This window comes from Pseudomonas sp. FH4, assembly GCF_000510915.2.
Taxonomy (GTDB): domain Bacteria; phylum Pseudomonadota; class Gammaproteobacteria; order Pseudomonadales; family Pseudomonadaceae; genus Aquipseudomonas; species Aquipseudomonas brenneri.
This window is the reverse complement of record NZ_AOHN01000028.1, coordinates 57,672-114,649: the sequence shown is the minus strand read 5'-3', so window position 1 is coordinate 114,649 and position 56,978 is coordinate 57,672. Positions and strand designations below refer to the sequence as shown.

Below are 56,978 nucleotides of genomic sequence, written 5' to 3'. Positions count from 1 at the left end.
GGTCTTCAGGTCAACCACTCGACTGACGCGAGGGTCGACCGCTGAAATGTCCAGGGCACCACTGGTTTCCAGTGACACCTCGTAACCGGCATCACACAGCTGCTTGAGCAAAGGAATGGCATTGGGCTGGGCCAGGGGCTCGCCACCCGTCACACAGACGTAGCGCGGCCGAAAGCCTGCAACCTGCTCCAGGATGTCGTCGAGGGTGCGGATGGTGCCGCCACTGAAGGCGTAGGCGCTGTCACAGTACTGGCAGCGCAACGGGCAGCCGGTGAGGCGCACAAATACTGTGGGCAGGCCGGCAGTGCGCGTTTCACCCTGTAACGAGTAAAAAACTTCGGTGATGCGTAATGTGTCTTGCATAGTCGCCACGGGCGTAACAGCTAAACAGGCTGTCCGCCTCCGTCAGGCACTTCATGGGATCCCGGCAAAGCGTGAACCCCAAGAAGCGTATTTCATAAAAGGGCGTGGATTCTAACGAAAAAACCCGCGACAGGCGCGGGTTTCTTCCAAGCGGGACAGCAGTGCTTACAAACGTTGCAAATCGCGCTGGGCCAACTGGGCGGCAGATGTACCCGGATATTGGGCCACTACCTGCTGCAGAATGCCTTTGACCTTGTCGGTATGACCCAGGCGGCGCTCTACATCAGCCAGCTTGTACAGCGAATCAGGCACTTTGGCATGCTTGGGGTAAAGTTGGCTGACCTTGGCAAATGCCTGGCCTGCACCTTGCACATCACCCTTGGCCAGGTTGACCTCACCCAGCCAGTACTGGGCATTCCCAGCGTACTGGCTGTTTGGATAACGACCCAGGAAAGCGGTGAACGCCTTGCTGGCCTTGTCGAAATCCTTGGCCTTGATCAGGTCGAAGGCTGCATCGTAATACAGCTTTTCCTTCGCCGGATCACCCGGTTCGCTGCTCGCTGCCGGAGCCGCGGCTGCACCACCGGCGGCGCTTGCAGCGCCACCGGCAGAAGAATTATCAGGAGTAGCGGCAGGTGTAACACCGGCTCCTATACGTCGGTCAAGATCCTGGTAACGCTCCAGGCCTTCTTGCTTGAGCTGACGCACCTCATTCTGCAGAACTTCAATGGTGCCTTGTTGCTGCGCCAATTGATCCTGCATGCGTTGCAGTTGGTTGAACAGTTCGCCCTGTGCCGAAGGAGCGGCCGTGGCCGCTCCTCCCGCATAGGCGCCGTTCGTGCCATAACCTGCAGGTGGATAGCTGCTCCCACTATTGTTATAGCCAGAGTTGCTATCTTCCACGGGAACCGCAGCCCACACCACAAGCGGTGCGAGGCTGAGAGCCAATACGGTTACAACACGACGGCACGTTCGCATGACGAATTACTTACGCAGTTCGACGCGACGGTTTTGAGCCCAGGATTGCTCGTCGTTGCCGGTAGCAACTGGACGCTCTTCACCGTAGGAAACCAGTTCCAGCTGAGCTGGGGAAACGCCTTGCAGTACCAGGTAGCGCTGAACGGCTTTCGCACGACGCTCGCCCAGTGCCATGTTGTACTCACGAGTACCACGTTCGTCGGTGTTGCCTTCCAGTACAACGCGAGCGCCGTTACCTTTCAGGTCTTTCGCGTGAACGTCCAGAGCGCGCATGGCTTCTGGCTTCAGGTCCGAACTGTCGTATTCGAAGTAGAAAGTGGTGATCGCGCGCAGAGCAGCTTCTTCGCTCAGGGAGCCGTCAACTGCACCAGTGTTGGCGCCGTAACCAGCGTTTGGATCAACAGCTGCGCCTTCACCGGCATTGTCGCCGCCTTTAGACGAGCAACCAACGGCTACGGACAGAGCCAGAGCCAGAGCAGCAAACTTACCAAACTTCAGCATTTCCATCGTGAAACTCCTAATGAACCCCAGTGTGTTAAGTACTTCTTTTTGTAGCGCCGCGTCAGTTCAGGTAAGGGGACCAGGACGGTTCTCTGACTTCGCCTTGTGCGGTAGGAAGCGGGAGCCTTACGCGTCCATTAATGGACACGAGCATCAAGACTCCCCGGCCCTGCTGGCGGGTGGCGTAGATTACCATGGTGCCGTTGGGCGCAACAGTAGGCGACTCATCAAGAGTGCTATCTGTGAGGATTTTTACGCTTCCGCGCTGCAAATCCTGGGCCGCCACCTTGAAATTAGTGAAACCATCCTGGCGATGGATCATTACCAGGGTCTTTTCATCGGCCGAAAGCTTCGGATTGGCGTTGTAGTTGCCGATAAAGGTCACACGTTCTGCACCACCACCGCCAACACTGCTCTTATAGATCTGCGGTTTGCCGCCACGGTCTGACGTGAAGTAGATGGTCGAACCATCCTTGCCCCAGAACGGTTCGGTGTTGATGCCAGGGCCGGAAGTGACACGGGTGATCTGGCGCGAACCGAGGTTCATCACGTAGATATCCGGGTTACCGTCCTTGGACAGTACAAATGCCAGGCGATTGCCATCCGGCGACCAGGCAGGCGCACCGTTCAGGCCTTCGAAGTTGGTGATCTGCTCACGGCGACCGGTATCGATGTGCTGAACGAAGATGCGCGGGCGCTTCTGCTCAAACGACACGTAGGCGATACGCTTGCCATCGGGCGCAAAACGCGGCGACAGGATCGGCTCGCGCGACTGCAACAGGGTCACTGCACGAGCACCGTCGTAGTCCGAACGTTGCAGGGTGTAGCGCGTGTTGTTCACCGAGAAACGCTCAGCCGTCACGTACAGCATGCGGGTAGAGAACGCACCTTTGATACCCACCAGTTTTTCGAACGATTGGTCGGCGATGTAGTGCGCCATGTCTCGCAGTTGGTCGACGCTGCCCGACACGCTGCCGGTCAGCACTTGCTGCTCGGTGGCCACGTTGAACAAGGCGTATTGCACCTGCAGGCGACCGCCCGCTGGCACGATGCTGCCTACCATCAGGTACTGGGCGCCGAGGGCTTTCCAGTCACGGTAGATCACTTCGCTGCCGGTGGTCGGCTGGCTGATCATGTTCTGTTTCGGGATTGGCGCGTAGTAACCCGAGTTGCGCAGGTCATTACCGATGATTTCCGCCATATCGTCCGGCAGCACGCTGCCGCCCTGCCAGCCAAACGGTACTACTGCAATCGGGGTGGCCCGATCGCTACCGCTGGTTACCAGGATGTTCTTTTCATCCGCCGCCGCTATCCCTGCCATGCAGCAAATAACGACAAGCATTCCTCGAAGAAGGTTTCTCACAAGGCTAGATCCTCAGGTGTGAATGTCATCTTGAATGAACGATAGGGAGCGAAGTCGCTTGGTTTCATTCCCTGCATCTCGGTCAACCGGCCAATGTTCTTGACCGCTGCAACCGCTGAACTGTCGAACGAACCGTCGCCACTGGACTTGGCCACACTGACCGAAGTCACCGTACCGTCCGGCAACATGCCGATCTGCAGTACCACTGTCATGCCTTTGCGTGCCGAAGGTGGACGAGTCCAGCCTTCTGCTGCGCGCGCGCGAATCAGATCGTCGAAACTGCCCGCGACTTCGTCACCACGTTCATCGGCCAGGGCCTGCTGACGTTGCGGCGTGTCGGAAAGCAAATCTGCCAGGGCCTGGGCCTTTTTCTCTTCGGCGGATTTGCGCGCTGCTTCCTGGGCCTTTTTCTTCGAGGCATCGGCGGCAGCTTTCTTCTTCGCGTCGTCGGCGACTTTTTTCTTCGCCTCGTCTGCTTCGGATTTTTTCTTGGCGTCTTCGGCGGCTTTCTTCTTCGCGTCTTCGACTATCTTTTTCTTGGCTTCTTCAGCGGCCTTTTTCTTGGCCTCTTCTTCAGCTGCTTTCTTGGCTTCTTCTTCAGACTTCTTCTTGGCTATATCAGCCAATTGTTTCTCTTCGGCTTTTTTCGCTTCGGCAGCTTTCTCGGCTTTCTTGGCTTCATCAGCCTTTTTCGCCTCGTCAGCCTTCTTGGTTTCGTCAGCCTTTTTCGATTCCTCGGCCTTTTGAGCCGCCTCTTCTTTCTTTTGTTCCGCAGCAGCCTTCACCGCTTCCTGCTCGACCTTCTTCTGTTCCATCTGTTCGACTTCAGTCTGGCGCGCAGCCGACTTCTGGGCCTCACCCGCAATCTTCTGATTGGTCTGGGTGGTGGCCTGACTTTTCGATTTCAGCTGATACAGGGTCGCCTGCACGATCGGCTTGGCTGGCGGCAGCTCAGGGGTCATGGCAAAGCTGACAAACAGCATGCCAAACACCAGAACGTGCAGGGCAATTGCCCAGACGCTAGGCCAGAAGTAGCTTTCCGAGGCGGACGGCTCTCGCTGTTGCTGCATCAGGGCGCCTCGGTAATCAAGCCAACATTACCGACCCCGGCCTTCTGCAGCCCGCCCATGGCACCCATGACGGATCCGTAATCGACAACCTTGTCGCCACGAATGAACACCTGGGTGTGCTTGCCGCCTTCGTTGCCGGCGCGGATGATCTTGGTCACGGCGTCAGTCATCTGCGGCAAGGTCATGGCCTTGTCCTGTTGCTTCTGGGTGTCGACTTCGCTGCCAAGGTTCCAGTAGTAGGTCTTGTCAGCCTTGATCGAAATGGTCAGGACCTGGGTGTTGTTGTCCTGCGGCAAGGCTTCGCTGGAAACCTTGGGCAGATCAACCTTCACACCCTGATTGAGCATCGGCGCGGTCACCATGAAGATCACCAGCAGCACCAACATCACGTCGATGTAAGGCACTACGTTCATCTCGGCGACCGGCTTGCGCTTTTTGCGCGCTCGAGCGATTAAAGCCATTGGGAATTACCTGCTTATTCTTCGCTGGTGTGCACTTTACGGTGCAGGATCGCCTGGAACTCATCGGCGAAGGTGTAGTAACGGCTGATCAAGGTCTCACTGGTTGCAGCGAAACGGTTGTAGGCAATTACTGCGGGGATTGCAGCGAACAGGCCGATGGCAGTGGCGATCAGCGCTTCGGCGATACCCGGGGCCACGGTGGCCAGGGTCGCTTGCTGGGCCGTTGCCAGGCCACGGAAGGAGTTCATGATGCCCCAGACGGTACCGAACAGGCCGATATACGGGCTGACCGAACCGACGGTGGCGAGGAACGGCAGGCTCTGTTCGAGCTTTTCTTCCTCACGGGAGATCGCTACGCGCATCGCACGGGCCACACCTTCCATGACCGCTTCCGGGTCAACGCCGGACTGCTGGCGCAGGCGGGAGAACTCCTTGAAGCCGGCGCGGAAGATCTGCTCGACGCCCGAATCCGGGTCCGGGTTGCTGCCTGCCTGGCGATACAGCTTGGACAGGTCGATACCCGACCAGAAGCGCTCTTCGAAGCTCTCCAGGGCACGTCGACCGGCGCGCAGCAGGTTGCTGCGCTGAAAAATCATGACCCATGAGGTAACCGATGCGGCTACCAGGGTCAGCATCACCAGTTGAACCACGACACTGGCATTGCTGACCAGGCTCCACATGGAGGAATGGTCGACGACGGTAGGTTCCACGCTAAATCTCCTGCTCTGATTGTTTACCGGCGCCGCTCACGCCGGCAAAGGCCGCACGTAAAGCTTCGGGAATGGCCCGGGGTTTCAAACTATTGGTGCGCACACACGCCACCAGGAACTGCCCCTCACAGAGCAGCGTTGCATCCGTTGCCCGCCTGATCTGCTGTTTAAAGCGCAGGCTGACACGGTTCAATTCGATTACTTCTGCGCTGACCAGCAATTCATCGTCCAGTCGCGCCGGCGCGTGGTAACGGGCCTCGCTGGAATGCACGACAAATAACAGGTCCTCCCCTGCAAGCTGGGATTGGGCAAAGCCCAGCTCCCGCAGCCGCTCGGTTCGAGCCCGCTCCATGAATTTCAGGTAGTTGACGTAATACACGATGCCGCCCGCATCGGTGTCCTCGTAATAAACGCGACAGCGATGTGCGAACGACTGATCCCCGTTTTGCGCGCGCATACTCTAGTGCTTACTCCTCAGGTTGCCAATCCGGCCAGGCAACTGTTTTTCATTCTCTGCAACATTTCTAACGAAAGAATGACGACGCCAGCCACTAGGACAGCACAAACGTCGAATAAATCGACTCGCCATGCCTTTTTAATCGTCCACTGCATCGAGGAATTCGTCTACCACAGGCATCTCCCCCAATCGTGACGGAATGTTTAACCCGAAGTGCAAATACGCATGGCGCGTGACCACACGGCCCCTCGGTGTACGCATGATGTAACCCTGTTGAATCAGGTACGGCTCCAGCACATCCTCGATGGTATGACGTTCTTCACTGATGGCAGCAGCCAGGCTGTCCACGCCCACCGGCCCACCATCGAACTTCTCGATCATGGTCAGCAGCAGGCGCCGGTCTTGATGGTCGAAACCATGTTCATCGACATCCAGCAGGTTCAGTGCCAGGTCGGCCACGGCCTTGGTGATATGGCCCTTGGCGCGCACTTGCGCAAAGTCACGCACCCGCCGCAGCAAGCGGTTGGCAATACGTGGCGTGCCACGAGCCCGGCGGGCAATCTCATAGGCACCTTCCGGGTCCAGCGGCAAACCGAGAATCCCGGCCGAACGACTGACAATCGTCGCCAGATCCACAGTGCTGTAGAACTCTAGACGTTGAACAATGCCGAAACGGTCTCGCAACGGGTTAGTCAGCATCCCAGCGCGCGTAGTAGCGCCCACCAGGGTAAACGGCGGCAGGTCGAGCTTGATCGAGCGCGCAGCCGGCCCTTCGCCAATCATGATATCCAGCTGGAAGTCTTCCATGGCCGGGTACAGCACTTCTTCGACGATGGGCGATAACCGGTGGATTTCGTCGATGAACAGCACATCATGAGGCTCAAGATTGGTCAGCAGTGCCGCCAAATCCCCCGGGCGCTCCAATACAGGACCAGACGTAGACTTGATCGACACCCCCATTTCCTGGGCGATGATCATGGCCAGGGTGGTCTTGCCCAGGCCCGGTGGACCAAAGATCAGCGTGTGATCCAGGGACTCGCTGCGCCCGCGTGCGGCCTGGATGAACAACTCCATCTGCTCGCGCACGGTCGGCTGGCCAATATAGTCGGCAAGGCTGACGGGGCGGATGGCCCGGTCCTGGACTTCTTCACGGTCACGAGGGCCGGTGGCGGCAATCAGACGATCAGCTTCAATCACTTAAATCATTCCCTTCAGGGCTCGGCGGATCATGTCTTCGGCACTCAGGTTCTTGTCCTTGATGGCTGACACTGCCTTGCTGGCTTCCTGGGGCTTGTAGCCCAGGGAGATCAGCGCATTGACGGCGTCGCTTTCAGCACTGGCAACCTGGGCCGCCGGCATATCCGGCTGGTTTGGCACCAAGGCAAACATGCTCGGCACCACTTCCCAGGCTTTAAAGCGGTCCTTGAGTTCCACCAGCAGGCGCTCGGCGGTTTTCTTGCCCACACCCGGCACCTTGGTCAATGCGGAGGTGTCCTGGGCGGAAACGGCACGTACCAACTCATCCACTTCCAGGCTCGACATCAATGCCAGGGCCAATTTCGGGCCGACACCATTAAGGCGGATCAGCTCGCGAAAGAAGTCGCGATCGCGCTTGCCGATGAAACCATAGAGTAGTTGCGCGTCTTCGCGCACCACCAGATGGGTGTGCAGGGTTATCGGCTCACCGACCGACGGTAGGCGGTACAGGGTGGTCATGGGCACTTCCAGCTCATACCCCAGCCCATTTACATCCAGAATCAGGTGCGGCGGCTGTTTCTCAGCCAGGGTGCCGCGCAAGCGTCCAATCACGGTTCAGATCCTTAAAGCTTGAGGTCAGATCGAGGCCTGACCGGAAATAACGATTGCGCTGATGCTATCAGAGACGCAGGCGCCCGCCACGACTGCGTGCCGTACCAAGGCCATGGGGCAACAGGCTGGAACGGGTGTGCGCATGGCAAATGGCGATAGCCAGGGCGTCAGAGGCGTCGATCTGTGGCTTTGAGGTGAGCTTGAGCATATGCATGACCATCATCTGCACCTGCTCCTTATTGGCCGCACCGGTGCCGACCACGGCCTGCTTGACCTGGGTTGCGGTGTATTCGGCTATTTCCATGCCCTCCTCCGCGCCGGCAACAATTGCAGCGCCTCGGGCCTGGCCCAGCTTCAGGGCCGAGTCGGCGTTTTTGGCCATGAAGACCTTTTCAATGCCCATGGTCACCGGCCCGTAGGTCTGGATCACTTCACGCACACCGCGATAGACGATCTGCAAGCGCTCGGCCAACTCGCCAGCACCGGTACGGATACACCCCGAGGCAACGTAGATGCAGCCACGCGGAGTGTGCTGCACCACGCCAAAGCCGGTGATGCGCGAACCGGGGTCGATACCTAGGATTAAAGTCATAACGCCTGCAGGTTTATGGGTACATATAGATCCAATGTGGGAGCGGGCTTGCCCGCGATAGCGGTGTTTCAGTCAGAAATTCTGTATCTGATAAACCGCTATCGCAGGCAAGCCAGCTCCCACATTAGATTTTCATCGCGCTTAAGTTAGCTGTTCGGCGACGGATTCCGGGATGTCGGCGTTGGAGTAGACGTTCTGCACATCATCCAGGTCTTCAAGCATATCCAGCATCTTCAGCACTTTCTGCGCACCATCCAGGTCCAGCTCGGCGCTGGTGGTCGGCAGCATGACGATTTCCGCATCGGTGCCTTTGAAGTCTGCGGCTTCCAAGGCGTTACGCACCGCATAGAAGCCGGCGAACGAGGTGAATACGTCGATGGAGCCGTCTTCGTTGGTCACCACGTCGTCGGCATCCGCCTCCATCGCGGCTTCCATCAGCGCGTCTTCATCCGTACCCGGCGCAAAGGTAATCTGCCCCTTGCGCTCGAACAGATAGGCCACCGAACCATCCGTGCCCAGGTTGCCGCCACACTTGCTGAACGCATGGCGTACAGCCGCCGCGGTGCGGTTGCGGTTGTCGGTCATGCATTCGACCATCACCGCGACGCCGCCCGGGCCGTAGCCTTCGTAGGTCAGCTCGACCATGTCGTCGGTATCGGCCGCACCGGCACCACGGGCCACGGCGCGGTCGATGATGTCGCGGCTCATGTTGGCGCCCAGGGCCTTGTCCAGCGCCAGGCGCAGGCGTGGGTTGGAGCCTGGATCACCGCCGCCCTGGCGGGCAGCGACGGTCAGTTCGCGAATCCACTTGGTGAAGATCTTGCCTTTCTTGGCATCCTGACGCTCTTTGCGGTGCTTGATGTTCGCCCACTTGGAATGGCCAGCCATAACACAACTCCGAAATTCTCTAGAAACCTTTCAATCCCGCCCCAGGCGAGATTTCCCTCTTTTAAACGCAAAGGCGCATCCGAAGATGCGCCTTTTTGACTGCGTACAACCTTATCGCGCTTTCACGCCGCAGCCTTACTCAGCCTTCGGCGCCTCGCGCAGACGGATGTGCAGCTCGCGCAGTGCCTTGGCATCCACCACACCTGGAGCCTGGGTCATGACGTCCGCAGCACTCTGGGTTTTCGGGAAGGCAATCACTTCACGGATCGACTGCGCGCCGGTCATCAGCATCACCAGGCGGTCAAGGCCGAAGGCCAGGCCACCGTGGGGTGGAGCGCCATATTTCAGGGCGTCGAGCAGGAAGCCGAACTTCTCTTCCTGTTCCGCTTCGTTGATACCCAGCAGGCGGAAGACCGACTGTTGCATTTCTTTGCGGTGGATACGGATCGAACCGCCCCCCAGCTCAGTGCCGTTGAGCACCATGTCGTAGGCGCGGGACAGAGCGCCAGCCGGATTGGCTTCCAGCTCTTGCGGTGTGCACTTGGGCGCGGTGAACGGGTGGTGCAAGGCGCTGAAGCTACCGTCGTCGTTCTCTTCGAACATCGGGAAGTCGACGACCCACATCGGTGCCCACTCACACGTCAGCAGTTTCAAGTCGTGACCGAGCTTGATGCGCAATGCACCCAAGGCTTCACTGACGATCTTGGCCTTGTCGGCACCGAAGAACACGATATCGCCGTCAACTGCACCCACGCGATCGAGGATCACATTGAGCTTGTCCTCAGGGATGTTCTTGACGATCGGCGATTGCAGACCATCAACGCCATTCGCGCGCTCGTTGACCTTGATGTAAGCCAGGCCCTTGGCGCCGTAGATGCCGACGAACTTGGTGTAGTCGTCGATCTGCTTGCGCGGCATGCTCGCCCCGCCTGGCACACGCAGTGCGGCGATGCGGCATTTCGGGTCGTTGGCCGGGCCGCTGAACACCTTGAAGTCGACTTCCGTGAGCTGGTCGGCAACGTCGACCAGTTCCAGCGGGTTACGCAGGTCTGGCTTGTCGGAACCGTAGCGGCGCATGGCCTCTTCGAAGGTCATGTGCGGGAACTCGCCGAATTCCAGGCCCAGCACTTCCTTGAACAGGTTGCGGATCATTTCTTCGGTCAGGCCCATGATCTCTTTTTCATCGAGGAAGCTGGTCTCGATGTCGATCTGGGTGAATTCCGGCTGGCGATCGGCGCGCAGGTCTTCGTCACGGAAGCACTTGGCGATCTGATAGTAACGGTCAAAACCGGCGACCATCAGCAGTTGCTTGAACAGCTGCGGCGATTGCGGCAGGGCAAAGAAGCTACCGGCGTGGGTACGGCTTGGCACCAGGTAGTCACGCGCACCTTCCGGGGTAGCCCGGGTCAGGATCGGCGTTTCTACGTCGAGGAAGCCGTTCTCGTCGAGGAAACGACGGATGCTGGTGGTCATGCGCGAACGCAGACGCAGCTTCTCGGCCATTTCCGGGCGACGCAGGTCGAGGAAGCGATAACGCAGGCGGGTTTCTTCGCCAACGTCGGAGAACTCGTTGAGTGGGAACGGCGGGGTTTCCGACTCGTTCAGCACTTCCAGCTCGTAGCCCAGGACTTCGATCATGCCCGACGCCATGTTGGCGTTGGTGGCACCGGCCGGACGCAGGCGAACCTTGCCGGTGATTTTCACCACGTACTCGCTGCGCACGCGATCGGCGGCGGCGAAGCTCTCGGCACGATCCGGGTCGAATACCACTTGGGCCAGACCGTCACGATCACGGATATCGAGGAAAATCACCCCGCCATGGTCGCGACGACGGTGAACCCATCCGCAAAGGGTAATTTCCTGACCTTCCAGGGTCTCGTTCAGTTGGCCGCAATAGTGGCTGCGCATCATGGTAGTGGTTTCACTTCTCGTAATTCGAAATTCGGTGGAGTGCCTGCTCGATCACCGCACCTTGTAAGTCAGGCCACGGATAATGCAGGAGCTCGCGCGTAGAGTTCAACTCAGTCTGCTTTGTCGCCGCCGGCCAGGTTCTTCTTCGAGCCGGTCTTGAAGTCGGTCTCGTACCAGCCGCTACCGCTCAGGCGAAAGCCCGGCATGGACAACATCTTTTTCAGCTCGGGTGCCCGGCAAGCAGGGCAATCGACCAACGGCGCGTCGCTGATCTTTTGAATGGCTTCCAACTGATGACCACAGGAAGCGCATTGATAATCGTACATGGGCATGGGATGTCTCGGCGATCACGTCACTGCTGCGCTGCGCCCCGTACCAGCCGGTATGCGCAGCAAAGGGCGAGATTATATCCGTTAAATCGAGGCTGTGCAGCCGTGGCAACGTACAGCGCACTCTATAGAGACACCCGCGCCCCTCCAATCAAGGGCACCCCGGCTACACAAGGCCGGCCTGATGTGCCGTTGCCGCCTGCCCTTTCAACGCATGAACCACACACACCACCCTGACCAGGCCGCTGAAATTCTTCACCCCGCCATAACGCAAATGCACTTCGCGATCCACGTAAGACAGCAGTGCACTGACCGAACACGTATTGATCCTGGCTATTTCACCCAGAATGTTCCAATAGACTTCTTCAAGCCGCAGGCATGTCGAAAAACCATTCAACCGGACCGAACGCGACAATGGCCGCGCCAACGCCATATCGAATCCTTTGACGAAGGGATCGATCTTTATCTTGTAGAAGCCGGAAGTTTCCAGCGCACCTTTACCCATACTACGCGACATACACTTGACACTCCCTTGCCAAACGGCTCTTGAACAAACGGCTGTTATTGGCCGTTGGGCCTATAAAACAGCAAGCAGGCAAGTGCAGCCAGAAGACAGAGAGTCACTGTTCGTAGGACAAGCCAACGTATGTAACCGGAAGGAATCAGGTGAAGCCAGTGACGCCTGCCTGGCGTCACTGGCTCACGACATTTACTTGCCTTCGAGCAGTGAGCGCAGCATCCAGGCAGTTTTTTCGTGAATTTGCATGCGCTGGGTCAGCAAGTCCGCCGTCGGCTCATCACTGACTTTATCGAGCAACGGGAAGATTCCGCGTGCCGTGCGGGTAACAGCTTCCTGCCCATCGACAAGTTGCTTGATCATGTTTTCAGCACTGGGTACGCCTTCCTCTTCCTTGATAGAAGACAGACGGGCATAGATAGAGTAAGCACCCGGGGCAGGAAAACCCAGGGCTCGAATACGTTCGGCAATGGAGTCAACTGCCAGCGCCAGTTCGTTATATTGCTCTTCAAACATCAAGTGCAATGTACGAAACTGCGGCCCCGTGACGTTCCAATGAAAGTTATGGGTTTTCAGATAAAGTACATAGGTATCTGAAAGCAGCCGTGAAAGTCCGTCAACAATGGATTTACGATCTTCTTCGCTGATACCGATATCGATTGCCATGTTTATTCCCTTCAATTGATGAAAATTCATTGATCAGGTGCTTACCCACTCTAGCAAGAGTGCTCGCCTTGCGCAGCCCTGGCGCCACAGGCGGCCTGCGGCAAATCGCCCCTTGGCAGCGCGCGCGACAAGGCCTGGGGCGGCGAAAAACACCCGCACCTGTCTAGGACAAGGGTTTAGCGCAGAAATGCCATGATCTTCGCAACGCCTTGAAACGCTTGATTTGAGAAGGCACAGGCTTTGCTGTTAAATAGGCAGCGTGTCGCCACCGCTATTTCCTGCGGCAAGCGGCATAGGCTGAATACCCGCGCACGTGCCCAACGCCTCCCATTGTTCAGAAGCGAACCGTGCCAATCAGCTCTTCCTTGTGATCCGTCTTAACGTGAGTTAATCAAAATGTTGAAAATCGTCCACCTGCTAACGGGCGCTGCAGCTTTGCTGCTGTCCTTTATCCCGAGCCTGCAACCAGAAAGCCTGCCGTACCTGCAACAACACGACGCGCTGTACCTGGCTCTGTTCGGCCTTCTCAACCTGACGCTGGCGCCAGTCATTCCTTACTGGAACAAAGGCACACGCCATCAACTGCAAAACCTGGTCAGCGCATTGCTGGTGCTGACTGTCGTCGTACAAACCCTCACCCTCCTGGCCCCCATGCCTGAAGTCGGCGGCCATCCGGCCATCCTGCTCAGCCTGGTGATTGCCCTGGTCGCTATTGTTCTTCACCTGGCTATCAGCTTCTACCGCTCGTCTGCTCCGGCCACCTCGCAAAACTACGACATGACCAACCGGGATACCGGGACCGTCAAGTGGTTCAATACCTCCAAAGGCTTCGGCTTTATTTCCCGGGACTCGGGCGACGATATCTTCGTCCACTTCCGGGCCATTCGCGGCGAAGGCCATCGCGTCCTGGTAGAAGGCCAGCGCGTGGAATTCTCCGTCATGAACCGTGACAAAGGCCTGCAAGCTGAAGACGTGATCGCGGCCCTGCCGCGTCGCTGACCCCAGATCAGGTGCAAAAAAAACCGCGATGCAGTTGATACTGCATCGCGGTTTTTTATTGCCAGGCGCTTTACAGCACACTCAATAATGAGGCGGTGGTGCTTCTTCCTCGGAGGATTCGAACTGCCCACCCATCTCTTCCTGACGCTTGAGCAAGGCTGTCATCTGCAATTGCAGGCGCTCTACCGCCCGCTGCTGGGCGACCAGAATGTCATTTAATGTCTCGATGGTGTCGTCCTGGAAAGCCAGGCGGCTCTCAAGGTCCGTCACACGATCTTGCAAGTCCATGGTTCAGTCCTGGGTAAAAATGAAGTCGGGCGGCAACAGTTCGCGCAGGCGGGTACGAATCACCGCGACCTGATCGTCGGTATAAGGCAACGCCGGGTGCTTGCCCCAGACCGGAGCAGGCCAGGCCACATCGTCGCGCTTGCGCACAATCACGTGCACGTGCAACTGGCTGACCACGTTGCCCAGGGCGCCAATGTTCATTTTATCGGCGCCGAACCCGTCATTGAGCAACTGCGCCAACGTGGTGGTTTCGCGCCACAACCGGGACTGGTCATCCGCATCAAGCTGGAACACTTCGCTGATGCCGGCAATGCGCGGCACCAGGATAAGCCAGAGGTAGTTAGAGTCGTTGGACAGCAGCAGCCGGCACAGGGGGAAATCCCCGATAGGCAAAGTGTCGTTTTGCAGACGTGGATCCAAGGCGAACACCGCAGTCACTCCGTTCGGCTAGTCAGTTTCAGGCGCCCAGCATACCTGCGAATGGCGGCTGCTTCACGGGGCAATCGGCGCGACACCAACAGGCAATCACACCGCCGGGCGCGAACGCACCAAAATGGGTCTTTTATGCCCCACACCGGGCAAGGGCTATCCGCCAATTACTCACTCCGAAGGGTGAACCGGTAACATTTCTGACAGGAACACACTTTTACTCGTTCGAAATCCCGCACAACCCGAGCCATGAATTCCAAAAAAAACTACGCAAAAGCCCCGTGGTTATGCGGTTTTCACAGACTCACCACATTTTTCACGAAAAAATGACATTCGCCTGGCAGTTTGTGCACGCTTGTTGCATTCACTCCCATAACGTCGACAACGACACCTGCCAGGAAGGCAGTGTTTCACGATAAAAAGAACAGTGAGTCAATACAAAAAAAGGAAGTTTTAAAACTTTGAACAGGGGTACTTTCCACCCTTGTCCAGGGTATTAAAAACAGTATTGAAGTTGTCAGTCTGGTGACAAACAGACTGTAGATTTGCGACACGGATCTAGCAATTTACGACAGCCTCGTAAAGAAGCTGAAAGGATAGATGTGTACGTATCGCCAATTATTGCCAGCGTGCTATAAGTTTGCGCTGTCACAAAAAAGAAAGAGCCTCCCAGACAAAAATACAGGTGGGACGGCAGTACTCTTCCTAAAACCAAAGGAGCAAATCACGATGCGCGTGATGAAGTGGAGCATGATCGCCCTCGCTGTTTCAGCAGGCACCTCGCAGTTCGCAATGGCGTCCTCTCAGGACGAGTCCAAGGGACTTATCGAAGACAGCACTTTCGGCGTCAACACTCGCGCCCTGTACTTCAGCCGGGACTTCCGCAACGAACCACTGGAAGGCTACGAGACCGTCAACGGCAAACGTAAAAGTCGCGCCGAAGAAACCGGCCTGGGCTTCAACGCCCTGTTTGAGTCGGGCTACACCCAGGGCACCGTTGGTGTTGGTTTTGACGTGATCGGCCTGCTGGGCGTCAAGCTCGACAGTGGCAAAGGCCGTGCGGGGACCGGCCTGTTTCCTCAGGGTTCGGATGGTCGCTCCCAGGACCAGTACTCCAAGGGCGGCGGTGCCATCAAGTTCCGTATCTCCGATACCGTCTTGAAAGTCGGCGACCAGTACACCACTGCGCCTGTATTCGCTTCCGATGACAGCCGCCTGCTGCCTGAACTACCACAAGGCATCTCGCTGACCAGCAACGAGATCAAGGGCCTGAAACTAGAAGGCGGTCACTTCACGTCGAGCGTTTCACAAAGCCAGACTTACCATGACAGCCTGGGCCTGACGAAAACCGACTTTGCAGGTGGCGTCTACTCCTTCACCCCAGAGCTGACCGCTAGCCTCTACTACGCAAAAACAGAAGATTTCTTCCGTAAGATCTACAACAACATCAACTGGACCCACGCGTTGAGCGAGGATCAATCCTTTGCTCTCGACTTCAACATCTACGACACCAAGAGCGATGGCGAAGGCAAGCAACGTGCCTACAAGGACGGCAGCACCAAGCTCGACAACCGCGCCTTCAGCTTGCAGGGTGCCTACACTATCGGTGCGCACACCTTCACCCTGGCCGCACAAAAGGTTACCGGTGACGGTGATTATGGCTACGGCGTAGACGGCGGCGGCACAGTATTCCTGGCCAACTCCATCGCCCGTTCCGACTTCAACGCCGAAGGCGAGAAGTCGTACCAGGCGCGTTACGACATCAACATGGCCACCTTCGGCATTCCAGGCCTGAGCTTCATGGCTCGTTATGTCACAGGTAGCGGCGCCAATACCGCCACCACCAACAACGGTAAAGAATGGGAACGCGACCTGGAAGCCAAGTACGTCATCCAGGAAGGTCCGGCCAAAGACTTGAGCCTGCGCTTGCGTCAAGCCACCTACCGTTCCGGTGATGGTGTGTACTACGGCTCGCCGTCGATCGACGAACTGCGTCTGATCGCGCAATACCCGCTGAACATCCTGTAATCCGCCGTTAGATTGCAACGATGATCTAGGGCTTCGGCCCTTATATGAAAAAGCCGCTCACTGTTAACCAGTGCGCGGCTTTTTTATTACGCTTTTATTACTGCAAATCCGATAACTAGCAAGCTAGCTATCGAGTTCAATGGCTTGATAAAACTTGACCATTAAGCCAAGTTCGATCCTTACCTCGTTATTACTTGGCAGGCGCTTCCTGCATCACGCGAATAACGCGCTGCGGGAATGGAATATCAATCCCGGCCGCCTTCAACCGATCCCGCGCCAGTTCATTGAACATGAACAGCACGTCCCAATAATCCGCCGTCTTGGTCCATACACGCAGGGAAACCGTGATCGAACTGTCACCCAAGGTCGAAATCACTGCGACAGGCTCTGGGTCCGCCAAAACCCGTGGGTCCTTGGCCAGCTCCAACAACACTTCACGGGCTTTTTGCAGGTCGGCTTCATAATCCACACCCACGTCAAACACCACCTTGCGGGTCGGCTGGCGGTTGGTGTTGGTAATAATGCCGTTGGACAAGATGCCGTTAGGCACGATGACCGTCTTGTTGTCACCGGTACGGATCACCGTGTGGAAGATCTGGATGCTGTCGACAGTCCCCGAGGTCCCCTGGGCTTCGATCCAGTCACCGATACGGAACGGACGGAACAGCAGGATCAGCACGCCACCGGCAAAGTTGGCCAGGCTGCCTTGCAACGCCAGGCCAATGGCCAGGGTTGCAGCACCAATCGCCGCGACAAACGAGGTGGTTTCGACACCGATCATCGAGGCCACGCTGACGATCAGCATCACCTTGAGCACGATGTTCGCAAGGCTGGTCACAAAGCCCTGCAACGCCAGGTCGGCATTGCGCAGGGCCAGCAGGCGCCCTACCTTGTGGGTCAGTTTGTTGATCAGCCACCAGCCTATGGCCAGGGTCAGCACCGCCAGCAATACCCGGCTGCCGTATTCCATGATCATCGGGACCCAGGCTTGGGAAGCCTTGATCAATTGATCCATTTCAGCATTCAAGTCCATCTAGATTCTCCTGTTTACCACTGCCTATAAAGGTCGCCACAGCAATTGAGCCCCGGAGGGCTCAATCGTTTCTGCAAGTTCTGGGGCGTGGGACGTCGAAAAGCCCCACGGGTTCCCCAAAACCGGATCAGTCGCGGAAGTTATTGAACTGCAGCGGCATATCGAAGGTTTTGGCGCGCAGGGCGGCAATCGCGTCCTGCAAGTCGTCGCGCTTCTTGCCGGTGATACGCACCTGCTCGCCCTGGATCGCCGCCTGGACCTTGAGCTTGGCGTCCTTGACGTGAGCGACGATTTTCTTTGCCAACTCCTTGTCGATACCTTCTTTGAGCACGGCTTCCTGCTTCATCAACTTGCCCGACGCATAGGCATCCTTGACTTCAAGGCACTGCACATCGATCTTGCGCTTGACCAGGGCCAGCTTGAGGATCTCGATCATCGCTTCCAGCTGGAAATCGGCTTCAGCGGTCAGGTTGACCGTCAGGTCCTTTTCCTTGAACTCGAAGCTGCCCTTGCCTTTCAAGTCATAACGACGGTCCAGCTCCTTGACGGCGTTCTCGACGGCGTTGGTGACTTCGTGCTTGTCCAGTTCAGATACCACGTCGAACGACGGCATGTAGTTTCTCCAGTAAAAAGGGGCACGGCTCAGTAAAGATGGAGCGCACCCGGCTTGCGGGTAAAATTCCCGGGCATTATAACGGCTCACCCAACGGCTTATGGAGCAAAATTGATGTCCACCACTTGGCATGTCCTCGGTGCTGGCAGTCTTGGCACCTTGTGGGCCACACGCCTGGCGCGTGCAGGCCTGCCGGTGCAACTGATCCTGCGTGACAAGGAGCGCTTGGCCCGCTATCAGGCATCGCCGGGGCTGACCCTGGTCGAGCAGGGCCTGGCCCGCACGTATCCGGTCATGGCACAAACCTCCGACAGCCCCGAGCCCATTGATCGCCTGCTGGTCGCGTGTAAAGCCTACGACGCACCTGACGCCGTCGCACAGCTGGCCCGACGCCTGACACCCAACGCCGAGGTGATCCTGCTGCAGAACGGCCTGGGCAGCCAGGATGCGGTCGCCACGCAATTACCCCAGGCACGCTGCATCTTTGCCTCCAGCACCGAGGGCGCATTTCGCGAAAGCGATTGGCGCGTGGTATTCGCCGGTCACGGTTTTACCTGGCTGGGTGACGCCAGCCACCCCACTGCGCCGCTGTGGCTAGACGATTTAGACGCCGCGGGTATTCCCCACCAGTGGAGCACCGACATCCTCACCCGCCTCTGGCGAAAACTGGCACTCAACTGTGCGATCAACCCACTGACCGTGCTCTATCAATGCCGTAATGGCGGGCTGCAGGAGCATCAATGCGAGGTAGCGACCTTGTGTGCCGAACTCGCCGAGCTGCTGGAGTGCTGCGGCCAGCCCGCAGCGGCGCAGGATCTGCAGGCTGAAGTGGAGCGGGTGATCCAGGCGACGGCGGCCAACTTCTCGTCGATGTACCAGGATGTGGCCAACGGCCGACGGACCGAGATCAGCTATCTGCTCGGCCATGCCTGCCAGGCGGCCTTGCGCCATCGCCTGAGCCTGCCGCACCTGCAACAACTGCATGTGCGCCTGGCCGGCTACCTGGATGCACGCGGATTGCCCAGCGACTGAGGCACGCGCTACCCTGCCAACTTGATCCTTGCCTGCGAACAACCTGATGCCACTGCGCCAGCGTCTCGAAAATCTCCCCGTAGGGCAGAAACTGCTGGCGGCCCTGCTGGTACTGCTGACTACCGTGCTACTGGTGGCCAACCTGACCTTTATCAGCGCCGCCTACTGGATCTCCCAGGAAAGCATGGCCCCGCAAGCCTTGCAGGCGATTGGCCGACTGGTCTCCAACCCGGCACTCGCCGCGCAAGCCCTGGACTCTCCCGCCAAGGCCGATGCCCTGCTCAATGAGCTGACCAGCTATTCGCCACTGCGGGCGGCGGCCCTGTATGACGGTGAAGGCAGTCGCCTGGCGCAGTTGCAACAAGGCGATCGCCTGCAACTGCCAGCGCACTATCGCGATATCGAAGCCTGGCGCGTTACTGAGTTTCGCAGCAATCAAGTCATCACCCTGCCCCGCCCCGGCCTGCCCTCGGGGCATTTGCTGCTGGTGGCCAGCAGCGAGCTGCCAGTCGCCTTTTATACGGGCACCCTGACTGCCAGCCTGGGCATCCTGATTTTCAGCGTATTGCTGTGGATGATCATCGCCCGGCAGATCAAGCGCCTGATTACCCGGCCCATCCATGAGCTGGAAGAATTGTCGCGCCAAGTGACTCGCGAAGAGAACTACGCCCTGCGGGCCGGTCGCGGCAACCATGACGAAATCGGCAGCCTGGCTGAAGCGTTCAATACCATGCTGTCGCGCATTGAAGCCCGGGAGCAGCAACTCAAGCGCGCGCGGGATGACTCCCAGGCCGCCTATGATCAGGCCCAGGGCCTGGCCGAAGAGACGCGGCATACCAACCGCAAGCTGGAACTGGAAGTCCAGGTGCGCAGCAAGATCGAGAAAAAACTCACCGGTTTCCAGAACTATCTCAACAGTATCATCGACTCCATGCCCTCCGCCCTGATCGCACTGGACGAACAGCTCTACGTCACGCAATGGAACCAGGAAGCCAGCGCCCTGTCCGGTACGCGCCTGGGTGAAGCCCTGAACCAGCCGATCTTCCTCGCCTTCGAACCCCTCAAGCCCTACCTGCCCCAGCTCAAGGCCACGGTGGAGCAGCACACGGTGGAGCGCATCGAGCGCGTCACCTGGATCAAGGACGACGAACCCAAGCACTACGCCCTGACCTTTTACCCGCTGATGGGCGGCGCCGGGCGCGGGGTGGTAATCCGTATCGACGACATTACCCAGCGCCTGTCACTTGAAGAAATGATGGTGCAGTCGGAGAAAATGCTCTCTGTTGGCGGACTGGCCGCCGGCATGGCTCACGAAATCAACAACCCGCTGGGAGCGATCCTGCACAACGTGCAGAACATTCGTCGGCGATTGTCCCCGGATTTGCCGAAAAACCTGGAGCACGCCGAACAACTGGGTGTCGAACTGGATACGATCAACCGCTACCTGCAAAGCCGCGAAGTCCCGCAACTGCTCGACGGCATCCAGCAAGCCGGCGCCCGCGCGGCGAAAATCGTCACCCATATGCTCAGTTTCAGCCGCCGTAGCAACCGCCAGATGGCGCCTTGCGACCTGCCAGCCCTGATCGACCAGGCCGTGGAGATCGCCGGTAACGATTTCGACCTGGCCATCGGCTTCGACTTCAAGGGCCAGGCGATCATTCGCCAGTTCGACCCGCTGCTGGGCCCGGTGCCGGGCACCGCCAACGAGCTGGAACAGGTGTTGCTCAACCTGCTGAAAAACGCCGCCCAGGCCATCCACCTGCGCGAAGACGACAGCGAGCCTGGACGCATCACCCTGCGCACCCGGCTCAACCCGCCCTGGGCCGAGATCCAGGTGGAGGACAATGGCATCGGCATGAGCGAGAACGTGCGCAAACGCACCTTCGAGCCCTTCTTCACCACCAAGGAAATCGGCCAGGGCACAGGGTTGGGTTTGTCGGTCTCATATTTCATCATCACCAACAATCACAAGGGCCAGATGGAGGTTCACTCCACCCTGGGCCAAGGCACCTGTTTCACCTTGCGCCTGCCGCTGGCTGGCAGCCAGCTTGCCCCCCACGAACTGACTCAACTGGAGCACTGACCATGGGCTTTCGCCTGTCGAAAATTTATACCCGTACCGGCGACAAGGGTGAAACCGGCCTGGGCGACGGGCGCCGCGTGCCCAAGGATCATCCTCGGGTGGAAGCGATCGGCGAAGTGGACAGCCTCAACAGCCAACTGGGCTTGCTGTTGGCCGGCCTTGAAGAACAGAGCGGGCAACATCCAGCGCTCAAGGATGTGATTGAGGTCCTGACTCCGTGCCAGCATCGACTGTTTGACCTGGGCGGAGAGCTGGCGATGCCGGTCTACAAGGCGCTGAATGCGGGCGAGGTGGATCGGCTGGAAGCGGCGATTGATCGCTGGAATGAAGAAGTCGGGCCGCTGGAGAACTTCATCCTGCCCGGCGGTTCAGCGCTGATTGCCCAGGCCCATGTTTGCCGCAGCCTGGCCCGCAGCGCCGAGCGGCGGTGCCAGCAATTGAATGCGCTGGAGCCGTTGGAGGGGGTGGGGCTGGCCTATATCAATCGGCTGTCGGACTTGCTGTTTGTGGCGGCCAGGGTGATTGCCAGGCGCCAGGGCGTTGCCGAGATTTTGTGGCAGGCAGCGGCGAAGCCGCACTGAGATTCTGCTGGGATTTGTATTGCCTGACAGGGCCTCATCGCGGGCTTGCTCGCGATGAGGCCATCACTGGCAACTCAAACCTCAGGCCAGAACGCCCGAATTCCCGCAACACCTTGCGCCCCGTTCTGCCAGGCCTTCTCCCGCTCGGCAGGCCCAACCCCACCCAGCAGATACACAGGCTTGCTGAACCCACTGATCAACTGCGCCGCCTGCTCCCAACCCAACGGCTCGGCATCAGGGTGTGTCTGGGTCGGCTGCACCGGTGACAGGGTGACAAAGTCCACGTCCATCAGCTCTGCCAATGCCAACTCCTCGGCGTTGTGGCAAGACGCAGCCAACCAACGATCCTTGGGCAACGGCCGGCCTTTGCTGGCGTACTTGCGCAGTTGCGCCGACGTCATGTGCCAGCCGGCAGAAGGAAAGTCGCCCAACCACTCAAACGGCCCCTTGATCATCAGTTGCGCCTTGCCGGCACACAAACCCACGGCATCCACCGCCAGGTCACGATACTTGGGGTCGTAACCGTTGGGCGCACGCAGTTGGACCAACTTGATGCCACCGGCAATGGCCTTCTGGATACCGCGCAACAACACCGGGGTTTCCAGTTCACCAGGGGTGATCAGGTAGTCGGCGGGCAAACGGGCTGCGGCAACAATAGGCGCATTGGCTGCCGGAAATTCGTAGTTGAGCAAGTCCCGTGGCGCCACCCATTCAAGGGGCTGGCCTTCGACGCCATGGGGCTCGCCGGTAAACCCCGAGACCTCCCAGACATCCAGCAACACCTGCTTGTCCGGGTAATCATGTTGCACCTTGATCAACGGGCGGGCCGTGGTGACCTGGATGCCCAGCTCTTCCTGCAGCTCTCGGCCCAGTGCCGTGACAACCGATTCATCGGCCTCCACCTTGCCGCCAGGAAACTCCCAGAGGCCGCCCTGGTGCTGGGTGTCTGCGCGACGCGCCAGCAAAATCCGGCCATCGGTACCGCGAATGACTGCGGCTGCTACATGAACTCGTTTCACGGTATTACGTCCTCTAAGCCTACGCCTGGCGGGGCATTGCCAATGCCCCGGACAGGTATCAAGTACGGTATTCGGCGTTGATCTTCACGTATTCGTGGGACAGGTCGGTGGTCCAGATGGTTTCGCTGCACTCACCGCGCCCCAGTTCGATACGGATGGTGATTTCCTCCTGCTGCATCACCGCCGAGCCCTGGGCTTCGGTGTAGGTCTCGGCGCGCGCACCACGGCTGGCGATGCACACATCACCGAGGAACACGTCGATCTTGCTCACGTCCAGGTTCGGCACGCCGGCGCGACCCACCGCTGCGAGGATGCGGCCCCAGTTCGGGTCGGACGCAAACAGCGCGGTCTTGATCAGTGGCGAGTGGGCCACGGTGTAGCCGACATCCAGGCATTCCTGATGATTACCGCCGCCATTGACTTGCACGGTGACGAACTTGGTCGCACCTTCGCCGTCGCGCACGATGGCCTGGGCCACTTCCATGCACACTTCAAACACCGCCTGCTTCAACGCCGCGAACAGCGGGCCGTTGGAGGAGGTGATTTCCGGCAGGTTGGCTTTACCGGTGGCAATCAACATGCAGCAGTCGTTGGTCGAAGTATCGCCGTCGATGGTGATGCGGTTGAATGACTTGTTGGCGCCATCGAGCATCAGGTTTTGCAGCACATCGCGGGAGACTTTGGCATCGGTGGCGATGTAGCCAAGCATGGTTGCCATGTTCGGGCGGATCATGCCCGCGCCTTTGCTGATACCGGTCACGGTGACGGTCACGCCGTCATGTTCGAACTGGCGGCTGGCGCCCTTGGGCAAGGTGTCGGTGGTCATGATCCCGGTGGCCGCGGCTGCCCAGTTATCCACGGACAAGTCGTCCAGCGCCGCTTGCAGGGCACCTTCGATTTTTTCCACGGGCAACGGCTCGCCGATCACCCCGGTGGAATACGGCAGCACCTGGCTGGCGTCCACCCCGGTCAACTCCGCCAGCTTGGCGCAAGTGCGCGCGGCAGCGGCCAGGCCAGGCTCGCCGGTACCGGCGTTGGCATTGCCGGTGTTGGTCAGCAGGTAGCGCACCGGGCCTTCGACACGTTGCTTGGCGAGGATCACAGGGGCTGCGCAAAACGCATTCAGGGTGAACACGCCTGCGATGGTCGAGCCTTCGGCACAACGCATCACCACCACATCCTTGCGCCCGGGGCGCTTGATGCCGGCCGAAGCGATACCGAGTTCAAAACCGGCAACCGGGTGCAACGTGGGCAAAGGACCAAGACCAACAGCCATGAATGCGCTCCTTAACGATGTGATGTCTGCACCGTCGTCGTCGACGGTGAATAAATGGCAAAACGCCGCGACGGCTGATGCCGGTCGCGGCGCGGGGTATTGCAGCGTCAGGCAAAAATCTTAGTTGATTTCGCCATGGCAGTGTTTGAACTTCTTGCCCGAACCGCACCAGCATGGCTCGTTGCGGCCCAGCTTCTGCTCGTTGCGCACGGGAGCCTGGGCCAGGGCCACATCGACCTCTTCACCCAGCACTTCCGGCGACTCAAGGCCCGGTGCTTCGTCATGCTGGAACTGCATGCGCGCCGCCAGGGCTTCGGCTTCCTGGCGCAGGCGGGCTTCTTCTTCAATCGGGTCTTCGCGACGCACCTGAACGTGAGACAGCACACGAATCGAATCGCGCTTGATCGAATCCAGCAACTCGGAGAACAACGTGAACGACTCGCGCTTGTACTCCTGCTTCGGATTCTTCTGGGCGTAGCCACGCAGGTGGATACCGTGGCGCAGGTGGTCCATGGTCGACAGGTGGTCTTTCCACAGGTCATCCAGCACGCGCAAGACGATTTGTTTCTCGAAGGTGCGCAGCGCTTCGGCACTGGCTTGCTCTTCTTTCTCGTTGTACGCGGCCAGCAGTTCGGCCATCAGTTTTTCGCGCAGGGTTTCTTCGTACAGGTGGTCGTCTTCGTCGAGCCATTGCTGGACCGGCAGATCGACCCCGAAATCACTCTTCAGCGCAGCTTCCAGGCCAGCAACATCCCACTGTTCAGGCAGGGATTGTGGCGGGATATGCGCGCTGACGGTGGCGTTGAGCACGTCCTGGCGGAAGTCGGCAATGGTTTCGCCAATGTTGTCGGCGGCCAGCAACGTGTTACGCATGTGATAGATCACTTTACGCTGTTCGTTGTTGACGTCATCGAACTCCAGCAGTTGCTTACGAATGTCGAAGTTGCGGCCTTCGACCTTGCGCTGGGCCTTTTCGATGGCGTTGGTCACCATGCGGTGCTCGATCGCCTCACCGGACTGCATGCCCAGAGCCTTCATGAAGTTCTTCACCCGGTCAGAGGCGAAGATACGCATCAGGCTGTCTTCCAGGGACAGGTAGAAACGGCTGGAACCGGCATCACCCTGGCGACCGGCACGACCACGCAACTGGTTGTCGATACGGCGCGATTCGTGACGCTCGGACGCGATCACCTGCAAGCCACCGGATTCCAGCACGGCCTGGTGGCGCTTCTGCCAGTCAGCCTTGATCTGGGCGATCTGCTCAGGTGTCGGATTGTCCAGGGAAGCCACTTCCACTTCCCAGTTGCCGCCCAACAGAATGTCTGTACCACGACCGGCCATGTTGGTAGCGATGGTCAGTGCGCCTGGGCGACCAGCCTGGGCAATGATCTCGGCTTCCTTTTCGTGGAACTTGGCGTTGAGGACCTTGTGCTCGATGCCTTCCTTGTTGAGCAGGTTGGACATGTGCTCGGAAGTTTCGATGGTTGCAGTACCCACCAGGACCGGACGGCCGTGGGTCATGCACTCCTTGATGTCGGCAACGATTGCAGCGTACTTCTCCTCGGCGGTCAGAAACACCAGGTCGTTGAAGTCTTTACGCGCCAGCGGCTTGTTCGGCGGGATAACCATCACCGACAGACCGTAGATCTGATGGAACTCGAACGCTTCGGTGTCAGCGGTACCGGTCATGCCGGACAGCTTGTTGTACAGGCGGAAGTAGTTCTGGAAGGTGGTCGAGGCCAACGTCTGGCTCTCGGCCTGGATGTTGAGCACTTCCTTGGCTTCGATGGCCTGGTGCAGGCCTTCGGACAAACGACGACCGGGCATGGTACGGCCGGTGTGTTCGTCGACCAGCACGACCTGGCCGTCCTGGACGATGTATTCGACGTTGCGATGGAACAGCTTGTGGGCGCGCAGACCGGCATACACGTGGGTCAACAGGCCCAGGTTGTGTGCCGAGTACAGGCTTTCGCCTTCGGCCAGCAGGCCGATCTGGGTCAGCATCTCTTCGACGAACTGGTGACCGGCTTCGTTGAGCTCGACCTGACGGGTCTTCTCGTCGATGGAGTAATGACCTTCTTTGGTCACCACGCCTTCCACTTCCTCGATATGTTGCTCAAGGCGCGGGATCAGCTTGTTGATCTCGGTGTACAGGCGCGAGCTGTCCTCGGCCTGACCAGAGATGATCAGCGGGGTACGGGCTTCGTCGATCAGGATGGAGTCGACTTCGTCGATCACGGCAAAGTTGAGTTCGCGCTGGAATTTTTCTTCCATGCTGAACGCCATGTTGTCGCGCAGGTAGTCGAAACCGAATTCGTTGTTGGTGCCGTAGGTGATGTCGCAAGCGTAGGCGGCACGTTTCTCTTCCGGCGGCTGGAACGGCGTCACGACGCCGACGGTCAGGCCGAGGAATTCATACAGCGGGCGCATCCAGTTGGCGTCCCGGCGGGCCAGGTAATCGTTCACCGTCACAACGTGCACGCCCTTGCCGGACAGTGCGTTGAGGTAAACGCCCAGGGTTGCCACCAGGGTCTTGCCTTCACCGGTACGCATTTCGGCAATCATGCCTTCATGCAAGGTCATACCGCCGATCAACTGCACGTCGAAGTGACGCATGCCCATGACACGCTTACCGGCTTCGCGGGCGACCGCAAAGGCTTCGGGCAGCAATTTGTCGAGGGATTCACCTTTGGCTATGCGGGCCTTGAACTCTTCGGTCTTGGCGCGCAATTGCTCATCCGACAGAGCAACCATCTGCTCTTCGAAGGCATTGACCAGCTGCACCGTCTTGAGCATGCGTTTGACTTCGCGCTCATTCTTGCTTCCAAAAAGTTTCTTTAACAAAGGCGCAAACATATCGGCAGGTTCTTCCACACATTAGGGATGAAGGGGCGCCCCGTAAGTCGCCCGAGCAGCCCTCACGGCCGCATGCGAACGAGCATTCTACCCGGAAACGAGGGTGAGGAAAGTGGCGTTGTTCCACGATGCAGACACAGCGTTCCAGGAGGGCTTGTCTAAAATAAGGGCTTTTTGCTGAACTTCAACCCATTCGAGCGAGAAGTTACTTATTGATTTAATGGATAAACTGCCAACAAAGCAATGACCACGGTGCCGCACACGCTTTCTGCTACCATGGCGGCTCTGTTACCTAAGGTGTCTAGATCATGGCATTTCGCCCTCTTACGGCCCGAGCTCCCGCCGTGCTGCTGCGCGAAGCCAAGCCTTTAAAAGCCATCTTTGGCCATGCGCAACGCCTGGGTCATCTGCAACGCCTGCTGGAAAGCCAATTGCAACCTGCGGCCCGCGAGCACTGCCATGTGGCGTCGTGGCGGGAAGGGACGCTGCTGCTGATCGTCACCGACGGGCATTGGGCAACCCGCCTGCGCTACCAGCAAAAACGCTTGCAGCGCCAACTACAGGCGTTTGATGTGTTTGCCAGCCTGCTACGCATCCAGTTCAAGGTCCAGCCACCGACCGTACAGCAAGGCGCGGTGGGGCATACCATGGATTTGTCGGTGAATGCCGCCGAGACGATCCAGGCCACGGCGGACGGGATTACCGATCCGAAGTTGCGCGCGGCGCTGGAGCGGTTGGCCGCGCATGCCAAGCCCAAAACCTGAAAACCGCTCCCACAGCTGGATTGCATAGACCTTGCTGGCTACTTACGCTTGCTACCGCCAAGCAACGAGCCCAGCAACCCGCGCACCAACTGGCGGCCCATCTGATTCGCCGCCTGCTGCATCGCCGACTTCAAGGCCTTGCCCGCTGTAGTTCCCAGAAACGCCCCGGCCTTGTCGGTGAAGCTCGGCTCTTCTGCGACAGGTGCAGCACCCGCCTCCGGTCCCAACTCTTTACGCGCCATCAGCACTTCATAGGCCGACTCACGATCAACCGGCTTGTCGTAGCGTCCCAACAGCGATGAGCTGGCAATCAAGGCCGCACGCTCGGCTTCGGTCAACGGCCCGATCCGCGATTGCGGCGGTGCTACCAGCACCCGCTGGACCACCTCAGGCGTACCTTTTTCCTGCAGCGTCCCCACCAGCGCCTCACCCGTACCCAGCTCGGTCAACACCGCCAAGGCCTCGAACGCCGGGTTAGGCCGGAAGCCATCAGCCACCGCCCGCAGGGATTTTTGTTCCTTGGTCGTGAACGCGCGCAGGCCATGCTGGATCCGTAGACCCAGTTGCGCCAGCACGTTGTCCGGCAGATCGCCTGGCGACTGGGTGACAAAATACACCCCCACGCCTTTGGAGCGAATCAGCCGCACCACTTGCTCCAGACGGTCCTGCAACGCCTTGGGCGTATCGGCGAACAGCAAATGCGCCTCGTCGAAAAACAGCGCCAGCAGCGGCTTGTCGGCATCGCCGCGCTCCGGCAATTGCTCGAACAACTCGGCCAGCAACCACAACAGGAAGGTCGCATAGACTTTTGGCGACTCGTGTACCAGGCGGCTGGCATCCAGCAGATGAATGCGTCCACGCCCGTCGCTGGCCGGTTGCAGAATATCTTCCAATTGCAGCGCCGGCTCGCCGAACAGGGCTTCTGCGCCCTGCTGTTCCAGCACGGCCAGGCGACGCAGCAAAGCCTGGCTGGAGCCGGTCGTCATCAGGGCCGCGTCATCACCCAGCAGTTCGGGGTTGAACTTGAGGTGATTGAGCAGGGCCTTGAGGTCCTTGAGGTCCAGCAGCAGCAAGCCCTCGCGATCCGCCACCTTAAAGGCGGCATACAACGTCGACTGCTGGCTGTCGGTCAGCTCCAATAGGCTGCCCAGCAGCAACGGGCCCATTTCACTCAAGGTTGTACGAAGCGGATGACCGGACTGACCGTGGATATCCCACAGTGTTACCGGATACGCCTTAGGCGCGTAATTAAGGAACGGCATGCCGGCGATACGCTCGGCCACCTTGCCCTGGGGATTGCCTGCGGCGCCCAGGCCACATAGGTCACCCTTGATATCGGCGGCGAACACCGCGACGCCAGCATCACTGAACGCCTCCGCCAGCCGTTGCAAAGTCACGGTCTTGCCCGTGCCGGTGGCACCGGCGATCAGGCCATGGCGATTAGCCAGGCGCATGGCCTGGGCAATGGGTTGGCCTTCGAGATCTGCGCCAATAAGAAGTTGCGAGGAGTCAGGCATTTTGTCACCCATGGTTAATCTTTAGCGCTGCACGGTCGATACAGACAAAGCGGAGACCAGAAAAGTCCTTAAAACAGAACAGATAATTCCTACACACCAAATGGAAATATCACAGTTTTTTTATCGCTGCCATTTTGCGCGCCTACACAAGAATGCGCCTCGGACATTAAGACCTTAGCGGACACGACAAGCCATGAATAAAAATCTGCGCTTCAGCCACAAAATCCTGCTTGCAGCCGCCCTTATCGTCATTGCCGCTTTTGCGTTGTTCACGTTATACAACGACTATCTGCAACGTAACGCGATTCGCGACGACCTAGACAATTATCTACATGAAATGGGTGATGTCACCGCCAGTAATATCCAGAGCTGGCTGGCCGGGCGCATTGTGCTGGTGGAGAACGCCGCCCAGAACATCGCCATCAATCCCGAGCCGGCCGTTGTCGCCAGCTTGTTGGAACAGAAAGCCCTGACATCGTCGTTCATGGCCACCTACCTGGGGGACAGCCAAGGCGGCTTCACTATTCGCCCCGATGCCAAGATGCCCGACGGCTTCGATCCACGCGTGCGTCCCTGGTACAAAGGCGCCCAGGCCAGCAATGGCTCGACCCTGACCGAACCCTATATTGATGCAGCCACCGGCCAACTGATCATTTCCATCGCCACGCCCAGCAGCAAGGCCGGACAAAGTGTCGGCGTGGTAGGTGGTGACCTGAGCCTGCAGACCCTGGTCGATAATATTGGTGCCCTGGACTTCGGCGGCATGGGTTATGCGTTTCTGGTCAGCGCCGACGGCAAGATCCTGGTCCACCCGGATAAAACCCTGGTGATGAAAACCTTGAGCGAGGTTTACCCGAATCAATCCCTGAAAATCAGCGCTGACTTCAGTGAAATTGCGGTCGATGGCAAAACCCGCATCGTCACCTTCGCCCCGATCAAGGGCTTACCGTCAGTGAACTGGTATATCGGTCTGTCGGTAGATAAAGACAAGTCCTTCGCAATGCTCAGCGAATTCCGCACTTCTGCCATCATCGCCACCGTGATTGCCGTGGCGATCATCATCGCGTTGCTGGGCATGCTGATCCGCGTGTTGCTGCAACCGCTGCACGTCATGACCCGCGCCATGGAAGACATCGCCGATGGCGAAGGCGACCTGACGCGCCGCCTCAATATCCAGAACCACGACGAGTTCGGCATTCTCGCCAAAGCCTTCAATCGCTTTGTGGAGCGGATTCACACGTCTATTCGCGAAGTGTCCTCCGCCACCGGCCAGGTCAATGAAGTGGCATTACGCGTGGTCAGTGCCTCCAACTCGTCGATGGTCAACTCTGACGAACAGGCCAACCGCACCAACAGTGTCGCGGCAGCCATCAACCAACTGGGTGCCGCAGCCCAGGAAATTGCCCGTAACGCCGCCCAGGCCTCGCACCAGGCCAGCGATGCACGCCACCTGGCCGAAGATGGCCAGCAAGTGGTGGAGCGCAATATCAAGGCCATGACGCAACTGTCCGAGATGATCAGCGCCTCCAGCAGCAATATCGAGGCACTCAACAGCAAAACCGTGAATATCGGGCAGATCCTCGAAGTGATCACCAGTATTTCCCAGCAAACCAACCTGCTGGCACTCAACGCGGCGATTGAGGCTGCGCGTGCCGGGGAAGCCGGGCGCGGGTTTGCGGTCGTGGCCGACGAAGTGCGCAACCTGGCCCATCGCACGCAAGAATCGGCGCAACAGGTGCAAAAGATGATCGAGGAGCTGCAAGTCGGCGCCCGGGACTCGGTCAGCACCATGAGCGAAAGCCAGCGCCACAGCCTCGACAGTGTGGAAATCGCCAACCTGGCAGGCGAACGCCTGAGCAGCGTGACCCAGCGTATCGGTGAAATCGACGGCATGAACCAATCGGTGGCCACCGCTACCGAGGAACAGACCTCGGTGGTGGAATCGATCAACATCGATATCACCGAAATCAATACGCTCAATCAGGAAGGCGTGGAAAACCTGCAGTCGACCTTGCGTGCCTGCTCCGACCTGGAGCAACAAGCGGCGCGCCTGAAACAACTGGTGGGCAGCTTCCGTATCTGAACCCGAACACACTGCTCCTACATTCAACCTGCTTTGTTGCCCGGCATTGCGGCCGGGCCGGGCTTGTCGGGCGGCTCCGACTCTTCCTGCAATTGCTCCCACAATCGCGCAGCATCCGGAAAGTCCGTGCCATCCTCGGTACCCAAGGCATCCGGGTCATAGCGGCTCAAACAGCCCTCGCCCAACGTGGCAGGTGCTCGGGAAGTGGCTTTATCCAGGGGATCACTCATCGTTCGATCCTCGCAGTTGACACCAATAAAAAGGGCCTGGGTGATTTAACGCCCAGGCCCTTTTGGCTTCAACTAAAAACAGTCGATCAGAACACCACGGTCTTGTTGCCGTGCACCAGCACCCGGTCTTCCAGGTGATAGCGCAAGCCACGGGCCAAGACCATTTTCTCGACGTCACGACCGAAGCGCACCATGTCTTCAATGCTGTCGCTGTGGCTGACGCGTACCACGTCCTGCTCGATGATGGGACCGGCGTCCAGCTCTTCGGTGACATAGTGGCAGGTTGCACCAATCAGCTTCACGCCACGCAAGGACGCCTGGTGATAAGGCTTGGCACCGACAAACGACGGCAGGAAGCTGTGGTGAATGTTGATCACCTTGCCTGCATATTCACGGCACAGTTCTGGCGGCAGGATTTGCATGTAGCGCGCCAGTACCACTACGTCAGCTTCATGCTGCTCGACCAGACGCGAGACTTCGGTGAAGGCTGGCTGTTTATTCTGCGAGTCAACCGGTACGTGGTAGTACGGAATACCATGCCACTCAACCATGCTGCGCAGGTCGTCGTGGTTGGAAATCACACAGGCGATTTCACAGTCCAGTTCGTCGCTGTGCCAGCGGTGCAACAAATCCGCCAGGCAATGGGATTCGCGGCTGGCCATCAGGACCACGCGTTTTTTCTGCTCGGTGTCGGTGATGCGCCATGTCATCGAAAACTCTTCGGCGATAGGCGCAAACGCCTCGCGAAACGCTTCGAGGCCAAAAGGCAGCGTGTCGGCCCGGATTTCGTGGCGCATGAAAAACCAACCACTGAGATTGTCCGAGTGATGACTCGCTTCGGTGATCCAGCCATTGTGGGAGGCCAGAAAGTTACTGACTTTAGCGACGATACCAACCCGATCCGGGCAAGCAATCACCAGACGAAAAGTGCGCATTAGGGGCAAACTCCAGAACTTCGCAAAGGCCGCCATTCTAGCGACACCGTAGAAAAACTGCAGTATTCCTCAACGCTTATTCGAGCGATTCCTTGCGGTGCCCCTAAACTGCGTACGGTTTTTACCTGAGCATTATGTCAACACGAGCATCTGTTACGGCAATTAGCCAAGATTTAATGAGAATATCTTTAGCCGCTTGTACGCACTAAATAATGCACTCACTCCCACCGTCCCTACAAACAAGCAAAGTAAATTACATAAAACCGAGCTTAAATGTTTACTTGGGGAAACTGTCTGACTATTATTAGGCCACTATCCCTGTCCCTCAGCGCCCCGCATAAGGTAGTCCACATGTCCCTGATCAACGAATACCGTGCCACCGAAGAAGCTATCAAAGAGCTGCAAGCCCGTTTGAAGAACCTGTCCCAAGACGACAAACTGCAAACCGAGCTGGAATTCGAAGGCAAATTGCGCACCCTGATGGGTGAGTACTCCAAATCCCTGCGTGACATCATCGCGCTGCTGGATCCGGAATCGAAAGTTAAAGCACCACGCGGCGCGGTAAAAGTTACCGGCACCAAGCGCGCGCGCAAGGTCAAGCAATACAAAAACCCGCACAACGGCGAAGTGATTGAAACCAAAGGTGGCAACCACAAGACTCTGAAAGAGTGGAAAGCCAAGTGGGGCGGTGACGTGGTTGAAGGCTGGGCTACCCTGCTGGGCTAAGGCTCGCCAGGTCGCCACCTGATTCGCGACACAATAAAAAACGCCAGTTCGCTGGCGTTTTTTTATTGCCGTCTTTTATAAAGTGCCGATTACAGACTCAGGCGCTGGCGTAAAGCGTCAGCATATTCCTGCCATTCATCCAGTACCTGACGCTGAAACGATGTAGCACTAACGTCCAATTCAAGCCTGGCTTTATTGAAACTCTCAAGGGTATTGGGCGCACCGTAATCCGCGTCTGACAAGCGTTGCTGACAGAATAGTTTCCAGCGTTGTTGCTCTTCATCGTCCAAGGTGTACGCAAAGTTACGGGCACGATAGCGAAACAATAATTCCGGCAAACGATGATCATCAAAAGGCCACTGCTGGCGTGCTAATTGCGCAGGCTCCGCAGTCCGGACTTGTTCACATAACCGCCGATCCCGATCACCAATAAAACCATCGTAGAGCTGTTGCTCCGGGTCGGTGCTGGCAGCGAAATCTTCTTCGGCATAAATCGCTGGCAATTTATCCTGCCAAAGTTCCTGTGCGTCAGTTAGCCGCAGTGCCCGGGCCTGATATTCACTCATGTCCAGATTCAAGCGCTGCTGGTCTTGTGCCCGCAACACACTCAGCGGCGCAACCACCGGGCAACGATTGATGTGTATTAGTTTGAGCGGCACCGGCAACTCACCTTCGGCCAACTCATCGCGTCGGGTATACAGACGCTGGCGCAGGGTTTCGGCATCCAGGTCCAGCAACCCCTGCGGGTCGAGCCCCAGGTCACAGACAATCAACGCGTTGCGATTGCGCGGATGCCACGCCAGCGGCAGGACGACCCCCAGGTAATGGCGTTCGGCGGAGAAACGCCCGGAAATATGCACCATAGGCTGCAACAGGCGGATTTGATCCATGACCCGCTGCTTGCTGCGCAGTTGAAACAACCACTCGTACAACTTGGGTTGCTTGTCCCGGACCAGGCGCGCCAAGGCGATGGTGGCACGCACGTCGGCCAAGGCCTCGTGAGCCTGGCCATGGTCGATCCCATTGGCCGCCGTCAAGCGCTCCAGCTTGAGGGTCACGTGCCCGTCCTGCTCGGGCCAGACGATACCGTCGGGACGCAGGGCATAAGCCGTGCGCATCACATCGATCAAGTCCCAACGACTGTTCCCGCCCTGCCATTCCCGCGCATAAGGGTCGAAAAAGTTGCGATACAAACTGTAGCGGGTCATTTCATCGTCGAAACGCAGGGTGTTGTAACCCGCGCCGCAGGTGCCGGGGGCCGCCAGTTCGGCATGCACCCGCGTCATGAAATCGGCTTCGGCCAGGCCTTTTTCCGCCAGTTGGCCGGGGGTAATGCCAGTGATCATGCACGCAGCCGGGTGCGGCAGGATATCCTCGCTGGGCTGGCAATAGAGGTTGACCGGCGGCCCTATCTCATTGAGGTCAAGGTCGGTGCGAACCCCGGCGACCTGCAGCGGGCGGTCGCTGCGTGGGTTGATGCCGGTGGTTTCATAGTCGTACCAGAAGATCGAGGTCACGGGCTATTCCTGTGCTGAAGACCGACAAAGTCTAGGCGCTGGATGCCGCCCAGGGCCAGCGCCATATGCACTGGATAAACATTCAGTGAAACCTTGGCGCATTTTCTGGTGTTACTTCCAGCGACGACACTGCTAGCATCGGCCTCTCAACTTGCCGGCCAGCCGATGAGGTTGCCCATGCCCAGCCACGCCGCACTGCCAGGGAACGCAATGCCCACCGCCCCATTGGACACTCGCTACCAGATCGAGACCCCCGAAGGTATCGACCTGCCCTTGCGCCCCGCCGGGCTGATGCCCCGGGCACTGGCATTCGGCTTCGACCTGGGCCTGCGCGGCCTGATCCTCGGCATCCTGTTCATCGCCTTGGCGTTTCTCGGCAACCTGGGCATCGGCCTCGGCTCGATCCTGCTGTTTCTCGTCAGTTGGTGGTACATGGTGCTGTTCGAAGTGCTTAACCAGGGCTGTTCACCGGGCAAGCAGATCATGGGCCTGCGCGTGGTACAGGATGACGGCACGCCCATTGGCTGGTCCGCCTCCTTGATCCGCAACCTGCTGCGCTTTGTCGATATGTTGCCGTTCGGCTACTTCCTCGGCGCCATCAGTTGCCTGCAACATCCCCACTTCAAGCGCCTGGGCGACATTGCGGCCGGGACACTGGTGATTTATCGCGAGCAGCCCCTGGCCCGGCCACACGTGCCCCAGGCCCCGGCATTGCGCCTGCCCTTTGCCCTTGAGCTGAACGAGCAGCGGGCGATCCTGGGTTTTGCCGAGCGCCAGGCCGATCTCTCCGCCGAACGGACCCACGAGCTGGCGGCGATTCTGGCCACGCCCCTGCAGGTTTCCCCCGCACGCGCCGTGGAACAACTCAATGGCGTGGCCCGTGGCCTGCTGGGGCCTTCATGAAACAGAGCCTGTTCGAAACCCGTCACCAGCCGCATTGGCAGGCCTTCGCCACGCAAGTGACACTGCTTGAACAAGGCAAGGCCAAGACCCAGGACCTGACGCACTTCCCCCATGATTACCGACGCCTGTGCCAACACCTGGCGCTGGCGCAGGAGCGCGGCTACAGCAGCTACCTGGTAGACCCACTGCAACAACTGGCCCTGCGCGGCCATCAACAACTGTATCGCCATCGCAGCCAACTCGGCGCCAAGACCCTGAGCTTCCTGCTGGCCGATTTCCCCCGCACGGTTCGCGAACAGTGGCGCTTCGTGCTGGTGGCCTGCCTGCTGTTCTTTGGCAGCCTGATCGGTATTGCGCTGCTGGTCTATCTGTTCCCCGACCTGATCTACGCCATCGTCAGCCCCCAGCAAGTGACCGAGATGCAGGGCATGTACGACCCCGACGCCAGCCGCCTGGGGCGCGCGGCCGAGCGGGCGTCGAGTGAGGATTGGATGATGTTCGGCTACTACGTCATGCACAACATCGGCATCGCCTTCCAGACCTTCGCCGGCGGCTTGCTGTTTGGCCTGGGCAGCGTGTTTTTCCTGTTTTTCAATGGCCTGATGATCGGCGCCATCGCCGGGCACCTGACAGAAATCGGCTACGGGCAAACCTTCTGGTCCTTTGTCATCGGCCATGGTGCCTTTGAACTGACGGCCATCGCCCTGGCCGGCGCGGCTGGCCTGCAATTGGGCTGGGCCTTGATCGCACCGGGTGCGCTGCCCCGGGGTGAAGCCCTGCGGCTGGCCGCCCGTAAAAGCGTGCAAATGATCTGTGGGGTGATTGTATTCCTGCTGATTGCCGCCTTTATAGAAGCCTATTGGTCCTCCACAACCGCCGTGGAGCCTTGGGGGAAATACCTGGTGGGCGCCACGCTCTGGGCGATGGTGATCGCCTATCTGCTGTTCGCCGGCAGGAGTCGTCATGCGCCTGAGTGACGCCAGCGTGGTGATCCGCCCTCGCTCCACATGGGAGGCCATGGACCTGGGGGTATTGCTGGCCCGTGAGCACCGTGTGCTATTGATGAGCAGTTGGGCCTTGGTGAGCCTGCCGATCTTTGCCCTGATCAGCCTTGTACTGTGGGACTACCCGTCTGTAGCCGTGCTGGTGTTCTGGTGGTTGAAACCCGCCTTTGAGCGCCTGCCGCTGTATATCCTGTCCAAGGCGCTATTTGGCGAGACACCCACCCTCAAGCAAGCGCTGCGCCAATGGCCGCGTCTGCTCAAGGGGCAACTGCTGGCCAGCCTGACCTGGAGACGCTTTAGCCTCAGTCGCAGCTTTGTCATGCCCGTGGTGCAACTTGAAGGCCTCGCAGGCCAGGCCCGCCAACAGCGGTTGGGAGTGCTGCAACAACGTAATGCCGGCGCTGCACGCTGGCTGACGCTGATCGGCATACACCTGGAAACAGCCCTGTGGATTGGCTTGATGGCGCTGTTCTACCTCTTCCTGCCACAACAGGTAGAACTGGACTGGGACTGGCAGCAACTGGCGCTGGCCAGCAGCCAGGACTGGCTCTGGCTGGAACACCTGAGCAATGCCTTCTACGCCCTGATTCTGGTGCTCTGGGAGCCAATCTATGTGGCGTGTGGATTCAGCCTCTACCTGAACCGGCGTACCGTGCTTGAAGCCTGGGACCTGGAATTGGTGTTCCGCCGTTTGCGCCAGCGCCTGGGATCGGCAGTGGCCGTCCTGCTGCTGGCTGTCGGCCTGCTGGTGGTCCCGCCAACACCCCACGCCATGGCCGATAAACCCCAGCCCGCGAAACCGTTGAGTACGCCCGCCGCCAGCCAGGCGATCAAGCGCCTGCTGGAACACCCCCCCTTCAAGAACCCAGAGACCGTTACCCGCTACCGTTTTGGCGAGGACAAGACCACCGACAAAGCCAAGCCCACAGGTGATGCACGGCTGCCTGCCTGGCTTGAATCCTTATTCAAAAAGCTCAACAGCGACACATTCAAGTCCCTGGCACTCGTCATGGAGGTGCTGTTGTGGGGCCTGCTGATCGCAGGTATTGGCCTGGTCGCCTGGCGCTATCGCGACTGGTTGCACGCCTTTGTCAGCCGTCGCCGCGCAGCCCGCCCCACGCCGACGCAACCGATGCCGTCACAACTATTCGGCCTGGACATGGGTGTGGAAACCTTGCCCGACGATATCGCCAGTGCCGCCGAGCAACTCTGGGCCACGCAACCCCGTGAAGCCCTTGGCCTGCTGTATCGCGGCCTGCTTAGCCGGCTGCTGCATGACTTCAACCTGCCACTGAAAAACGCCGACACCGAAGGTCAGGTCCTGGAACACGTGCGCCATTTGCAACATCCACAACTGCTGGCGTTCAGCGACGACCTGACCCGGCACTGGCAAAATCTCGCCTATGGCCATCGCGTACCGACGCCCCTGGCCCAACAACAGCTCTGCACCCATTGGCGCAGCTTGTTCAACAGCGAGGCCGCGCAATGAACCGGCTGCTGATCTGGCTCGGGTTGATCCTGGCGTGCCTGCTGACGGCAGGAGGCTTCTACGCCTGGCACAAGGCGATCCCCTATGAGGAAGTCGTCGATCGCGGCCCATCCCCCGAAGCCCAGGCCAATCCCTACCTGGCTGCGGAACATTTCCTCAGCCAGCAAGGCCTGGCCGTCGAGCACGCCCAAAACCTGGAGCGCTTGGCCACCCTGCCCTCCAAAGGCAGCAGCCTGCTGTTGCTCAGCGAGCGCAGTAACATGACCCCACGCCAGGTTGAACAACTGCTGGAGTGGACCAAGGCCGGCGGCCATCTGCTGCTGGTGGCCGAAGCCATCTGGGATGAAGAAACCCAGGACAGCGGCGACCTGCTGCTCGATCGACTGCAGTTGCGCCAGGCCTTCAGCGATGATTTCGACCAGCCGGCTCCCGCTCGCAAGGGCAAGAAACCGGACCTGACACGGCTCTATGTCGATAACGAAACCGCACCGGCGTTTTTCAGTTTCGACACGGACTTCAACCTCATCGACCCCAGGCACCTTGCACAGTTTTCGGCCAACAGCGCCAAGTCCAGCCACCTGATGCAACTCAATCTCGGGCACGGTCGGGTGACCGTGATCACCGACAGCGAGCTGTGGAAAATCCCGGCCATCGGCTTGCACGACAACGCCTGGCTACTGTGGTACCTGACCCAGGGCAGCGATGTCACCCTGCTGTCCAATACTGATGTCGAGAATCTGTTCAGCCTGTTGCTGCGTTATTCCCCCCAGGCCCTGGTGGCACTCGCCGCCTTGATTCTGCTGGGGTTGTGGCGCGCCGGAGTACGCCAAGGGCCCATCCAGGCGCCGGCCCCGAAAGCCCGCCGCCAATTGCTGGAACACCTGAATGCCAGTGCCGACTTCCTGCTGCGCCGCAGCGGGCAAAACAGCCTGCTGCAAGCCTTGCAGCGCGATATCCAGCGCACCGCGCGCCGCCGCCACCCCGGATTCGAGCAACTGGATACCGCCGGACAATGGCAGGCCCTTGAACGCCTGACCCGTCAACCCGCTTCAATTATCAGCCAGGCCCTCGGCCCACTCCCGGCAAAGCGGCTTTCCAGCGCCGACTTCAGCCGCCAGGTGGCCTGCCTGCAAACTCTCAGGAATGCCCTATGAGCGACTCTCCAGTGGACTTATCCAACACCCTCGACACCGGGCGGGCCACCCAGTTGGCCCAAGCGCTGCGCACCGAATTGCGCAAGGCGGTGATTGGCCAGGATGCGGTGATCGATGACGTACTGACTGCGCTGATCGCCGGCGGCCATGTACTGCTCGAAGGCGTTCCCGGCCTGGGCAAGACCTTGCTGGTACGCGCCCTGGCCCGCTGCTTTGACGGCGACTTCGCACGTATCCAGTTCACCCCGGACCTGATGCCCAGCGATGTCACAGGTCATGCCGTGTACGACTTGCACACCGAACAGTTCAAGCTGCGCAAAGGGCCGTTGTTCACCCACCTGCTACTGGCGGACGAGATCAACCGGGCCCCGGCGAAAACCCAGGCCGCCTTGCTCGAAGCCATGCAGGAACGCCAGGTCACCCTTGAGGGCGAAGCCTTGCCTATCGGCCAACCCTTTATGGTGCTGGCCACCCAGAACCCCATCGAGCAGGAAGGCACTTACCCGCTACCTGAGGCCGAACTCGACCGGTTCATGCTCAAGGTGCGCATGGACTACCCGAACGCGCAGCAAGAGCTGGATATGGTGCGTGAAGTGACCCGTTCATCCCGCGCCGACATGCTCGACGTACAGCCTCTGCGCACCGTGCTCCAGGCCAATGATGTGCTGCTGTTACAGCAGGTCGCCAGTGAGCTGGCCCTGGATGAGCAGGTACTCGACTACGCCGTACGCCTGGCCCGCACCACCCGCACCTGGCCCGGCCTGATCCTTGGCGCCGGACCGCGGGCCTCCATCGCCCTGGTCCGTGGTGCCCGCGCCCGCGCCCTGCTGCGCGGTGGCGAATTCGTGACCCCGGACGACATCAAGAGCTGCGCGCTAGCGGTGTTGCGCCATCGGGTACGCATCGCCCCGGAGCTGGATATCGAAGGGCTGGAAGTGGATCAGGTGCTGACCCAACTGCTCGACCAAGTGTCGGCACCCCGCCAGTGACCTGCCCATGAGACCCACTCGCCTGTTGCTGGCCTGGCTCGCGGTGTTGCTGGGTCTGAACATCGCCCTCGGAACGGCCATGGCCCTGCAATTCAAGGTGCCGGTCACCCTGCACTCCGTGGCCTGGGGCCTGCTCCTGGCGCTGTTGTTGCTGACATTGCTCGATGCGGCCCGCCTCAAGCGCCGCCCCTCGCCACGCCTGCGCCGGCAGATGCCGGGCAGCCTGGCTTTGGGGCGCTGGAGCGAGGTGCGGATTACCCTGGAGCATGACTATCCACAGCCGCTGATCCTGAAGGTGTTTGATCACGTACCGGATGGATTGAGCATGCAAAACCTGCCGCAGTTCATCGCCCTGCGCCCCGGTGAGCACAGTGACCTGGGCTACCGCCTGCGACCCTTGAGCCGCGGGCATTTCAGCTTCGAACGCTGTGAGGTGCACCTGCCCAGCCCCCTGGGATTGTGGACAGCAAAACGCCAGGTGCCGGTCAAGGATGCCACACGGGTCTATCCGGATTTTGCCCGCCTGTACGGTGCTCAGTTACTCGCCGTGGATAACTGGCTCAGCCAACTGGGTGTACGCCAGCGCCAGCGTCGCGGCCTGGGCCTGGAGTTTCATCAACTGCGGGAGTTTCGCGAGGGTGACAGCCTGCGCCAGATCGACTGGAAGGCTACCGCACGGCAACGCACGCCGATTGCCCGGGAATACCAGGATGAACGCGACCAGCAGATTGTCTTCATGCTCGATTGCGGCAGGAGGATGCGTAGCCAGGACGGCGAACTGTCGCATTTCGACCACGCCCTCAACGCCTGCCTGCTGCTCAGCTATGTAGCCTTGCGCCAGGGCGATGCCGTGGGCCTGTGTACCTTCGCCAGCGACCAGCCGCGCTACCTGGCGCCGGTCAAGGGCAGTGGCCAATTGAACCAGTTGCTCAACGCGGTATACGACCTGGACACCACCCGACGAGCCGTTGACTACCAGGGCGCGGCCAATCAACTGCTGGCCCGCCAGAAACGCCGGGCGCTGGTGATTGTCGTGACCAACCTGCGTGATGAAGACGACGAGGATCTGCTTACCGCAGTCAAGCGCATCGGTCGCCAGCATCGGGTATTGGTCGCGAGCCTGCGCGAAGAAGTGCTGGATCAAGTGCGCCAGGCCCCCGTGCAAACCCTACCGCAAGCGCTGGCCTACTGTGGCAGTGTCGACTACCTCAATGCCCGGGAAGAACTGCATGACCGCCTGAAAGCGCAGGGCCTGGCGGTGCTGGATGCCCACCCCTCGGACCTGGGAGCCGACCTGGTCACCCGTTACCTGGGTTGGAAAAAAGCCGGCGTGCTATGAAGGGCGTATGGCGCTAGGCCGAAGTCTGCAAGGGGTAAAAACTGAAGTACTGCAACAACGCGACCATCAGTTGCCCGTACTCGGCGGGTGCCTGCAGCAGGATGAACCCCGAATCGTAATGTAGGGGGTTAATATCTTCACGACTCCACAGGCAAGTGGCCGTAAAATCAATGGCATGCATATCCCCCTCAGGTCCGGGGATTTTCAAGCGCAGCTCAAAATCCACGTTGACCATCATGGGTAATTGGCTGATCAGCATCAGCCCTTCACTGGAGATGTTGCCCAAGTAACCGATGGGCTTATCCGTGAAGCGGTTGAATACCTGTAAAAAGCCGGGCAATTGATGCCGCTCAATTCGTCGGTCGGTAAACATGCTGAGATCGCCGTCCAATGGCCATGACTCTGGCCGCTCCTGTAATTCGGGCCGGAGCGCTGCCTGCAACGCCCCGCTCTCCCTGGATCTCGGTACGACATCACGTTAGCTGCGCCGAAACTCGGGTTTATATCTGTTTGACTTGAAAGTTGTACAAACGGACATCCAAAGAATAGCCTAACTCTGGCAAGAGGCCAGCTATGAAATGACAAATGTCATTACAAGGCTGCTGGGCGTGCTCGTGCCGGGCTTGCACCGGGGTAATGCCCCAGTTGTTGCAGCGTGTCCAGGCGTGCGCGAGCGCGGAATGCATATTCGCTCGCCGGGTATTGGCTGATGATGAACTGATAGGTCTGCACCGCGTCCACAAACAACTTCTGCCGCTCCAGGCACTGCCCACGCAGCATCGAGACCTCCGGCTGCACGTAGCGACGGGAGCGGCTTTCACGGTCGACCTGGGACAACTCCAACGTGACCCGTTCGCAGTCGCCTACGTTGTAGGCACGGTAGGCATTGTTCAAATGATGGTCCATCGACCAACGGGTACAGCCGACAACACTGACGGCCAGGGCAGCAATGATCAAAACTCGCATGGGGTGTTCTCCTGTCTTGAGCAGTGTATCGACCCTTGGGCGAAAATCTTCAGGGTTGTTCGTCCCGCTCCTTAGAGTGAAAACAAGCGAATCGATAATAAGTAGTGCAAACGAACAATGACTACAGCCAAAGAGCATAGTAGCCTTCCCCAGCGCTAGAACTCAGGAGTCCGTGCATGTCCGTCCGTCGTACCAAAATCGTCGCCACCCTTGGCCCGGCCAGTAACTCGCCGGAAGTCCTCGAACAGCTGATTCTGGCTGGCCTGGACGTTGCCCGTCTGAACTTCTCCCACGGCACCCCGGACGAGCACAAGGCTCGCGCCAAGCTGGTACGTGACATCGCCGCCAAGCATGGCCGCTTCGTCGCGCTGCTGGGTGACCTGCAAGGTCCGAAGATCCGGATCGCCAAATTCGCCAACAAGCGCATCGAGCTGAAGATCGGTGACAAGTTCACCTTCTCCACCAGCCATCCGCTGACCGAAGGCAACCAGCAAGTCGTGGGTATCGACTACCCGGACCTGGTCAAGGATTGCGGCGTCGGCGACGAACTGCTGCTGGACGATGGCCGAGTGGTCATGCGCGTCGACACCGCCACCGTCACCGAGCTGAACTGCACCGTGATCATCGGCGGCCCGCTGTCCGACCACAAAGGCATCAACCGTCGTGGTGGTGGCTTGACCGCGCCAGCCCTGACTGAAAAAGACAAGGCTGACATCAAGCTCGCCGCCGAAATGGAAGTGGACTACCTCGCCGTGTCCTTCCCACGCGACGCCGCCGACATGGAATACGCCCGCCAACTGCGCGACGAGGCCGGCGGTACCGCCTGGCTGGTGGCGAAGATCGAGCGCGCCGAAGCCGTGGCCGACGACGAAACCCTCGACGGCCTGATCAAGGCATCCGACGCAGTGATGGTTGCCCGTGGCGACCTCGGCGTGGAAATCGGTGATGCTGAGCTGATCGGCATCCAGAAGAAAATCATCCTGCACGCTCGTCGCCACAATAAAGCGGTGATCGTGGCGACCCAGATGATGGAGTCGATGATCCAGAACCCGATGCCGACCCGTGCCGAAGTGTCCGACGTGGCCAACGCCGTGCTCGACTACACCGACGCCGTGATGCTCTCGGCGGAAAGTGCTGCCGGCCCGTACCCGCTGGAAGCGGTCCAGGCCATGGCGCGTATCTGTGTCGGCGCCGAAAAGCACCCGACCAGCAAGACCTCCAGCCACCGCATCGGCAAAGTGTTCGAAAGCTGCGACCAGAGCATCGCCCTGGCCGCCATGTACACCGCCAACCACTTCCCGGGTGTAAAGGCGATCATCGCCTTGACCGAAAGTGGCTACACGCCGTTGATCATGTCGCGTATCCGCTCCTCGATCCCGATCTACGCGTTCTCCCCACACCGCGAAACCCAGGCCCGTGCGGCCATGTTCCGTGGCGTGTACACCGTACCGTTCGACCCGGCGTCCCTGCCGCCTGAGCAAGTCAGCCAGGCTGCCATCGACGAACTGCTCAAGCGTGGCGTGGTGGAGAAAGGCGATTGGGTGATCCTGACCAAAGGTGACAGCTATCACACCATCGGTGGCACCAACGGCATGAAGATCCTGCATGTTGGCGACAAGATGGTCTGAGTGACCGGCTGAAAGCAAAAGCCCTGGCATGTAAGTGCCGGGGCTTTTTGCATTACAGAGCAGGGTGATGGGGTGACTGGGCCGGCTCCATCGCGGGCAAGCCCGCACACACTTGAAATGCATTCCCATGTGGGAGCGGGCTTGCTCGCGAAAGCGTCATCAGCGCCTGGCAATAAACCCCGACAACGCCGCAATCGCCTCCGGCGACCTCAACCGCTGGGTAAACAGCGCGCCCTCCTCCTCGATCACCTGGCGCAACTGCTCGCGATCAACGCTCTTCATCAACTGTTTGCTGATCTGCACCGCGCCCGGCGCCAGGCTCTCGAAACGCTCGGCCACCTCCCGCGCCTTGGCCAGCGCGGCTTCGCCACTGTCCAGCGCTTGTGTGGCAATGCCCCACTGCGCTGCTTGCTCGCCGCTGAATCCTTCGCCCAGCAGCAACAGTTCGGCAGCCTTCGCATGCCCAAGCAAACGCGGCAGGATCAGGCTGGAGCCAAACTCCGGGCACAGCCCCAGGTTGACGAACGGCATGCGCAACCGGGCATCGCGGCTGACATACACCAGGTCGCAATGCAGCAACAGCGTCGTGCCAATGCCCACCGCAGCACCGGCCACGCCAGCGATCACCGGTTTGCGGCAATTAAGCAGGCTTTTCATGAAGAGGAACGGTGGGCTGTCCAGGTCCGTGGGCGGTTGTTGCAAGAAGTCGCCAATGTCGTTGCCGGCGGTAAAACACTCGCTGCTGCCCTGGATCAGTACCGCATTGACCGTGTTATCAGCATCAGCCTGCTCCAACGCCTCGGCCAACTGATGGTACATGGCGCGGGTCAGGGCGTTTTTCTTGTCGGGGCGATTGAGCTGCAGAATCAGCAGCCCACGGTCACGTTGCAGCACAATGGCATCGGTCATGGTGAGTCTCGCAGATTGGAATCAGCGCTCAACCACGGGGCAGGAACACATCGGCCAGCAGTTGATTACGCGGCAGGCCCGCCAGGAACAGGCGCTTGGAAAAGGCCTCGACACTGTCGGGATGCCCGCAGAGTAAGGCCAGGGTTTGCCGGGAAACAAGCCGCAGTTGCGCCAAAGCACCGGCCAACTGCGCCGCTGTCCACAGCTCGACGGTGAGGTTGTCATGGCTGGCGGCAAGCTGGGCCAGGGGTTCGGCCAGATAATGCGCGCCCGTATCATGAGCCAGGTGAATCACGCGGATGGCGCCCTGGTGATCCTGGCGCAAGGCTTCGCGCAACACGCCCCACAAGGGGGCCAGGCCGGTGCCGGATGCCAGCAGCCACAGCGGCCGGAATTGCCAGTCCGGATCGTAGTGCAACGCCCCGCCGCGCAGTTCGCCCAGGCGCAGTTGATCACCGGCCTGTAGCTGCCGAGCAAGATCACTGAACTCGCCGGGCAAGCGGCAATCAAGGTGGAACTCCAGGAACGGATCGTCCTGGGGCAGGCTGGCCAGGGAATATGGCCGCGCCACCGTACCCGCCCACAACACCAGGTGCTGGCCGGCCCGATAACGCAGCCCACGCTCCGGTTGCAGACGCAGGCGCAGCACCGTCGGGCTCAACCAGTCCGCGCTCAGTACCGTTGCCGCTGCACCATCGCGCAAGGGGTCAAAGGCTTCAACCTGCACGTCACCCGTGACCTGGCACTGGCAGGCCAGGCGCCAACCGGCCTGGCGTTGTGCCGGGCTCAAGGCATCGGGCTGCTTGTCCTCGACCTCACCCTGGCACCGCACCAGGCAAGCGTGACAACTTCCGGCGCGGCAACTGTAGGGAACTGCCACGCCCGCCTGGTTCAAGGCATCCAGCAGATTGCTGCCGGTGGAAACCGACCAGTGGCGTGCGCCGACGTGCAGTTCAGGCATAAAACTCTTCAACTGTAGGAGCGAGCTTGCTCGCGAATGTCGCTAACGATAGCGCGGGCTGCCTGACGAAACCCACCAGATTCACGTTTTTCGCGAGCAAGCTCGCTCCTACAGCTAAATCGAGCCAGCCATTCGTGACCATCGTCGGGTGTATCGGCCACCGCGCCGGGTTATACTGCCGCGCCTTTTTAGCGTCGCGCCTGCACCACTTGGCGTGCCTTGGAAAGGTGGCTTCAGCCGACCGATGCAACACTGAAGCCACCTTTATTGAATGTTCCCTTATAGAGGAGCGCGACTCATGACCGTGATCAAGCAAGACGACCTGATTCAGAGCGTTGCCGACGCCCTGCAATTCATTTCCTACTACCACCCCGTTGACTTCATCCAGGCGATGCACGAGGCCTATCTGCGCGAAGAATCGCCGGCAGCCCGTGACTCCATGGCCCAGATCCTGATCAACTCGCGCATGTGTGCCACCGGCCACCGCCCGATCTGCCAGGACACCGGGATCGTCACCGTGTTCGTCCGTGTCGGCATGGACGTGCGCTGGGATGGCGCCACCATGAGCCTGGACGACATGATCAACGAAGGCGTGCGTCGCGCCTACAACCTGCCGGAAAACGTCCTGCGGGCCTCGATCCTCGCCGACCCGGCAGGTAGCAGGAAGAACACCAAGGACAACACCCCTGCGGTGATCCACTACTCCATCGTCCCGGGTAACACCGTGGAAGTGGACGTGGCGGCCAAGGGTGGCGGTTCCGAGAACAAGTCGAAAATGGCCATGCTCAACCCGTCCGACTCGATCGTCGACTGGGTGCTCAAGACCGTTCCGACCATGGGCGCCGGCTGGTGCCCACCGGGCATGCTCGGCATCGGCATCGGCGGCACCGCCGAGAAAGCCGCAGTGATGGCCAAGGAAGTGTTGATGGAATCCATCGACATTCACGAGCTGAAAAAGCGCGGCCCGTCCAACCGTATCGAAGAGATGCGCCTGGAGCTGTTCGAGAAGGTCAACCAACTGGGCATCGGTGCCCAGGGCCTGGGTGGCCTGACCACCGTGCTCGACGTGAAGATCATGGACTACCCGACCCACGCCGCCTCCCTGCCGGTGTGCATGATCCCCAACTGCGCAGCCACCCGTCACACGCACTTTGTGCTCGACGGTTCCGGCCCGGTTGCCCAGGAAGCGCCACCTCTGGACGCCTACCCGGAAATCGTCTGGGAAGCCGGCCCGTCGGCGCGTCGGGTCAACCTCGACACCCTGACCCCGGAAGATGTGCAGAGCTGGAAACCGGGCGAAACCGTGCTGCTCAACGGCAAGATGCTCACCGGTCGCGACGCAGCGCACAAGCGCATGGTCGAGATGCTGAACAAGGGCGAAACCCTGCCGGTCGACCTCAAGGGTCGTTTCATCTACTACGTCGGCCCGGTCGATCCGGTGCGCGAAGAAGTGGTTGGCCCGGCTGGCCCGACCACTGCTACGCGGATGGACAAGTTCACCCGCCAGATCCTTGAACAGACTGGCCTGCTGGGCATGATCGGCAAATCCGAGCGTGGCCCGACCGCCATCGAAGCAATCAAGGACCACAAGGCCGTGTACCTGATGGCCGTCGGCGGCGCGGCTTACCTGGTGGCGCAAGCCATCAAGAAGTCGCGTGTGGTGGCGTTCGCCGAACTGGGCATGGAAGCGATCTACGAGTTCGACGTCAAAGACATGCCGGTGACTGTTGCAGTCGACAGCAACGGTGAGTCGGTACACATCACAGGTCCTGCCATCTGGCAGCAAAAGATCAGTGAGAGCCTGGCGGTAGAAGTGCAGTAAGCACCTCCCAGCAAGGATAAAAGGCGACTGTGGCTCCATGCCGCAGTCGCCTTTTTTGTGGTCGCTGCAAACGCAGTCATGTGGGAGCGGGCTTGCTCGCGAAAGCGCTGAATCAGGCGCTGGATGCGTTGAATGACACACTGCTTTCGCGAGCAAGCCCTCTCCCACACAAGCCCAGCTGTCACACCAGCCCGTTCGCCACAAGATCCAAGCGGCACATGTTATGGTGCTCGCCCCCTACTGCAGCTGCTCATTCTCGTATGATCGCGATCCCTCGCCCATTGCGTCTGACCTTCTACTCCCTGCTGATTATTGCCGGTGCCGTCCTGGCGGCCAGCGTGGCCATCCGCCAGGCCGAACGCCAGTCACTGGTGGACGATGCCGGGCGCGCGAACCAGCAGTTGGCACTGTATGCCAACTCCTTGCACACCCTGATCGAACGTTACCGCGCCCTGCCCGCCGTGCTGGCCCTGGATTCGGAAATGATCCGCGCCTTGAAAGGCCCACTGGATCCGGCGACCCAGGACGTGCTCAACCACAAGCTGGAACGTATCAACGGCGCCGCGCAGTCTTCGACCCTGGAATTGATGGACCGTACCGGGCTAGCCGTGGCTGCCAGTAACTGGCGCCTGCCCAGCAGCTATGTCGGCCACAACTATGCGTTTCGCCCCTACTTCAGCCAGACCCGCAGCCAGGGCACCGGGCGTTTTTATGCGGTGGGGGTGACCACCGGGATCCCGGGGTATTTCCTTTCCAGCGCGGTAGTGGATGAGCAGGAGCAGTTCATTGGCGCCATGGTGGTCAAGCTGGAGTTCCCGGAACTGGAACGCGAGTGGGCCCAGGGCGATGACCTGCTGCTGGTCAGTGATGCACGGGGCATTGTATTTATCGCCAATAAACCCGGATGGCGTTACCGCAACCTGCGCCCGCTGTCGGCCAACGATCTGGCTGAGCTCAAGGCCACGCGCCAATACGACAAGAAACAACTGCTGCCCCTGGACACTCAGACCTTGCAGCGCTTCGACGAAAACAGTCACCTGGTGCGTGTGGCCGGCCCCGCAGGCAACGCCAACTACATCTGGGAATCCCTGCCCCTCAAAGCCGAAGGCTGGACCCTGCACTTACTGCGCAAACCCCAGGTCGCCTTTGAAGATCAGCGTAATGCTGGGCTCGCCGCCGCCGGCCTGTGGCTGGCACTGGTGTTCCTGCTGTTGTTCCTGACCCAACGCTGGCGCCTGGCCCGTTTGCGCCAGCGCAGCCGCGAAGAACTGGAGCGCCTGGTGGAAGAGCGCACCCAGGCCTTGCGCACCGCCCAGGATGGCCTGGTGCAATCGGCCAAGCTGGCAGCACTGGGACAGATGTCTGCGGCCCTGGCCCATGAAATCAACCAGCCACTGACTGCCCAGCGCATGCAACTGGCCACCTTGCGCCTGCTGCTCGATCACGGGCGCATCGATGACGCTTACCAGGCGCTGACGCCCCTGGACGATATGCTCACCCGCATGGCAGGCCTCACTGGCCACCTCAAGACCTTCGCCCGCAAAAGCCCCAGCGGCCTGCGCGAACGCCTGGACCTGGCGACCGTGGTCGACCAGTCCCTGCATTTGCTCGACGCCCGCCTGCGCGACGAAGCCATCAGCATCGTGCTCGACCTGACCCGCCCGGCCTGGGTGCGTGGTGATGCCATTCGCCTCGAACAAGTGCTGATCAACCTGTTGCGCAATGCCCTCGATGCCATGGCCAACGCGCCGCACAAACGCCTGGAAATCCGCCTGCATGCCGATCAACAACTGTGGCACTTGAGTGTGAGCGACAGCGGCGGCGGCATTGCCGAGGAACACCTGAATAATGTGTTCGACCCGTTCTTCACCACCAAACCGGTGGGTGACGGCCTCGGGCTCGGGTTGGCGGTGTCCTACGCTATCGTGCATGAACTGGGGGGACGCTTGAGTGCTGCCAACCACGGCGACGGCGCCGTCTTCACCCTGACCCTGCCCATTGCGCTGGAGGCGCCGGACCTATGCTGAACGCGGTGATCGTGGTTGATGACGAGGCCAGCATCCGCACGGCCGTCGAACAGTGGCTGAGCCTCTCTGGTTTTGAGGTGCAACTGTTCAGCCGTGCCGAGGACTGCCTGGCTCACCTGCCCAGGGATTTCCCCGGGGTGATTCTCAGTGACGTGCGCATGCCGGGCCTCAGTGGCCTGGAGCTGCTGGCCGAGGTGCAACGACGCGATGCCGACCTGCCGGTGATCCTGCTGACCGGTCATGGCGACGTCCCCATGGCCGTCGAAGCCATGCGCGACGGCGCCTACGATTTCCTCGAAAAGCCCTTCAGCCCCGACGCCCTGCTCGCCGGCCTGCGCCGAGCCCTGGACAAGCGCGGCCTGATCCTGGAAAACCGCCGCCTGCACCAACAGGCCGATCATCGGGCCAAGCTCGAATCGAGCCTGCTGGGGGTGTCCCGCAGCCTGCAAACGTTGCGACGCCAAGTCCTGGATTTGGCGGCCTTGCCGGTCAACGTGCTGATCCGTGGCGAAACCGGCAGCGGCAAGGAGTTGGTCGCCCGTTGCCTGCACGACTTCGGCCCCCGGGCGAAGAAGCCGTTTGTCGCCCTCAACTGTGCGGCGATCCCCGAGCAACTGTTTGAAGCCGAACTGTTTGGCCATGAAAGCGGCGCCTTCACCGGCGCCCAGGGCAAGCGCATCGGCAAACTGGAGTACGCCGACGGCGGCACGCTGTTTCTCGACGAGATCGAAAGCATGCCCCTGGCCCAGCAGGTCAAGCTGCTGCGGGTGCTGCAGGAGCAGAAACTCGAACGCCTGGGCTCCAACCAGAGCATCAAGGTGGACCTGCGCATCATCGCCGCGACCAAGCCCGACCTGCTGGACGAAGCCCGCGCCGGCCGCTTTCGTGAAGACCTGGCTTATCGCCTGACCGTTGCGCAATTGCGCCTGCCGCCGTTGCGCGAGCGCCGCGAAGACATTCCGCTACTGTTCGAACACTTCACCCAGAGCGCCGCCGAGCGCCTGGGCCGGGATGCCGCGCCACTCAGCGGGCCGCAACTGGGGCGGCTGCTGAGCCATGACTGGCCGGGCAACGTGCGCGAGTTGGCCAACGTTGCCGAACGCCAGGTGCTGGGCCTGGGTGAACCGGAGCCGGAAGGTATCGAGGCAGGGCAATCCCTGGCCGCGCAGCAGGAAGCGTTCGAGGCCCACTGCCTGAAAGCCGCATTGACCCGGCATAAAGGCGATATCAAGGCCGTGCTGGCCGAGCTGCAACTGCCACGGCGCACCTTCAATGAAAAGATGCAGCGGCATGGGCTAACCCGGGAGATGTTTCTTGCGATGGATTGAGGGGGCTCATGAGGACAACCGCCATAAGCGGATTTCCGCTCACCACCAAAAAATCATCAGCGGCTTTCCGCTCAAAAAAATTCCTACACCCTTCTAGAACGGGCCTTCAGCCAATTGGCACAGCTCCTGCTATAGCCCCAACCAGGCTGCGCTGACGCGCGCTCCACAAAAACAATGACATGAAGGATCCTTCAATGGATAACTCCAATTCCCTGCCTCTGGGGTCGGCTGCCGTGCCGGCAAAAGAACGCACTACCTCCAGCCGGATCAAGTCGATCTTCAGCGGATCGGTCGGCAACATGGTCGAGTGGTACGACTGGTACGTCTACGCCGCCTTCTCGCTGTACTTCGCCAAAGCCTTCTTCCCCAAAGGCGACACCACTGCCCAACTGCTCAACACCGCCGCGATCTTCGCCGTGGGCTTTTTGATGCGCCCGATTGGCGGCTGGTTGATGGGCCTCTACGCTGACAAAGTCGGGCGTAAAAAGGCCTTGATGGCCTCGGTCTACCTAATGTGCTTCGGCTCATTGCTGATTGCCCTGAGCCCTGGCTATGAAGTCATCGGCATCGGCGCGCCGATCCTGCTGGTATTTGCCCGTTTGCTGCAGGGCCTGTCGGTCGGCGGCGAATACGGCACCTCAGCCACTTACCTCAGCGAGATGGCGACCAAAGAACGTCGTGGTTTCTACTCCAGCTTCCAGTACGTGACCCTGATCTCCGGCCAGCTCATCGCCCTCGGCGTGCTGATCGTGCTGCAACAAACCCTGACAACCGAACAACTGTACGCCTGGGGCTGGCGTATCCCGTTCGCCATTGGCGCCCTGTGTGCGGTCGTAGCGCTGTACCTGCGACGCGGCATGGAAGAAACCGAATCGTTCACCAAGAAGGAAAAAGCCAAGGAAAGCGCCATGCGCACCTTGATGCGCCACCCCAAGGAACTGATGACCGTGGTCGGCCTGACCATGGGCGGCACCCTGGCCTTCTACACCTACACCACCTACATGCAGAAGTACCTGGTGAACACCGTCGGCATGAGCATTTCCGACTCCACCACCATTTCTGCAGCCACACTGTTCCTGTTCATGTGCCTGCAACCGATCGTCGGCGGCCTGTCGGACAAGATCGGTCGCCGGCCGATCCTGATCGCCTTCGGTATCCTCGGGACGCTATTCACCGTACCGATCCTCACCACCCTGCACACCGTGCAGACCTGGTGGGGCGCGTTCTTCCTGATCATGGCGGCGCTGATCATCGTCAGCGGCTACACCTCGATCAATGCCGTGGTGAAGGCCGAACTGTTCCCTACCGAAATCCGCGCACTGGGTGTAGGCCTGCCTTACGCGCTGACTGTGTCGATCTTCGGCGGTACCGCTGAATACATCGCCCTGTGGTTCAAGAGTATCGGCATGGAAACCGGCTACTACTGGTATGTGACGGCGTGTATTGCCGTGTCGTTGCTGGTCTACATCACCATGAAAGACACCCGCAAGCACTCGCGGATTACCACGGACTGACCGTTCGCCTGGTGTAAAAAAGGGGCCATGTCAGCCAATGACATGGCCCCTTTTTTCATCGTGTCAGGAAAGCTCTGCCACCGGCTGGCGGCTATCCCTGCGCTGTACATACCAGGCGCCGGCGATCATCACCAGCAGCACCGCCGCCAACACCGCCGACGAGCCAACGGTGCCAAAGTCCAGGCCGCCCTTTTCATGGGGTTTGGTCAGGAAGTCCCCAAGGGTCGCACCAAAGGGACGGGTCAGTACAAACGCGACCCAGAACAACACCACCGACGAAACCGTCGTGCAGTACTTGAGCGCCACCACCAGCAGGATGCTCGCGCCGATCAACATGGCGCCCCCGGCAAAGCCCAGCCCCGAGTCATCGGCAAGGAAATCCCCCAGCGCCGTGCCCAAGGTGTTGGAGAGCAGGATGGCGACCCAGTAAAACAGCTCGCCACGCGGGGTCTGGACCTTGTTCACGTTCAACGAATCGCCGCTCAAGTGCCAGAGGGCAAAGATCATCAGCAACAGCACAATCAGGATCATCGAACCAGAAGCGTACCCAAGGCCCAGGGTACGATCCATAAAGTCAGACATTGTGGTGCCCGCCGTGCTCGTCGACAGGATTACGATCCAGTACAGCACCGGGTTGTAGGTTTTCGACCACAACTGTGTCAGCAAGGTGATCAGGAACACACTGAGCAGGATCATCGAACTGATCGCATACCCGACGTTCAGGGTCATCGACAACAAGTCCCCAGCGGTTTCGCCCAGGGTGGTCGCACAGATTTTCATGACCCAGAACGCCAGGGTGATCTGAGGAAGTTTGTTCATTGTGCAGAAGGCTCCAGAGTTCAGTCTCGAAAGGCCGACTCATGGGGGGGTATCGACCTGGCGTGCAGACTGGCCGTGCAGCTGTGAAAAATAGGTGGGCGATGAATGAAAATTCCATACGGTCTGTGGAAATCCTGCCCTTGGGGTTGCACTATTGCGCTTTTCCCCGCAACAGGAACACCGGCCATGCCTGACGACATCCACTTCTACGAACCCGCCAACGGCCACGGCCTGCCCCACGACCCGTTCAATGCCATCGTCGGCCCACGGCCGATTGGCTGGATTTCGTCCCAGGACAACGAAGGCCGCCTGAACCTGGCGCCCTACAGTTTTTTCAACGCATTCAACTACATTCCACCGATCATTGGTTTTTCCAGCGTCGGGCGCAAAGACAGCCTGAAGAATATCGAACAGACCGGCGAATTTGTCTGGAACCTGGCCACGCGCCCACTGGCCGAGCAGATGAACCAGAGCTGCGCTGCCGTTTCACCTGAGGTCAACGAGTTTGAACTGGCCGGGCTGACGCCGGTGGCGTCCAAGGTGATTGCCGTACCACGGGTGGGCGAGAGCCCGGTGTCGTTCGAGTGCAAGGTCACGCAGATCATTCAACTGCAACGGGCCGACAAGGAACTGGTACCTAGCTGGCTGGTGCTCGGCGAAGTGGTCGCGGTGCATATCGCCAAGTGGTTGCTCAAGGACGGGGTGTACGACACCGCTGCTGCCGAGCCGATTTTACGCGGTGGCGGCCCGGCGGATTACTTCCAACTGGGCCCGCAAGCGCTGTTCAAGATGTACCGCCCAGGCGCCACCAAACCCTGACTGAAATGCAATCAAAACTGTGGGAGCGGTGGTGTGCTTTAGTTGGTTGCGGTCGCCCAGGCCAACTGGCCCTCTTCATCGATATCGATCAAGCGCTCCAATTGCTGGGCCGCCGCATCATCGGCGTCATCGGCAGTCTTGAACAGTTGGCCATCAAGGATCTTGTGAAAGCGCGGTGCGCTCATGCCATCCAGTGCCTTGACGGCAATGGCGGCGCTATAGCCACCCTGGTCTTCGCGCACGAGGGCGGAAACAGCTTCGTGGTGGGCAAACTCTTTACGTGCCATGTTGCAGGTCCTGGCCAATGGAAAGTCGGCCATTCTAAACCCTAACCGGCCAATTGCAGGTACTCGCCGTAGGCATCCAGGGCAGACGCGTCGGTGAAGGTCCGGAAGTCCATGCTGCGCACGACCCTGTCGTTCAACAACTCGGTAAACAACATCAGGGCCGGCGAGCTGAAGTAGGCACTCATGGCTTGCTCGCTGCTCCAGAAACCTGAAACCAGCCATACGTCGGGGTCAATCTGGGAATGCTGCAACGAGAACTGCAGGCAACCCTGAGCCTGGCGGCCCGGTTCGATCAAACTGCTCAAGCGTGCACCCAGTTCGGTGCTGCACCCGCTACAGGCGCGGATAAAGGCCATATGGCTCGCGGGAATGGGGGTGGACATGTTCGACTCTCCCGTTGAGAAGTGATGCTCGGCAAGCACTGTGAGGGCGTGTTGCCACAGGATCAAAGATACGGGCGCGGGTGCGGGCAGAGTTAGTCGATTCCTGCTGGCTTATTGCACAATCCTGCCAGAGGCGTAGATAGACAGTTCGGCCCCAGGCTTTACTCAGAGTCCATACGCCTTGTTTCAGGCAGATGACAGGCCGTGTTGCTTGCCTGATTCAAGAGACGCCGCAGGATCAGGCAAGGATTATGCAGAATCGACATAACGCGATTGCAACTGCCACCGCTAAGCTAAGCCCATCCAAGAAGCATGCAGAGGACGCCCCATGCCGTCGCCCGAACACCCGCCCATTCCCCTCGATGCCGAAATGGAGAAGCAGCGCGCCGAACTGGCCGGCATCGTGCACCGGCATACCTGGGAAGACGGTTCCTACGGCACGGCGATCACCTCGCTGTACCTCAACCGCCACAACACACCGCGCGACTTCATGCCGGTGCTGGTGGAACCCGCCCTGTGCATCCTCGCCAACGGTAGCAAGGAAGTGCGCCTGGCCGATGAAATCTTTGCCTATGACCCGCTCAACTACCTGGTGTTCTCGGTCGCGATGCCGGTGGCCGGGCGGATCATCGATGCCACGCCCGAAGATCCCAACCTGTCGGTGCGGATCAATATCGACCCGGCGCAACTGACTGCCTTGATTGCCGAAGCCGGCCCGATGGGGGTGCCCACGCGCCCGACATCCCGTGGGATGTATGTCGACCAGATCGACACCCAACTGCTCGACGCCGTACTGCGCCTGGCGCGTTTGCTGGATACGCCCAAAGACATTGCGATGCTGGCGCCATTGATCAACCGCGAAATTCTCTACCGTTTGCTGCGTGGGCCCCAGGGTTATCGGCTGTATGAAATCGCCGTGGCCAACAGTCAGAGCCACCGGGTCAGCCGTGCGATCACCTGGTTGAACAGCAACTACGAGCAGCCGCTGCGCATCGATGACTTGGCCAGGGAAGTGAATCTCAGCGTGTCGACCCTGCATCACCGCTTCAAGGCCATCACCGCCATGAGCCCGTTGCAGTACCAGAAGCAGCTGCGTTTGCAGGAAGCACGGCGGCTGATGATCGCCGAGGGCCTGGAAGCCTCGGCGGCCGGTTATCGGGTGGGGTATGAAAGCCCATCGCAGTTCAGCCGGGAATACAGCCGCCTGTTTGGCGCGCCGCCGCTTAGAGATTTAGCCAGACTGCGCCAAAGCATCTGACCCACCGCTTCAATCGGGTGTGCGGGGCAACTGCAAGGTCACCCGTAGGCCACCTTCGCGCAAATTCTGCAGGCTGACTTCGCCGCCATGGCTGTGGGCGATGTTGCGCGCAATCCCCAACCCCAAGCCATAGCCCTGCTGCTGCCCGGCCAGGCGAAAGTGCGGTTCAAAGACCTGTTCCAGGCGCTGCTCCGGCACCCCCGGTCCTTCGTCATCCACATGCAGGATGAACTGCGCGCCATCGTCTTCGATATGCAGATGGGCGTTCTGCCCATACTTCAAGGCGTTGTCGATCAGGTTGCCAATGCAGCGCTTGAGCGCCAGCGGCTTGCCCGAATAGGCCGTCAGCGCCCGACCATGCTGGGTCACCCGCCCATTGCCATTGGGCGCCAGGTACGGCTCCACCAGGCAGTCGAGCACATGATTGAGGTCCACCGGCTCGATGTTCTCGTGGATATCGGTGTCCTTGACGCACTGCAACGCACCTTTGACCAGCAGTTCCAGCTCGTCCAGGTCACGGCCGAACTTGGCTTGCAGCTTCTCGTCCTCCAACAACTCCACACGCAAGCGCAGCCGTGTGATCGGGGTGCGCAGGTCGTGGGAAATCGCACTGAACAACTGGCTGCGCTCGGTCAGGTAGCGGCTGATCCGTTCGCGCATGGCATTGAACGCACGGCCCACTTCCACCACTTCGCTGCCGCCGCCTTCGGCCACCGGCTCCACGTCGGCCCCCAGGGACAGGTCCCGCGCCGCGC

Annotated in this window: 56 protein-coding genes (2 of these 56 cut by a window edge); 21 read left to right on the top strand and 35 right to left on the bottom strand. The window is 59.7% G+C overall.

What is annotated here, in order from left to right; translation table 11 throughout:
- From queE to H097_RS22110, 16 genes are all read right to left on the bottom strand, one after another.
- Positions 1–363, bottom strand: the 5' portion of a protein-coding gene (gene queE / locus H097_RS22185; RefSeq protein ID WP_032862505.1) for a 7-carboxy-7-deazaguanine synthase QueE. 285 nt of this gene lie to the left of the window's left edge; only the first 363 of its 648 coding nucleotides appear in the window; it begins with the start codon at positions 361–363; its stop codon lies off the left edge, out of view.
- A gap of 165 nt (positions 364–528) precedes the next feature.
- On the bottom strand, positions 529–1,341 hold the full coding sequence (ybgF, locus tag H097_RS22180; protein WP_032862503.1) for a tol-pal system protein YbgF: 813 nt from the start codon (positions 1,339–1,341) through the stop codon (positions 529–531).
- 6 nt (positions 1,342–1,347) lie between these two features.
- Positions 1,348–1,848, bottom strand: coding sequence for a peptidoglycan-associated lipoprotein Pal (gene pal, locus H097_RS22175; protein WP_029300299.1), 501 nt, complete (start codon positions 1,846–1,848; stop codon positions 1,348–1,350).
- 55 nt (positions 1,849–1,903) lie between these two features.
- Positions 1,904–3,184 (bottom strand): Tol-Pal system beta propeller repeat protein TolB, encoded by a 1,281-nt coding sequence (tolB, locus tag H097_RS22170; RefSeq protein ID WP_174553290.1) that lies wholly within the window; start codon positions 3,182–3,184, stop codon positions 1,904–1,906.
- A gap of 17 nt (positions 3,185–3,201) precedes the next feature.
- Positions 3,202–4,275, bottom strand: coding sequence for a cell envelope integrity protein TolA (gene tolA, locus H097_RS22165; protein WP_032862500.1), 1,074 nt, complete (start codon positions 4,273–4,275; stop codon positions 3,202–3,204).
- Positions 4,275–4,727, bottom strand: a complete 453-nt coding sequence (tolR, locus tag H097_RS22160) for a protein TolR (protein WP_161635741.1) — start codon at positions 4,725–4,727, stop codon at positions 4,275–4,277. Before tolR ends, tolA begins: the two co-directional genes overlap by 1 nt.
- Before the next feature lie 23 nt (positions 4,728–4,750).
- Positions 4,751–5,446: a protein TolQ gene (gene tolQ / locus H097_RS22155; protein WP_032862498.1), complete on the bottom strand. Its 696-nt coding sequence runs from the start codon at positions 5,444–5,446 to the stop codon at positions 4,751–4,753.
- A 1-nt stretch (position 5,447) separates the two neighbouring features.
- Positions 5,448–5,903 carry a tol-pal system-associated acyl-CoA thioesterase gene (gene ybgC, locus H097_RS22150; protein WP_032862496.1) on the bottom strand — a complete coding sequence of 152 codons (456 nt, stop codon included), beginning with the start codon at positions 5,901–5,903 and terminating at the stop codon, positions 5,448–5,450.
- 138 nt (positions 5,904–6,041) lie between these two features.
- Positions 6,042–7,100, bottom strand: a complete 1,059-nt coding sequence (gene ruvB / locus H097_RS22145; protein ID WP_032862495.1) for a Holliday junction branch migration DNA helicase RuvB — start codon at positions 7,098–7,100, stop codon at positions 6,042–6,044.
- Positions 7,101–7,712, bottom strand: a complete 612-nt coding sequence (ruvA, locus tag H097_RS22140) for a Holliday junction branch migration protein RuvA (RefSeq protein WP_003193868.1) — start codon at positions 7,710–7,712, stop codon at positions 7,101–7,103.
- Between the two features lie 67 nt (positions 7,713–7,779).
- Positions 7,780–8,304 carry a crossover junction endodeoxyribonuclease RuvC gene (gene ruvC / locus H097_RS22135; RefSeq protein ID WP_032862494.1) on the bottom strand — a complete coding sequence of 175 codons (525 nt, stop codon included), beginning with the start codon at positions 8,302–8,304 and terminating at the stop codon, positions 7,780–7,782.
- Between the two features lie 141 nt (positions 8,305–8,445).
- Complete coding sequence (locus H097_RS22130) at positions 8,446–9,192, bottom strand: YebC/PmpR family DNA-binding transcriptional regulator (RefSeq protein ID WP_032862493.1); 747 nt, start codon at positions 9,190–9,192, stop codon at positions 8,446–8,448.
- A 135-nt stretch (positions 9,193–9,327) separates the two neighbouring features.
- Complete coding sequence (gene aspS, locus H097_RS22125; RefSeq protein WP_032862492.1) at positions 9,328–11,103, bottom strand: aspartate--tRNA ligase; 1,776 nt, start codon at positions 11,101–11,103, stop codon at positions 9,328–9,330.
- A 110-nt stretch (positions 11,104–11,213) separates the two neighbouring features.
- Positions 11,214–11,435, bottom strand: coding sequence for a zinc ribbon domain-containing protein (locus H097_RS22120; RefSeq protein ID WP_032862490.1), 222 nt, complete (start codon positions 11,433–11,435; stop codon positions 11,214–11,216).
- A gap of 163 nt (positions 11,436–11,598) precedes the next feature.
- Entirely contained in the window at positions 11,599–11,949 is a 351-nt protein-coding gene (locus H097_RS22115; RefSeq protein WP_032862489.1) for a ribbon-helix-helix domain-containing protein, read from the bottom strand.
- A 192-nt stretch (positions 11,950–12,141) separates the two neighbouring features.
- Positions 12,142–12,615 (bottom strand): Dps family protein, encoded by a 474-nt coding sequence (locus H097_RS22110; protein ID WP_029300319.1) that lies wholly within the window; start codon positions 12,613–12,615, stop codon positions 12,142–12,144.
- Between the two features lie 396 nt (positions 12,616–13,011).
- On the opposite strand from H097_RS22110, the gene H097_RS29040 reads away from it, so the two are divergent.
- Complete coding sequence (locus H097_RS29040) at positions 13,012–13,614, top strand: cold-shock protein (RefSeq protein WP_032862487.1); 603 nt, start codon at positions 13,012–13,014, stop codon at positions 13,612–13,614.
- 81 nt (positions 13,615–13,695) lie between these two features.
- Here H097_RS29040 and H097_RS22100 read toward each other — a convergent pair whose 3' ends face one another.
- Positions 13,696–13,902, bottom strand: coding sequence for a SlyX family protein (locus H097_RS22100; protein WP_010169958.1), 207 nt, complete (start codon positions 13,900–13,902; stop codon positions 13,696–13,698).
- A 3-nt stretch (positions 13,903–13,905) separates the two neighbouring features.
- On the bottom strand, positions 13,906–14,331 hold the full coding sequence (locus H097_RS22095; RefSeq protein WP_032862485.1) for an HIT domain-containing protein: 426 nt from the start codon (positions 14,329–14,331) through the stop codon (positions 13,906–13,908).
- A gap of 729 nt (positions 14,332–15,060) precedes the next feature.
- Between H097_RS22095 and H097_RS22090 the strand changes: the two genes are divergently transcribed.
- Complete coding sequence (locus tag H097_RS22090; RefSeq protein ID WP_032862484.1) at positions 15,061–16,359, top strand: OprD family porin; 1,299 nt, start codon at positions 15,061–15,063, stop codon at positions 16,357–16,359.
- A 190-nt stretch (positions 16,360–16,549) separates the two neighbouring features.
- On the opposite strand, the gene H097_RS22085 is transcribed toward H097_RS22090, so the two are convergent.
- Together H097_RS22085 and H097_RS22080 are read right to left on the bottom strand one after the other, a co-directional pair.
- Positions 16,550–17,392 (bottom strand): mechanosensitive ion channel family protein, encoded by an 843-nt coding sequence (locus H097_RS22085; RefSeq protein WP_032862483.1) that lies wholly within the window; start codon positions 17,390–17,392, stop codon positions 16,550–16,552.
- A gap of 127 nt (positions 17,393–17,519) precedes the next feature.
- Positions 17,520–18,005 carry a YajQ family cyclic di-GMP-binding protein gene (locus H097_RS22080; RefSeq protein ID WP_032862482.1) on the bottom strand — a complete coding sequence of 162 codons (486 nt, stop codon included), beginning with the start codon at positions 18,003–18,005 and terminating at the stop codon, positions 17,520–17,522.
- A gap of 114 nt (positions 18,006–18,119) precedes the next feature.
- Between H097_RS22080 and H097_RS22075 the strand changes: the two genes are divergently transcribed.
- The 3 genes from H097_RS22075 to H097_RS22065 are packed head-to-tail and all read left to right on the top strand — an operon-like array spanning position 18,120 to position 21,701.
- Positions 18,120–19,037, top strand: a complete 918-nt coding sequence (locus tag H097_RS22075) for a putative 2-dehydropantoate 2-reductase (RefSeq protein ID WP_032862481.1) — start codon at positions 18,120–18,122, stop codon at positions 19,035–19,037.
- A gap of 46 nt (positions 19,038–19,083) precedes the next feature.
- The gene (locus tag H097_RS22070) at positions 19,084–21,120 is read left to right on the top strand and encodes a HAMP domain-containing sensor histidine kinase (protein ID WP_032862623.1); all 2,037 of its coding nucleotides are present in this window, start codon (positions 19,084–19,086) and stop codon (positions 21,118–21,120) included.
- A 2-nt stretch (positions 21,121–21,122) separates the two neighbouring features.
- Positions 21,123–21,701 carry a cob(I)yrinic acid a,c-diamide adenosyltransferase gene (locus H097_RS22065; protein WP_032862480.1) on the top strand — a complete coding sequence of 193 codons (579 nt, stop codon included), beginning with the start codon at positions 21,123–21,125 and terminating at the stop codon, positions 21,699–21,701.
- 74 nt (positions 21,702–21,775) lie between these two features.
- Here H097_RS22065 and H097_RS22060 read toward each other — a convergent pair whose 3' ends face one another.
- From H097_RS22060 to secA, 3 genes are all read right to left on the bottom strand, one after another.
- Positions 21,776–22,720, bottom strand: a complete 945-nt coding sequence (locus H097_RS22060) for a Nudix family hydrolase (RefSeq protein ID WP_032862478.1) — start codon at positions 22,718–22,720, stop codon at positions 21,776–21,778.
- 58 nt (positions 22,721–22,778) lie between these two features.
- On the bottom strand, positions 22,779–23,996 hold the full coding sequence (gene argJ, locus H097_RS22055) for a bifunctional glutamate N-acetyltransferase/amino-acid acetyltransferase ArgJ (protein WP_032862477.1): 1,218 nt from the start codon (positions 23,994–23,996) through the stop codon (positions 22,779–22,781).
- Positions 23,997–24,116: 120 nt separating this feature from the next.
- Positions 24,117–26,852 (bottom strand): preprotein translocase subunit SecA, encoded by a 2,736-nt coding sequence (gene secA, locus H097_RS22050; RefSeq protein ID WP_032862476.1) that lies wholly within the window; start codon positions 26,850–26,852, stop codon positions 24,117–24,119.
- A 308-nt stretch (positions 26,853–27,160) separates the two neighbouring features.
- Between secA and H097_RS22045 the strand changes: the two genes are divergently transcribed.
- The gene (locus tag H097_RS22045; protein WP_032862475.1) at positions 27,161–27,616 is read left to right on the top strand and encodes a DciA family protein; all 456 of its coding nucleotides are present in this window, start codon (positions 27,161–27,163) and stop codon (positions 27,614–27,616) included.
- A 38-nt stretch (positions 27,617–27,654) separates the two neighbouring features.
- On the opposite strand, the gene H097_RS22040 is transcribed toward H097_RS22045, so the two are convergent.
- A complete protein-coding gene (locus H097_RS22040) occupies positions 27,655–29,133 on the bottom strand; it encodes a helicase HerA-like domain-containing protein (RefSeq protein ID WP_032862622.1) in 1,479 nt (492 codons plus the stop codon).
- A 193-nt stretch (positions 29,134–29,326) separates the two neighbouring features.
- On the opposite strand from H097_RS22040, the gene H097_RS22035 reads away from it, so the two are divergent.
- Entirely contained in the window at positions 29,327–31,216 is a 1,890-nt protein-coding gene (locus H097_RS22035; RefSeq protein WP_032862474.1) for a methyl-accepting chemotaxis protein, read from the top strand.
- 23 nt (positions 31,217–31,239) lie between these two features.
- Here H097_RS22035 and H097_RS22030 read toward each other — a convergent pair whose 3' ends face one another.
- A complete protein-coding gene (locus H097_RS22030) occupies positions 31,240–31,446 on the bottom strand; it encodes a hypothetical protein (protein ID WP_032862473.1) in 207 nt (68 codons plus the stop codon).
- A gap of 86 nt (positions 31,447–31,532) precedes the next feature.
- Positions 31,533–32,381: a formyltetrahydrofolate deformylase gene (purU, locus tag H097_RS22025; protein ID WP_032862472.1), complete on the bottom strand. Its 849-nt coding sequence runs from the start codon at positions 32,379–32,381 to the stop codon at positions 31,533–31,535.
- A gap of 351 nt (positions 32,382–32,732) precedes the next feature.
- On the opposite strand from purU, the gene mvaT reads away from it, so the two are divergent.
- Positions 32,733–33,107, top strand: a complete 375-nt coding sequence (gene mvaT / locus H097_RS22020) for a histone-like nucleoid-structuring protein MvaT (protein ID WP_029295469.1) — start codon at positions 32,733–32,735, stop codon at positions 33,105–33,107.
- Between the two features lie 89 nt (positions 33,108–33,196).
- On the opposite strand, the gene sbcB is transcribed toward mvaT, so the two are convergent.
- Positions 33,197–34,624 (bottom strand): exodeoxyribonuclease I, encoded by a 1,428-nt coding sequence (sbcB, locus tag H097_RS22015; RefSeq protein WP_032862471.1) that lies wholly within the window; start codon positions 34,622–34,624, stop codon positions 33,197–33,199.
- Between the two features lie 210 nt (positions 34,625–34,834).
- Between sbcB and H097_RS22010 the strand changes: the two genes are divergently transcribed.
- From H097_RS22010 to H097_RS21985, 6 genes are read left to right on the top strand one after another with little or no spacing between them, the layout of a single operon-like run.
- A complete protein-coding gene (locus H097_RS22010; protein ID WP_032862621.1) occupies positions 34,835–35,527 on the top strand; it encodes an RDD family protein in 693 nt (230 codons plus the stop codon).
- Positions 35,524–36,504: a stage II sporulation protein M gene (locus H097_RS22005; RefSeq protein ID WP_032862470.1), complete on the top strand. Its 981-nt coding sequence runs from the start codon at positions 35,524–35,526 to the stop codon at positions 36,502–36,504. Before H097_RS22010 ends, H097_RS22005 begins: the two co-directional genes overlap by 4 nt.
- Positions 36,491–38,020, top strand: a complete 1,530-nt coding sequence (locus tag H097_RS22000) for a DUF4129 domain-containing protein (protein ID WP_032862469.1) — start codon at positions 36,491–36,493, stop codon at positions 38,018–38,020. The genes H097_RS22005 and H097_RS22000 overlap by 14 nt, the downstream gene beginning before the upstream one ends.
- Positions 38,017–39,174 carry a DUF4350 domain-containing protein gene (locus tag H097_RS21995; RefSeq protein ID WP_032862468.1) on the top strand — a complete coding sequence of 386 codons (1,158 nt, stop codon included), beginning with the start codon at positions 38,017–38,019 and terminating at the stop codon, positions 39,172–39,174. The genes H097_RS22000 and H097_RS21995 overlap by 4 nt, the downstream gene beginning before the upstream one ends.
- A complete protein-coding gene (locus tag H097_RS21990) occupies positions 39,171–40,163 on the top strand; it encodes a MoxR family ATPase (protein WP_032862467.1) in 993 nt (330 codons plus the stop codon). Before H097_RS21995 ends, H097_RS21990 begins: the two co-directional genes overlap by 4 nt.
- Positions 40,164–40,170: 7 nt before the next feature.
- Entirely contained in the window at positions 40,171–41,502 is a 1,332-nt protein-coding gene (locus H097_RS21985) for a DUF58 domain-containing protein (RefSeq protein ID WP_032862466.1), read from the top strand.
- Positions 41,503–41,515: 13 nt separating this feature from the next.
- On the opposite strand, the gene H097_RS21980 is transcribed toward H097_RS21985, so the two are convergent.
- Together H097_RS21980 and H097_RS21975 are read right to left on the bottom strand one after the other, a co-directional pair.
- Entirely contained in the window at positions 41,516–41,875 is a 360-nt protein-coding gene (locus tag H097_RS21980; RefSeq protein WP_032862620.1) for a PilZ domain-containing protein, read from the bottom strand.
- A gap of 218 nt (positions 41,876–42,093) precedes the next feature.
- Complete coding sequence (locus H097_RS21975; RefSeq protein WP_032862465.1) at positions 42,094–42,468, bottom strand: hypothetical protein; 375 nt, start codon at positions 42,466–42,468, stop codon at positions 42,094–42,096.
- Positions 42,469–42,644: 176 nt separating this feature from the next.
- On the opposite strand from H097_RS21975, the gene pyk reads away from it, so the two are divergent.
- A complete protein-coding gene (gene pyk / locus H097_RS21970; RefSeq protein WP_032862464.1) occupies positions 42,645–44,096 on the top strand; it encodes a pyruvate kinase in 1,452 nt (483 codons plus the stop codon).
- Between the two features lie 159 nt (positions 44,097–44,255).
- On the opposite strand, the gene H097_RS21965 is transcribed toward pyk, so the two are convergent.
- Entirely contained in the window at positions 44,256–45,005 is a 750-nt protein-coding gene (locus tag H097_RS21965; protein ID WP_032862463.1) for an enoyl-CoA hydratase, read from the bottom strand.
- A 28-nt stretch (positions 45,006–45,033) separates the two neighbouring features.
- Positions 45,034–45,966 carry an iron-sulfur-binding ferredoxin reductase gene (locus tag H097_RS21960; protein ID WP_032862462.1) on the bottom strand — a complete coding sequence of 311 codons (933 nt, stop codon included), beginning with the start codon at positions 45,964–45,966 and terminating at the stop codon, positions 45,034–45,036.
- Positions 45,967–46,264: 298 nt separating this feature from the next.
- On the opposite strand from H097_RS21960, the gene H097_RS21950 reads away from it, so the two are divergent.
- From H097_RS21950 to H097_RS21935, 4 genes are all read left to right on the top strand, one after another.
- Positions 46,265–47,788: a fumarate hydratase gene (locus H097_RS21950; RefSeq protein ID WP_032862460.1), complete on the top strand. Its 1,524-nt coding sequence runs from the start codon at positions 46,265–46,267 to the stop codon at positions 47,786–47,788.
- Between the two features lie 260 nt (positions 47,789–48,048).
- The gene (locus H097_RS21945; protein WP_032862459.1) at positions 48,049–49,815 is read left to right on the top strand and encodes an ATP-binding protein; all 1,767 of its coding nucleotides are present in this window, start codon (positions 48,049–48,051) and stop codon (positions 49,813–49,815) included.
- A complete protein-coding gene (locus tag H097_RS21940) occupies positions 49,809–51,143 on the top strand; it encodes a sigma-54 dependent transcriptional regulator (RefSeq protein ID WP_032862458.1) in 1,335 nt (444 codons plus the stop codon). The genes H097_RS21945 and H097_RS21940 overlap by 7 nt, the downstream gene beginning before the upstream one ends.
- Positions 51,144–51,337: 194 nt before the next feature.
- The gene (locus H097_RS21935) at positions 51,338–52,657 is read left to right on the top strand and encodes an MFS transporter (protein ID WP_032862456.1); all 1,320 of its coding nucleotides are present in this window, start codon (positions 51,338–51,340) and stop codon (positions 52,655–52,657) included.
- 63 nt (positions 52,658–52,720) lie between these two features.
- On the opposite strand, the gene H097_RS21930 is transcribed toward H097_RS21935, so the two are convergent.
- Positions 52,721–53,476 carry a membrane protein gene (locus H097_RS21930; protein WP_032862455.1) on the bottom strand — a complete coding sequence of 252 codons (756 nt, stop codon included), beginning with the start codon at positions 53,474–53,476 and terminating at the stop codon, positions 52,721–52,723.
- A gap of 186 nt (positions 53,477–53,662) precedes the next feature.
- Between H097_RS21930 and H097_RS21925 the strand changes: the two genes are divergently transcribed.
- Complete coding sequence (locus H097_RS21925; RefSeq protein WP_032862453.1) at positions 53,663–54,295, top strand: flavin reductase family protein; 633 nt, start codon at positions 53,663–53,665, stop codon at positions 54,293–54,295.
- A gap of 38 nt (positions 54,296–54,333) precedes the next feature.
- On the opposite strand, the gene H097_RS21920 is transcribed toward H097_RS21925, so the two are convergent.
- Positions 54,334–54,615, bottom strand: coding sequence for a hypothetical protein (locus H097_RS21920; RefSeq protein WP_032862452.1), 282 nt, complete (start codon positions 54,613–54,615; stop codon positions 54,334–54,336).
- An 8-nt stretch (positions 54,616–54,623) separates the two neighbouring features.
- Positions 54,624–54,965 (bottom strand): antibiotic biosynthesis monooxygenase family protein, encoded by a 342-nt coding sequence (locus tag H097_RS21915; RefSeq protein ID WP_032862451.1) that lies wholly within the window; start codon positions 54,963–54,965, stop codon positions 54,624–54,626.
- 328 nt (positions 54,966–55,293) lie between these two features.
- Here H097_RS21915 and H097_RS21910 point away from each other — a divergent pair, with 328 nt between their 5' ends.
- Positions 55,294–56,223 carry an AraC family transcriptional regulator gene (locus H097_RS21910; RefSeq protein ID WP_032862450.1) on the top strand — a complete coding sequence of 310 codons (930 nt, stop codon included), beginning with the start codon at positions 55,294–55,296 and terminating at the stop codon, positions 56,221–56,223.
- Between the two features lie 9 nt (positions 56,224–56,232).
- Here the strand turns inward: H097_RS21910 and H097_RS21905 are convergent, their stop codons facing one another.
- Positions 56,233–56,978 carry the 3' portion of an ATP-binding protein gene (locus H097_RS21905; RefSeq protein WP_032862449.1) on the bottom strand. Its footprint extends 709 nt past the window's final position, so the window shows 746 of its 1,455 coding nt (coding positions 710–1,455); its start codon lies off the right edge, out of view; its stop codon occupies positions 56,233–56,235.

Coding starts and splice junctions, on each gene's coding strand:
- H097_RS21920 (WP_032862452.1), bottom strand. CDS start 54,615: ATGGCCGACTTTCCATTGGCCAGGACCTGCAACATGGCACGTAAAGAG.
- H097_RS22115 (WP_032862489.1), bottom strand. CDS start 11,949: ATGTCGCGTAGTATGGGTAAAGGTGCGCTGGAAACTTCCGGCTTCTAC.
- H097_RS22085 (WP_032862483.1), bottom strand. CDS start 17,392: ATGGACTTGAATGCTGAAATGGATCAATTGATCAAGGCTTCCCAAGCC.
- H097_RS21960 (WP_032862462.1), bottom strand. CDS start 45,966: ATGCCTGAACTGCACGTCGGCGCACGCCACTGGTCGGTTTCCACCGGC.
- H097_RS21910 (WP_032862450.1), top strand. CDS start 55,294: ATGCCGTCGCCCGAACACCCGCCCATTCCCCTCGATGCCGAAATGGAG.
- H097_RS22110 (WP_029300319.1), bottom strand. CDS start 12,615: ATGGCAATCGATATCGGTATCAGCGAAGAAGATCGTAAATCCATTGTT.
- H097_RS21990 (WP_032862467.1), top strand. CDS start 39,171: ATGAGCGACTCTCCAGTGGACTTATCCAACACCCTCGACACCGGGCGG.
- H097_RS22040 (WP_032862622.1), bottom strand. CDS start 29,133: ATGCCTGACTCCTCGCAACTTCTTATTGGCGCAGATCTCGAAGGCCAA.
- H097_RS21995 (WP_032862468.1), top strand. CDS start 38,017: ATGAACCGGCTGCTGATCTGGCTCGGGTTGATCCTGGCGTGCCTGCTG.
- purU (WP_032862472.1), bottom strand. CDS start 32,381: ATGCGCACTTTTCGTCTGGTGATTGCTTGCCCGGATCGGGTTGGTATC.
- H097_RS29040 (WP_032862487.1), top strand. CDS start 13,012: ATGTTGAAAATCGTCCACCTGCTAACGGGCGCTGCAGCTTTGCTGCTG.
- ruvC (WP_032862494.1), bottom strand. CDS start 8,304: ATGACTTTAATCCTAGGTATCGACCCCGGTTCGCGCATCACCGGCTTT.
- ybgF (WP_032862503.1), bottom strand. CDS start 1,341: ATGCGAACGTGCCGTCGTGTTGTAACCGTATTGGCTCTCAGCCTCGCA.
- tolB (WP_174553290.1), bottom strand. CDS start 3,184: ATGCTTGTCGTTATTTGCTGCATGGCAGGGATAGCGGCGGCGGATGAA.
- H097_RS22045 (WP_032862475.1), top strand. CDS start 27,161: ATGGCATTTCGCCCTCTTACGGCCCGAGCTCCCGCCGTGCTGCTGCGC.
- H097_RS22070 (WP_032862623.1), top strand. CDS start 19,084: ATGCCACTGCGCCAGCGTCTCGAAAATCTCCCCGTAGGGCAGAAACTG.
- H097_RS21945 (WP_032862459.1), top strand. CDS start 48,049: ATGATCGCGATCCCTCGCCCATTGCGTCTGACCTTCTACTCCCTGCTG.
- H097_RS22130 (WP_032862493.1), bottom strand. CDS start 9,192: ATGGCTGGCCATTCCAAGTGGGCGAACATCAAGCACCGCAAAGAGCGT.
- H097_RS22090 (WP_032862484.1), top strand. CDS start 15,061: ATGCGCGTGATGAAGTGGAGCATGATCGCCCTCGCTGTTTCAGCAGGC.
- ybgC (WP_032862496.1), bottom strand. CDS start 5,903: ATGCGCGCGCAAAACGGGGATCAGTCGTTCGCACATCGCTGTCGCGTT.
- H097_RS21930 (WP_032862455.1), bottom strand. CDS start 53,476: ATGAACAAACTTCCTCAGATCACCCTGGCGTTCTGGGTCATGAAAATC.
- pyk (WP_032862464.1), top strand. CDS start 42,645: ATGTCCGTCCGTCGTACCAAAATCGTCGCCACCCTTGGCCCGGCCAGT.
- H097_RS22010 (WP_032862621.1), top strand. CDS start 34,835: ATGCCCACCGCCCCATTGGACACTCGCTACCAGATCGAGACCCCCGAA.
- tolA (WP_032862500.1), bottom strand. CDS start 4,275: ATGCAGCAACAGCGAGAGCCGTCCGCCTCGGAAAGCTACTTCTGGCCT.
- H097_RS22080 (WP_032862482.1), bottom strand. CDS start 18,005: ATGCCGTCGTTCGACGTGGTATCTGAACTGGACAAGCACGAAGTCACC.
- argJ (WP_032862477.1), bottom strand. CDS start 23,996: ATGGCTGTTGGTCTTGGTCCTTTGCCCACGTTGCACCCGGTTGCCGGT.
- H097_RS21965 (WP_032862463.1), bottom strand. CDS start 45,005: ATGACCGATGCCATTGTGCTGCAACGTGACCGTGGGCTGCTGATTCTG.
- H097_RS21980 (WP_032862620.1), bottom strand. CDS start 41,875: ATGTTTACCGACCGACGAATTGAGCGGCATCAATTGCCCGGCTTTTTA.
- H097_RS21925 (WP_032862453.1), top strand. CDS start 53,663: ATGCCTGACGACATCCACTTCTACGAACCCGCCAACGGCCACGGCCTG.
- H097_RS22035 (WP_032862474.1), top strand. CDS start 29,327: ATGAATAAAAATCTGCGCTTCAGCCACAAAATCCTGCTTGCAGCCGCC.
- H097_RS22120 (WP_032862490.1), bottom strand. CDS start 11,435: ATGCCCATGTACGATTATCAATGCGCTTCCTGTGGTCATCAGTTGGAA.
- H097_RS22005 (WP_032862470.1), top strand. CDS start 35,524: ATGAAACAGAGCCTGTTCGAAACCCGTCACCAGCCGCATTGGCAGGCC.
- aspS (WP_032862492.1), bottom strand. CDS start 11,103: ATGATGCGCAGCCACTATTGCGGCCAACTGAACGAGACCCTGGAAGGT.
- H097_RS21950 (WP_032862460.1), top strand. CDS start 46,265: ATGACCGTGATCAAGCAAGACGACCTGATTCAGAGCGTTGCCGACGCC.
- H097_RS21975 (WP_032862465.1), bottom strand. CDS start 42,468: ATGCGAGTTTTGATCATTGCTGCCCTGGCCGTCAGTGTTGTCGGCTGT.
- secA (WP_032862476.1), bottom strand. CDS start 26,852: ATGTTTGCGCCTTTGTTAAAGAAACTTTTTGGAAGCAAGAATGAGCGC.
- H097_RS22075 (WP_032862481.1), top strand. CDS start 18,120: ATGTCCACCACTTGGCATGTCCTCGGTGCTGGCAGTCTTGGCACCTTG.
- H097_RS21940 (WP_032862458.1), top strand. CDS start 49,809: ATGCTGAACGCGGTGATCGTGGTTGATGACGAGGCCAGCATCCGCACG.
- H097_RS22065 (WP_032862480.1), top strand. CDS start 21,123: ATGGGCTTTCGCCTGTCGAAAATTTATACCCGTACCGGCGACAAGGGT.
- H097_RS22000 (WP_032862469.1), top strand. CDS start 36,491: ATGCGCCTGAGTGACGCCAGCGTGGTGATCCGCCCTCGCTCCACATGG.
- H097_RS21935 (WP_032862456.1), top strand. CDS start 51,338: ATGGATAACTCCAATTCCCTGCCTCTGGGGTCGGCTGCCGTGCCGGCA.
- mvaT (WP_029295469.1), top strand. CDS start 32,733: ATGTCCCTGATCAACGAATACCGTGCCACCGAAGAAGCTATCAAAGAG.
- H097_RS21915 (WP_032862451.1), bottom strand. CDS start 54,965: ATGTCCACCCCCATTCCCGCGAGCCATATGGCCTTTATCCGCGCCTGT.
- H097_RS22030 (WP_032862473.1), bottom strand. CDS start 31,446: ATGAGTGATCCCCTGGATAAAGCCACTTCCCGAGCACCTGCCACGTTG.
- H097_RS21985 (WP_032862466.1), top strand. CDS start 40,171: ATGAGACCCACTCGCCTGTTGCTGGCCTGGCTCGCGGTGTTGCTGGGT.
- pal (WP_029300299.1), bottom strand. CDS start 1,848: ATGGAAATGCTGAAGTTTGGTAAGTTTGCTGCTCTGGCTCTGGCTCTG.
- H097_RS22100 (WP_010169958.1), bottom strand. CDS start 13,902: ATGGACTTGCAAGATCGTGTGACGGACCTTGAGAGCCGCCTGGCTTTC.